This is a genomic window from Funiculus sociatus GB2-C1 (genome assembly GCF_039962115.1).
GTDB lineage: Bacteria > Cyanobacteriota > Cyanobacteriia > Cyanobacteriales > FACHB-T130 > Funiculus > Funiculus sociatus.
Map to the genome: position 1 here is coordinate 1 of NZ_JAMPKJ010000040.1, position 55016 is coordinate 55016.

41 protein-coding genes and 2 pseudogenes are annotated in these 55016 nt (G+C 46.9%); 20 read left to right on the forward strand and 23 right to left on the reverse strand.

What is annotated here, in order from left to right:
• Window positions 1–319 precede the first annotated feature (319 nt).
• The 3 genes from NDI42_RS18000 to NDI42_RS18010 all read right to left on the reverse strand — a co-directional run bounded on the left by NDI42_RS18000 (window position 320) and on the right by NDI42_RS18010 (window position 4187).
• Window positions 320–610 carry a hypothetical protein gene (locus tag NDI42_RS18000; protein WP_190457535.1) on the reverse strand — a complete coding sequence of 97 codons (291 nt, stop codon included), beginning with the start codon at window positions 608–610 and terminating at the stop codon, window positions 320–322.
• A 66-nt stretch (window positions 611–676) separates the two neighbouring features.
• Window positions 677–3751 carry a phosphoenolpyruvate carboxylase gene (ppc, locus tag NDI42_RS18005; RefSeq protein ID WP_190457536.1) on the reverse strand — a complete coding sequence of 1025 codons (3075 nt, stop codon included), beginning with the start codon at window positions 3749–3751 and terminating at the stop codon, window positions 677–679.
• Window positions 3752–3941: 190 nt separating this feature from the next.
• Window positions 3942–4187, reverse strand: coding sequence for a hypothetical protein (locus tag NDI42_RS18010; RefSeq protein ID WP_190457599.1), 246 nt, complete (start codon window positions 4185–4187; stop codon window positions 3942–3944).
• A gap of 506 nt (window positions 4188–4693) precedes the next feature.
• On the opposite strand from NDI42_RS18010, the gene NDI42_RS18015 reads away from it, so the two are divergent.
• The 3 genes from NDI42_RS18015 (at window position 4694) to psbA (ending at window position 10759) form a co-directional block, all read left to right on the forward strand.
• On the forward strand, window positions 4694–7801 hold the full coding sequence (locus NDI42_RS18015) for a DUF1574 family protein (RefSeq protein WP_190457538.1): 3108 nt from the start codon (window positions 4694–4696) through the stop codon (window positions 7799–7801).
• Between the two features lie 54 nt (window positions 7802–7855).
• Complete coding sequence (locus NDI42_RS18020; protein ID WP_190457540.1) at window positions 7856–9436, forward strand: MBOAT family O-acyltransferase; 1581 nt, start codon at window positions 7856–7858, stop codon at window positions 9434–9436.
• Window positions 9437–9676: 240 nt separating this feature from the next.
• Entirely contained in the window at window positions 9677–10759 is a 1083-nt protein-coding gene (gene psbA / locus NDI42_RS18025) for a photosystem II q(b) protein (protein WP_190457542.1), read from the forward strand.
• A 211-nt stretch (window positions 10760–10970) separates the two neighbouring features.
• On the opposite strand, the gene NDI42_RS18030 is transcribed toward psbA, so the two are convergent.
• On the reverse strand, window positions 10971–11258 hold the full coding sequence (locus NDI42_RS18030) for a hypothetical protein (RefSeq protein ID WP_348231447.1): 288 nt from the start codon (window positions 11256–11258) through the stop codon (window positions 10971–10973).
• Between the two features lie 58 nt (window positions 11259–11316).
• Between NDI42_RS18030 and NDI42_RS18035 the strand changes: the two genes are divergently transcribed.
• Entirely contained in the window at window positions 11317–14451 is a 3135-nt protein-coding gene (locus NDI42_RS18035; RefSeq protein WP_348231448.1) for an NACHT domain-containing protein, read from the forward strand.
• Here the strand turns inward: NDI42_RS18035 and NDI42_RS18040 are convergent.
• Window positions 14440–14607, reverse strand: coding sequence for a hypothetical protein (locus tag NDI42_RS18040; RefSeq protein ID WP_190457546.1), 168 nt, complete (start codon window positions 14605–14607; stop codon window positions 14440–14442). The genes NDI42_RS18035 and NDI42_RS18040 overlap by 12 nt on opposite strands.
• Window positions 14608–14612: 5 nt before the next feature.
• Here NDI42_RS18040 and aroC point away from each other — a divergent pair, with 5 nt between their 5' ends.
• The 3 genes from aroC (at window position 14613) to NDI42_RS18055 (ending at window position 17875) form a co-directional block, all read left to right on the forward strand.
• A complete protein-coding gene (aroC, locus tag NDI42_RS18045; protein WP_190457549.1) occupies window positions 14613–15707 on the forward strand; it encodes a chorismate synthase in 1095 nt (364 codons plus the stop codon).
• A gap of 7 nt (window positions 15708–15714) precedes the next feature.
• Window positions 15715–16566 (forward strand): MBL fold metallo-hydrolase, encoded by an 852-nt coding sequence (locus NDI42_RS18050; RefSeq protein WP_190419723.1) that lies wholly within the window; start codon window positions 15715–15717, stop codon window positions 16564–16566.
• Window positions 16567–16699: 133 nt separating this feature from the next.
• Window positions 16700–17875 (forward strand): hypothetical protein, encoded by a 1176-nt coding sequence (locus NDI42_RS18055; protein ID WP_199311288.1) that lies wholly within the window; start codon window positions 16700–16702, stop codon window positions 17873–17875.
• Window positions 17876–17976: 101 nt separating this feature from the next.
• Here the strand turns inward: NDI42_RS18055 and NDI42_RS18060 are convergent, their stop codons facing one another.
• Both NDI42_RS18060 and NDI42_RS18065 read right to left on the reverse strand, forming a co-directional pair.
• A complete protein-coding gene (locus NDI42_RS18060) occupies window positions 17977–18852 on the reverse strand; it encodes an SH3 domain-containing protein (RefSeq protein ID WP_190457551.1) in 876 nt (291 codons plus the stop codon).
• Window positions 18853–19351: 499 nt separating this feature from the next.
• Complete coding sequence (locus NDI42_RS18065) at window positions 19352–19753, reverse strand: fasciclin domain-containing protein (protein WP_190419719.1); 402 nt, start codon at window positions 19751–19753, stop codon at window positions 19352–19354.
• Between the two features lie 454 nt (window positions 19754–20207).
• Between NDI42_RS18065 and NDI42_RS18070 the strand changes: the two genes are divergently transcribed.
• On the forward strand, window positions 20208–20519 hold the full coding sequence (locus tag NDI42_RS18070) for a carbon dioxide-concentrating mechanism protein CcmK (protein ID WP_190457554.1): 312 nt from the start codon (window positions 20208–20210) through the stop codon (window positions 20517–20519).
• Between the two features lie 104 nt (window positions 20520–20623).
• On the opposite strand, the gene NDI42_RS18075 is transcribed toward NDI42_RS18070, so the two are convergent.
• The 4 genes from NDI42_RS18075 to NDI42_RS18090 all read right to left on the reverse strand — a co-directional run bounded on the left by NDI42_RS18075 (window position 20624) and on the right by NDI42_RS18090 (window position 26282).
• On the reverse strand, window positions 20624–21160 hold the full coding sequence (locus tag NDI42_RS18075; RefSeq protein ID WP_190457556.1) for a phycobiliprotein lyase: 537 nt from the start codon (window positions 21158–21160) through the stop codon (window positions 20624–20626).
• 349 nt (window positions 21161–21509) lie between these two features.
• Window positions 21510–22970 (reverse strand): glycosyltransferase family 2 protein, encoded by a 1461-nt coding sequence (locus NDI42_RS28935; protein ID WP_190457558.1) that lies wholly within the window; start codon window positions 22968–22970, stop codon window positions 21510–21512.
• A 257-nt stretch (window positions 22971–23227) separates the two neighbouring features.
• Window positions 23228–24718 (reverse strand): carotenoid oxygenase family protein, encoded by a 1491-nt coding sequence (locus NDI42_RS18085; RefSeq protein WP_190457560.1) that lies wholly within the window; start codon window positions 24716–24718, stop codon window positions 23228–23230.
• A gap of 106 nt (window positions 24719–24824) precedes the next feature.
• Window positions 24825–26282 carry a folate/biopterin family MFS transporter gene (locus NDI42_RS18090; RefSeq protein ID WP_190425682.1) on the reverse strand — a complete coding sequence of 486 codons (1458 nt, stop codon included), beginning with the start codon at window positions 26280–26282 and terminating at the stop codon, window positions 24825–24827.
• Between the two features lie 281 nt (window positions 26283–26563).
• Here NDI42_RS18090 and NDI42_RS18095 point away from each other — a divergent pair, with 281 nt between their 5' ends.
• Together NDI42_RS18095 and NDI42_RS18100 are read left to right on the forward strand one after the other, a co-directional pair.
• Window positions 26564–28531, forward strand: coding sequence for a CHASE2 domain-containing protein (locus NDI42_RS18095; RefSeq protein ID WP_190457592.1), 1968 nt, complete (start codon window positions 26564–26566; stop codon window positions 28529–28531).
• A 299-nt stretch (window positions 28532–28830) separates the two neighbouring features.
• Window positions 28831–29682: a universal stress protein gene (locus tag NDI42_RS18100; RefSeq protein WP_190457562.1), complete on the forward strand. Its 852-nt coding sequence runs from the start codon at window positions 28831–28833 to the stop codon at window positions 29680–29682.
• A 71-nt stretch (window positions 29683–29753) separates the two neighbouring features.
• Here NDI42_RS18100 and psbM read toward each other — a convergent pair whose 3' ends face one another.
• The 3 genes and pseudogenes from psbM to NDI42_RS18115 all read right to left on the reverse strand — a co-directional run bounded on the left by psbM (window position 29754) and on the right by NDI42_RS18115 (window position 30870).
• A complete protein-coding gene (gene psbM, locus NDI42_RS18105; RefSeq protein WP_190414683.1) occupies window positions 29754–29870 on the reverse strand; it encodes a photosystem II reaction center protein PsbM in 117 nt (38 codons plus the stop codon).
• Window positions 29871–29947: 77 nt separating this feature from the next.
• Window positions 29948–30064 (reverse strand): annotated as a pseudogene (locus NDI42_RS18110) (Uma2 family endonuclease); the annotation flags it as partial.
• 194 nt (window positions 30065–30258) lie between these two features.
• The gene (locus NDI42_RS18115; RefSeq protein ID WP_190457564.1) at window positions 30259–30870 is read right to left on the reverse strand and encodes a hypothetical protein; all 612 of its coding nucleotides are present in this window, start codon (window positions 30868–30870) and stop codon (window positions 30259–30261) included.
• Window positions 30871–30979: 109 nt separating this feature from the next.
• Between NDI42_RS18115 and NDI42_RS18120 the strand changes: the two genes are divergently transcribed.
• The 3 genes and pseudogenes from NDI42_RS18120 (at window position 30980) to NDI42_RS18130 (ending at window position 33222) form a co-directional block, all read left to right on the forward strand.
• The gene (locus NDI42_RS18120; RefSeq protein WP_190457566.1) at window positions 30980–31570 is read left to right on the forward strand and encodes a TetR/AcrR family transcriptional regulator; all 591 of its coding nucleotides are present in this window, start codon (window positions 30980–30982) and stop codon (window positions 31568–31570) included.
• Window positions 31571–31581: 11 nt separating this feature from the next.
• On the forward strand, window positions 31582–32205 hold the full coding sequence (locus NDI42_RS18125; protein ID WP_190457568.1) for a LysE family transporter: 624 nt from the start codon (window positions 31582–31584) through the stop codon (window positions 32203–32205).
• Window positions 32206–32270: 65 nt separating this feature from the next.
• A pseudogene (locus NDI42_RS18130) lies at window positions 32271–33222 on the forward strand (IS630 family transposase).
• A 460-nt stretch (window positions 33223–33682) separates the two neighbouring features.
• On the opposite strand, the gene NDI42_RS18135 reads toward NDI42_RS18130, so the two are convergent.
• From NDI42_RS18135 to NDI42_RS18145, 3 genes are all read right to left on the reverse strand, one after another.
• Entirely contained in the window at window positions 33683–33982 is a 300-nt protein-coding gene (locus tag NDI42_RS18135; RefSeq protein WP_190457570.1) for a 2Fe-2S iron-sulfur cluster-binding protein, read from the reverse strand.
• 315 nt (window positions 33983–34297) lie between these two features.
• Entirely contained in the window at window positions 34298–35986 is a 1689-nt protein-coding gene (locus NDI42_RS18140; protein WP_190457572.1) for a TolC family protein, read from the reverse strand.
• 198 nt (window positions 35987–36184) lie between these two features.
• Window positions 36185–36709, reverse strand: coding sequence for a helix-turn-helix transcriptional regulator (locus NDI42_RS18145; RefSeq protein ID WP_190425663.1), 525 nt, complete (start codon window positions 36707–36709; stop codon window positions 36185–36187).
• Window positions 36710–37052: 343 nt separating this feature from the next.
• On the opposite strand from NDI42_RS18145, the gene NDI42_RS18150 reads away from it, so the two are divergent.
• The 3 genes from NDI42_RS18150 (at window position 37053) to NDI42_RS18160 (ending at window position 42494) form a co-directional block, all read left to right on the forward strand.
• On the forward strand, window positions 37053–38411 hold the full coding sequence (locus NDI42_RS18150) for an efflux RND transporter periplasmic adaptor subunit (RefSeq protein WP_190457574.1): 1359 nt from the start codon (window positions 37053–37055) through the stop codon (window positions 38409–38411).
• A 135-nt stretch (window positions 38412–38546) separates the two neighbouring features.
• On the forward strand, window positions 38547–41726 hold the full coding sequence (locus NDI42_RS18155) for an efflux RND transporter permease subunit (RefSeq protein WP_190457576.1): 3180 nt from the start codon (window positions 38547–38549) through the stop codon (window positions 41724–41726).
• 99 nt (window positions 41727–41825) lie between these two features.
• Window positions 41826–42494 (forward strand): glutathione S-transferase family protein, encoded by a 669-nt coding sequence (locus NDI42_RS18160; RefSeq protein WP_190457578.1) that lies wholly within the window; start codon window positions 41826–41828, stop codon window positions 42492–42494.
• A gap of 155 nt (window positions 42495–42649) precedes the next feature.
• Here NDI42_RS18160 and NDI42_RS18165 read toward each other — a convergent pair whose 3' ends face one another.
• The 3 genes from NDI42_RS18165 to NDI42_RS18175 all read right to left on the reverse strand — a co-directional run bounded on the left by NDI42_RS18165 (window position 42650) and on the right by NDI42_RS18175 (window position 46664).
• Window positions 42650–44410, reverse strand: a complete 1761-nt coding sequence (locus NDI42_RS18165) for a ribonuclease J (protein WP_190457580.1) — start codon at window positions 44408–44410, stop codon at window positions 42650–42652.
• Window positions 44411–44624: 214 nt separating this feature from the next.
• Complete coding sequence (gene dapA, locus NDI42_RS18170) at window positions 44625–45509, reverse strand: 4-hydroxy-tetrahydrodipicolinate synthase (RefSeq protein ID WP_190457582.1); 885 nt, start codon at window positions 45507–45509, stop codon at window positions 44625–44627.
• Window positions 45510–45620: 111 nt separating this feature from the next.
• On the reverse strand, window positions 45621–46664 hold the full coding sequence (locus NDI42_RS18175; RefSeq protein ID WP_190457584.1) for an aspartate-semialdehyde dehydrogenase: 1044 nt from the start codon (window positions 46662–46664) through the stop codon (window positions 45621–45623).
• Between the two features lie 430 nt (window positions 46665–47094).
• Between NDI42_RS18175 and tig the strand changes: the two genes are divergently transcribed.
• From tig to NDI42_RS18195, 4 genes are all read left to right on the forward strand, one after another.
• Window positions 47095–48555 carry a trigger factor gene (tig, locus tag NDI42_RS18180; RefSeq protein WP_190457586.1) on the forward strand — a complete coding sequence of 487 codons (1461 nt, stop codon included), beginning with the start codon at window positions 47095–47097 and terminating at the stop codon, window positions 48553–48555.
• Between the two features lie 153 nt (window positions 48556–48708).
• Complete coding sequence (gene clpP, locus NDI42_RS18185) at window positions 48709–49404, forward strand: ATP-dependent Clp endopeptidase proteolytic subunit ClpP (RefSeq protein ID WP_190457588.1); 696 nt, start codon at window positions 48709–48711, stop codon at window positions 49402–49404.
• 9 nt (window positions 49405–49413) lie between these two features.
• Entirely contained in the window at window positions 49414–50754 is a 1341-nt protein-coding gene (gene clpX / locus NDI42_RS18190; RefSeq protein WP_190425637.1) for an ATP-dependent protease ATP-binding subunit ClpX, read from the forward strand.
• Window positions 50755–51159: 405 nt separating this feature from the next.
• Complete coding sequence (locus NDI42_RS18195; protein WP_190457590.1) at window positions 51160–52092, forward strand: alpha/beta fold hydrolase; 933 nt, start codon at window positions 51160–51162, stop codon at window positions 52090–52092.
• 18 nt (window positions 52093–52110) lie between these two features.
• Here the strand turns inward: NDI42_RS18195 and NDI42_RS18200 are convergent, their stop codons facing one another.
• The 3 genes from NDI42_RS18200 to NDI42_RS18210 form a co-directional block, all read right to left on the reverse strand.
• Window positions 52111–52632 carry a hypothetical protein gene (locus NDI42_RS18200; protein ID WP_199311289.1) on the reverse strand — a complete coding sequence of 174 codons (522 nt, stop codon included), beginning with the start codon at window positions 52630–52632 and terminating at the stop codon, window positions 52111–52113.
• A 137-nt stretch (window positions 52633–52769) separates the two neighbouring features.
• Window positions 52770–54107: a glycoside hydrolase family 10-like protein gene (locus NDI42_RS18205; protein ID WP_313931372.1), complete on the reverse strand. Its 1338-nt coding sequence runs from the start codon at window positions 54105–54107 to the stop codon at window positions 52770–52772.
• 96 nt (window positions 54108–54203) lie between these two features.
• Entirely contained in the window at window positions 54204–54941 is a 738-nt protein-coding gene (locus tag NDI42_RS18210; RefSeq protein ID WP_190457598.1) for an Rpn family recombination-promoting nuclease/putative transposase, read from the reverse strand.
• Window positions 54942–55016 lie beyond the last annotated feature (75 nt).

The following is a 55016-nucleotide window of genomic DNA, read 5'->3' on the forward strand; positions in this document are numbered from 1 at the left end:
CTTTTGTTACTTCAAGATATCAAACGATTCCAGCAGTTGGCTCGCACGCAAGGTTTAGACATTTCTGTCTCTGGCTGGCAGTATGGGTAATTGAGAATGGTGCAAGATGTCAGTTAAAACGGGTTGAAAATGTCTGCCAGTTAGCTTTAGCTAACTTTGGCTTTCAGCCCGAAATTTATTTCTGGGCTGACTAATGCCTTGACCTGAATGATGAACGGTATGATGAGGATGATTTCATTGGGACAGCTAGGCGGCTTTGGGTGCAAGGTGGTTGGCATCCGCCCAAGAGAAGATCCGTGTCAACAAGAGTAGCGATCGCTTACTCACTTTCCTCAACTTTCTTGTGAGTTGCTAACCCAGCGATAAAAGCGCCTAAAATTGCCCCAGTCCACAAGCCAGTCGTGCTGCCTTGCATAAACGATCCTGGCATCACCAAAGCTTTGCAAACTGGCTTGTAGCCCGGTATAGGCAAGGTATGACGCGCCCCATTTTCACACTGTTGGGAGTGGGCAGCCCAGCTAAGTTGTCCGCCCGCGTAGGCACCGAAAAAGCCCGATGCCAGTGCTATAAATGTGCAAATTAGGGTTCGGTTTTGAGGTAGCTTTCTCATAGCTAATTGCTAATAGCTAAAAGGTAAAATATTGAATTTTACCTTTTAGCTATTAGCCTTTTTAGATCAACCTGTATTCCGCATTCCGGCGGCGATGCCGTTAATAGTTAACAGCGCGCCGCGCAGCAATTCGCCTTTACTGTAACGAGAGTGAACAACGCCGGATGCGGCTTGTTTCCCATGATGGCGGAGGCGTTTGAGCAGAGAGACTTGCAAGAAGCCTAGGGGTACGATAGTGCCGTTGCGTAACTGCACGGAACGCTGGAGGACTGGATCGCCTTCCAAAAGCTTTTGATGACCTGTGATGCTGAGAACTAAATCGCAAGTAAGGTGAAATTCTTGGGCAATTTGTTCATACAAAGCTTCAAAGCGATCGCGATCTTCCGGTCGAGATAACTCGCGCACGTAGTGGTGAGCAATCTGCAAGTCTACCTTCGAGAGGGTCATTTCTGCCTTGGAAATGACCATTTTGAAGAAAGGCCATTTGAAGTAGAAATAGCGCAGCAGCTTCAGATTTTCCTCTGGCTCCTCGCTCAAGAACTCTTGCAACGCTGTACCGACACCGTACCAACTCGGTAGCAGGAAGCGGCTTTGCGTCCAGCTAAACACCCAAGGAATCGCACGCAGACTAGCTAAATCTTTCTTACCACCACGACGGGCTGGACGAGAGCTGATTTGCAATTGGCTGATTTCTTCGATAGGCGTTACCTGGTGGAAGAAATCCACTAAGTCTGGCTGCTCGTAAATCAGGGCGCGATAATGTGATCGCGATCGCGTCGCCAACTCTTCCATAATTTCATTCCAGGGCTGAATATCATCAAACCCCGTCTGCAACAAGCTTGCCTGAATTACAGCCGTCGTTACTGCTTCCAGATTGTAAAGGGCTAACTCTGGCAACGAGTATTTAGAAGCTAGAACTTCCCCCTGTTCGGTAATTTTGATCCGACCGTTAATCGTGTGACCTGGTTGCGCCAATATCGCCTCGTATGCTGGCCCACCGCCACGACCTACCGAGCCGCCGCGTCCGTGGAAGATGCGTAAAGCGACACCGTATTCCTCAGAGATTTTCTGGAGAATTTTCTGAGCCTTGTGAATTTCCCAATTACTGCTCAAGAACCCGGAATCTTTGTTGCTGTCGGAATAACCCAACATCACTTCTTGCAGAGACGTTACCATCCCATTCTCTAAACCGTTGTAGCCTCCGGCAAGGCAAGCGCGATACAAAGGCAGCTCAAACAGGCTTGCCATGACTGTGGGCGAACGCTTCAGGTCTTCCACCGTTTCAAACAGCGGCACTACCATGATGCTGCTGGTGCCTGTGGCGGGGTCATATAGACCTGCTTCCTTTGCCAGCAACAGCACTTCGAGAATGTCGCTAGCTTCGCGACTCATGCTGATGATGTAAGTTCGGCAAATTTGCGGGCCAAACTCCTGCTGTAGCTGCCGCAGCATTCGGAAAGTTTCAATCGTTTCGCAAACTTTCTCAGAAAACGGCAGTTCTGCTGGGATTAGGGGTCGCCTAGTTTGGAGTTCAGTTGCTAACCAGAGCGATCGCTCTGCTTCCGTCATCTGATTGTAGGACTTGGGCAGAATTTGCAGGTACTCGGCAATCTCGTTCATTGCGTCCGAGTGGCGAGTGCTTTCCTGGCGCATATCCAGTTCTGCCAACTTAAACCCATAAATTTCCACCTGGCAAATCAAATTTTCCAGGTCGCGGCACGATAAACCTGTTTCATTCAGGTTGCGCTCTATCAGCCGCAGTTCTTCCAAAAACTCTATTCCTGAGCGGTACATGGTGGGGTCTTGGTTTCCAATAACTTGCCCATGCAGGTTTGATCCATCAGAAATTTGCCGATTGCGATCGCGGGTATTTTCCAACCGTCGTTGGATGTATGCCAGCTTCAGCCGATAAGGTTCTTGCCGATAGCGAACTGCCAGTTGCTCGTACACTTCTGGCATTTGCGACCGATCTTGCTCCAAGGAATCGAGCAAATCTGGCAAAACATCGCTCCAGTGCAACGACAGGCTCAATAGATTCGTCAGCTGTCGCAACGACTGGACATATTTCTCTAACACCAAATCGCGCTGATAGCAAGCTGTTTGCCAAGTTACTAGGGGCGTTACAGAAGGGTTGCCATCCCGGTCTGACCCTACCCAAGAACCGAACTTGCAGAAGTTATTACTCGGAGGAGTTAATCCTTTAAAAGAATCTTTCAAAGCGTGTTTCAGGCGCTGATACAGTTGGGGAATTGCATCAAACAAAACTTCCTGGAAGTAATGCAGGGTGTAATCCACCTCATCCAGCACTGTCGGCTTAAATTGGTGCAGTTCGTCGGTGCGCCACCAGAGGCGAATTTCTTCCGTAAGCTGTTCGACGCAGGCTTCCGCCTCCCAGGAAGAACTCAAGCCCAAAGCTCGAAATTCTTCTTCTGCCTGATCTAGCTGTTGCAAAATTTTCGCAAGGCGCTGCTGTTTGCCTCGAATCGTGTGGCGGACGATTTCGGTGGGGTGAGCAGTGAATACTAACCGAATATCCAGATTGTCAATCAGTCGCTGGATTTGCTGCGGTGGCATATTCAACTGGCGCAAGTGGGGAAACAACCAGTGGAATGTCCCTTTGCTTTGTTTCGCCTCTGCCTCCTGAAACCAGTTTTTTTCCAGCATATCTGCGCCGAGTCCGCTGTTTTGCGCTTCCTTCTCCATTGCCGCACTGGACAAAATTGCTGAGTCCCCATCTCCTTGCGGACTAAGCGTTTTACGCGGCGCTGGCGCTAGTTCTCCAGGGGGGTAGCTATAAGTAGCACGGCGGGAGAGTTGTTGATCGCGCTGTTCGTAGTGCTGTTCAACGATGTTAATCAGCTGGAAGTATAGGGCAAAGGCGCGTGAAGCTCTGATGGCTTCGTTTAAGTCCAGCTTTTCAATCACCCGCGAAACTGACAACTCTGGAGATTCTGTGGCTTGCCCTTCTGGCGAACACATCGAACGTAGTTGATTTAGCAAATCGACCAGTTCTTGACCGCATTCTTGTTGGAGAACAGACTCCCACAAGTCCTCAACAACTTTGAGGCGATGGCGCAAAAATAGGTTAGACGTGGAAGCGATCGTCAATTGCTGGTCGGACAAATGGACTAGGGAACTCATAGAGTCTATTCTCGCTCAAGAAGAATAATCAACTAATTTTAGGGGTAATTGTCTCAGCTAGTGGTTTCACTGAACACTATCTAGAGAATAGGAAATAAGGTATAGGGGATTGGGGACTGGGGATTGGGGATTGGGGATTAGGGGCTAGGGAGGAGGAAAGGAGAAAAAGTGGTTTCCTCCTTCCAGTGGTCTACTCTAGAATTTCGACTTGTGAGTGCTTTTCTGAATCAGGGAAGTGGAGAACTGGCAAGCGATCGCCTCGGAATACTTCCTCGCTGCCTTGACCTATAGCTGATAGCAAATCGCTGGCAGCTTTGATGCCCACAATCCCCAGTAGCATTGGCACTGTGGCTAAACTTAACCAGATTCCCGGTGATGGTGCCGATGAATCTGCATCTCTTGTGCTTGACTGTACCTTTTTAGTGGGAGTTTGCATAGGGAGGGTTAAAGATGAGTTCCAGATGATTTTAGGGAAAATAAGACTAACAAGGTGAGATTTTCAACACCTTGGGGGCGCTGATATCTTTAGTTTATTCCCCAGAAAATCAGAGCGATCGCCTTCGCAATATTAGTATGGAGCAAGTGCGTTTACCATTTCTGTTTTCTGAGAAATAGCGCCTCATGCGCTGCCAATGCTTTCAGTGTGTAGCTTAAGGAGTGTCTGCCTTGTGCTTTGACTATTGGCGCTAGAAGCAATTGTACAGACCCTTTAGAATTTTGGGGCTGTTAATACTTGCTGAAGTAGAAAGTATGAAGTATTAAATATGAAGTGTGAAGTGTGAATTATACCTTAAAATTTTGGGTTAAATCTAGTTTTGCCGATTTGGTGATATACAACTGTAGTGCTACCGTAAGCTTCTCCAAACGACAAGGGCTAGGGCCATTGTTCATGCTTCATTATTTCTACCGTCTTCATTTGCAAGTCCAGGGTACAAGTTTGTGATGTTGGATACCGATCAGATCGCCCATACAGGGAGTCAATCCTCCCTCGCCCAGTGGGTTCACCGCGCTATCGGTCTTCCGGAAGTGCGCCTCCGATTTCGCCTGCGGGGAAATAACCTGCATATTCTTTGTGAAGGTTCTGAATGCCCGCCTTCGGGGACAGTTGTCAGTCGGTTTGTGCAAGCACTCAAGGTTAAAGATCAGGCATCTGGGTTTCCCGCACAAGCAGATCCCATCGACCAGGTAATTTTCTACGGTCGTGCTTTAGGTTGCCATCGTCCAGACTGGGTAAAGCAAATTCCTCTACAAGAGCTTAACCCGCATCAGTCAACTGCTGCCAGTAAGGTCGAGACGAGCGACGAGCCACAAGCGACGACTGAAGATGAGCTGACAGTTTCTAATCGCAGTCTAGCCCGGTCTGGTCAACCAGAAGCGATCGCGCGATATTTGGGCGAAACTCTCACTCCTCTGGGAGTTGGTGTCAAAGTAGCAATTAAGAATCTTCCGGCGCGGGAGAAGGGAACAGAGGTAGACAAGGTGGGTTCCTTGTCCCCAATCCCCAATCCCCAATCCCCAATCCCCAATCCCCAATCCCCAATCCGCCGTCTTTGGATTCTTTGTGAGTCCGACTACAGCCCTGATGAGTCCTTGCTGGCGCAACCTGTGGCTCAACAGTTGCGGAATCTGAAGCTGGAAGGGTTTCTGGATGCAGTAATTTGCTCTCAGGTGAGGGGAGAAAAAACCCGCGATTGGCTGCTGCGAGTGGATCTAACTCCCCCAGAAGAAATGCTCAAAGATTGGGCGCGTTGGGGAGACATTCAAGCGATCGCCCGCTTGCTTAATCAAGCGTTACAGCCTGATGGGATGCAAATTTCCGCTGTTCTCAAAGACGTAACGCTGCATTTATTCTGTAGCAAAACGGGAGCAGGAGAAGAAACCGCACCAGACAAACAAACTGCTATGGGAGCGATCGCGCCTGTATTAGAAATTTTGGCACCGCAAGGCATCCAAGCTGCAACAGTTTATGGTGTCGAAACCCACGGCTTGTCGTCAGTACCAGAACAGGAAACGCCGATTTGGATCGACTGGCTGAATTTACCAGCGACAGTGCAACCAGCCTTAACAGAATCTACCTTGAAGCTGGCTCAACATGGCGACTTGAAGGCAATTCAGTTTTTATTGGAACGCTTACTGAATCCGGATCTGGAAGAACGATTAGAAACAGGTGGCATTAGTTTATCCCTGCGTCGCAAACAAGATTTGTTGCACTTTATGAGTGAGGCGCTCATCTGTCCGCAACAGTCGGTTGTGGGGCCACCGATTGCTAAGTTCGTTCGGCAACTAGCGATTCCGGGAGTTGCTGGAGTGAGAATATATGGCCGTCGCGCTGGTAAATCATCCCCCTTATGGCAGATGGGCGCTGATTTTGTGGCTCGGAAGCGATTGGTGCCGGAAGCTACCCCAGAATTTGCCGCTAGCGATGCTTATCTGGGAGAACTTCTCTCTCCCACAGACGAACCAGTTCTGCGTCCCGATGTCACCAAAGAAGATGTAAAAGCTGCTGCTTCTGCCGCATCTGGGAATTTAATCAGGCTGGTTCAACAAATGTTATCCGCCTCCCAGCTGTTTATTCCCACCTTGGAAATAAAAGACTTGGCACCAGCCGGAGCGAGTAAAACCAGTACCTCAATTTACAATTATTACCAAGGTTTCAAAGTTGCCTTGGTTTGGGGCGTGCTGGGATTATTGTTGACGGTGCAAACAGATTGGCTTTTGACTCAAATGCTGAAGTCAAAGCCGCAGCTGGCTCAGTCGTCCGCTTTTAGTGGTAGAAAAATAGGTCAAGGTCAACAGACAACAGACGCAACTTTGCCGAAGCTGTCTTTGCAAAAATCCCCCGGTGCGAATGCCCGTGCATTCAACTCCCAAGGCTTTACTCGCGACGGTGATAGTAGTGTCACGGTGAGTAAGTTAAATAGAGGTAATGCGTCATCCGTGGCAATTCTGGCAGCAGCGCGATCGCCCAATCCTTCTTTTAACAACCGTCTGTTAGACGAAAAGCTGGCTCTTTACCAACAGTTGTTGACCCAACGCCGGGGCGTTCCCCCAGATGTTTTAATTGTCGGGAGTTCTAGGGCAATGCGGGGTATCGACCCGACAGCACTCGAAGATGCTCTTGCTGCACAAGGATATCCAGGTGTTAAGGTGTTTAACTTTGGCATCAACGGTGCCACTGCACAAGTTGTAGACTTTCAACTGCGCCAAGTTTTGACATCAGAGCAATTGCCAAAATTAATTATTTGGGCGGATGGGGCGCGGGCATTTAATAGCGGTCGCGTGGATACCACCTTCAGCGCGATCGCTGCTTCCAGAGGATTCAAGCAATTGCTCGCCGGAACCTTCCCCAAACAAAGTTCAACTGCTGCTCCTCCGGGTCAAACTGCGATCGCGCCCGCAACCGAAGAAGGCGCAAGTGCTTCCTTATCACAAAGTTACCAAGCAGTCAATAGCTGGCTGAATGAAAAGCTGGGAACAGTTTCCCAAGGTTATACCCAGCGCGACCAGATGAAAGCGTGGCTTCGGGATCACTATGCTGCCTGGGTGAAACCAGCACCGCTGAAAACAACTGTTGAGGAAGATACCGAAACCCCCCAAGAAGCCGAAGCCCGTGAAGCCGCCATTGATTTTGATGGTTTCCTACCCCTCTCAGTTCGGTTTAATCCCGCTACTTACTATCAGCGGTATGCCAGAGTCAGCGGCAGCTATGACAGCGACTATGAAAGCTTTAAAATGGATGGCACCCAAGCCGAAGCTATGGATAAGCTGCTGAAATTTAGCCAAGATAAGCAAATTCCGATTGTTTTCGTCAACCTGCCCCTCACCCAAGATTACTTAGACCCAGTACGCACAGAACATGAGCAAGCATTTCAGCAATATATGCGATCGCTTTCCCTACAAAAAGGACTGATTTTCAGAGACTTAAGTCAGCTTTATCCCACCAAACATGACTACTTTTCTGACCCCAGCCACCTCAACCGCTACGGTGCCTATGAAGTCTCCAATCAGCTTGCTAAAGACCCAATGATTCCTTGGATAAAAAAAGATTAAGAAGGCAAAGTTAAAAATTAAAAAGCAGTTTTAATTTTTAATTTCTAATAAACTATGACATTCATTTCGCTTACTTACGCACTTTTCCTGGTCAGCGTCCTGGGTATTTATTGGTCATTACAGCAGCAAAAATCGCAGATGTGGGCGCTGCTAATTGTCAGTTTGGTTTTCTATACCTCACTGCAAGCCCCAACGTTAGTAAAAGAGCAAACCTGGCTGCAACTTTTAGCATCGCCACAAGTCGCTTACGTTCCCCTGCTTTTGGTTATTACTCTAATTAACTTCCGTCTGGGAAAGGCAATTGGAGAAAATACAGCATTAGGACTTTACGCCACAGACCCTAATGAAGATTGGCAGTTCGATCAAGCTTTTTGGAATCGGCAGCGACTGAAGCTTTTATGGTTAGGAATTGTACTAAATGTTTTGTTGCTCTTGAGCTTCAAATACATACCTTTTTTATTGAACTCGGTAGCAGGTTTTTACGGACAATTGACTGGAACCCCGCTACCAGTTGCGGCAAATACCGCCAGTTGGGTCAGCACTAACTTAATAGCACCCTTAGGCTTGAGTTTCTTTTCTTTTGAGTGCATTGCTTACTTAATTGATGTGTATCGCGGTGCGCCAGCACAAGAGCGGTTTCTAAATTTTGCCGCCTACAAATTATTTTTCCCCAAGTTGATTGCTGGGCCGATTACTCGTTATCATCAATTCTCAGCTCAGCTGAAAACCCTACAATTTCCGACACTAAACCAGATTACAGAAGGACTCTGGCTGATTGCCTGCGGTGCAGTAAAAAAAGCACTCATTGCAGACAGATTGGGAATTTTTGTTGATTTGTGTTTTGGCAACTTAGAACGGGCTGGCAGCGGGGATTTGTGGTTAGCGATCGCTGCCTACGGACTGCAACTTTATTTAGATTTTAGCGGGTATGTAGACATTGCTCGTGGCAGTGCAATTCTGTTGGGATTTCATCTGCCAGAGAATTTTGACTTTCCCTACTTCAGTACCAGCATTGCCGAATTTTGGCGACGCTGGCATATTACTCTCGGCGATTGGTTGCGGAATTACCTTTATTTTCCCTTGGGCGGTTCGCGGCAGGGGCTGAGACGCACCTGCGTCAACTTACTAATTGTGATGCTGATTGCCGGGATTTGGCATGGTGCCGCCTGGGGATATGTCGTTTGGGGCGCAATTCATGGTATCGGCCTGGTTGTTCACAGACTCACAGAAGACCACTCCCATCGGTCGGAGAAAGCTAGGAAGTGGTGGCAAAGCTTTCCTGGTCTAGTTGTTGCATGGCTGTTAACTCAGACAATGGTGTTCGTGTCTTGGGTGTTTTTCCGACTGCCGAATCTGAAACAATCGGGTTTGGTAATTCAACGTCTCTGGGGTCATCCAGCTGATGCCCAGTTTGCCGCTAAGGTCTACGGCGAGGCAATTGGTTTGGATCAATCCCAATTGACTTTTTTGCTTTGGATTCTGGTGGCATTAATGTTCTTCGTATATACAGTACACCGGGGTCTAAAGTTACAGCTGAATTGGCCTGTGAAGCTGCTGCTGGTGCCACTGTGTCTCTACGTGGTCTGGGTATTTGCGCCCCAAGGCGGTCTACCTTACATTTATTTCGATTTCTAGAAGATAGAGGGCGCGATCGCGCCCTCTATCTCTTAATGTGCCGTTGATGAGCTTCACGTCCTACCATAACCAGCGATCGCTCTGCTACACATAAGTAAACCTGACGTTACCTATTTATAATACTTAACCAAAAAAACTGGACAAATACTAAGGAATGTAAATATTATTAGTTACATAGGCAAGGTTAAACCTGCCTCATTCATACGAACCTTCAAAACTAAATCACGCAATCATAAACCAATGACCACAACCATTCAACGTCGCGAAAGCGCCAACGTATGGCAGCGGTTCTGCGAGTGGGTTACATCGACCGACAACCGCCTGTATGTAGGCTGGTTCGGCGTTCTGATGATCCCCACCCTGCTATCCGCAACCATCTGCTTCATCATCGCCTTCATCGCCGCTCCCCCAGTGGACATCGACGGTATCCGCGAACCAGTTGCAGGGAGCTTGATGTACGGAAACAACATCATCTCTGGTGCAGTTGTTCCTAGCTCCAACGCCATCGGCTTGCACTTCTACCCAATTTGGGAAGCAGCATCCCTCGACGAGTGGCTGTACAACGGCGGCCCTTACCAACTGGTAATCTTCCACTTCCTGATTGGCGTATTCTGCTACATGGGTCGTGAGTGGGAACTCTCCTACCGTCTAGGTATGCGTCCTTGGATCTGCGTCGCTTACTCGGCACCAGTTGCAGCAGCAACCGCAGTATTCTTGATCTACCCAATCGGACAAGGTTCATTCTCTGATGGTATGCCTTTAGGCATCTCTGGAACCTTCAACTTCATGTTGGTGTTCCAAGCAGAACACAACATCCTGATGCACCCCTTCCACCAACTCGGTGTAGCCGGTGTATTCGGTGGTGCTTTGTTCAGTGCCATGCACGGTTCACTCGTAACCTCTTCTCTGGTACGTGAAACAACCGAAACCGAATCTCAGAACTACGGTTACAAATTCGGTCAAGAAGAAGAAACCTACAACATCGTTGCAGCCCACGGCTACTTCGGTCGGTTAATCTTCCAATACGCTTCATTCAACAACAGCCGCAGCTTGCACTTCTTGTTGGGTGCATGGCCAGTAATCGGCATCTGGTTCACGGCGCTGGGTATCAGCACGATGGCATTCAACCTGAACGGATTCAACTTCAACCAGAGTGTAATCGACTCACAAGGTCGGGTAATCAACACCTGGGCTGATGTAATCAACCGCGCCAACCTAGGTATGGAAGTAATGCACGAGCGTAACGCTCACAACTTCCCTCTGGACTTGGCTGCTGGTGAGTCCACTCCAGTTGCTTTGGTTGCTCCTAGCATCAATGGTTAATCGCTAGTTTTTCTAGCTAAATAAAAAACGCTCTTCCGTTAGGGAGGGCGTTTTTTGTTTTAGGAGACAGAGGAAGCAAAGGAAGCGATCGCTCCAAAACCTGATTTCGACTATCATTCACTATCGGCTGTCCCGTCCATATCATCAGAAGAGCTAGATTGGTCGAGAAAAGCGATCGCCAGCAACCTCCAAAGACTATGAAGCCGGGAAATCAAAAGCGCGTTTTTGCCTCTAGTACAGTCTTATTTAGCTTTTTACTGGCAAGTACGAGTGTTGCCCAAAATCCAAAACCACCCGCAGCCAGTCCAGTCGCCTCACCTACTGCGAAATCTTCTCCCCCACCAAAGCCTGCTGGTATAACGAAGGCAGGTGCCTCACCCACGCAAACGCCCCTGCCTTCACAGTCATCTAGCACAGTTGCTTCACCAACCTCCACTTCAGTGCCAAGCATTGCTGGCAGTTGGATTGCGTTTTGGGCGAGTATCACAGTCGCTTTCATAGCTGGTGGATTTGCATTGTGGCAGTTGAGAAAAAATCATCAGCTAGAACGACAGAAAATGCAATTGCAAAAGGACTTGGAGCAAGAGAAGCTAAAGGCTCAACAAGAACTGGAGCAAGAAAAGCTAAAGGCTCAACGGGAGTTAGAGGCGTTTAAGCATAAAAATACCCTGGAACTGAAAACTTGGGAAATAGAGCAACAAAGGCAGCGACAGGCGGAAGAGGCTGAGGAAGCAGCGAAACGGGAAGAGGAAGCCAATGTAAAACAAGCACAGACTTTTGAGAAACAAGCTAAAGACTACCGCGAAAAACTGGAGGACGAACTCTGTCATCTGAGTATTTCCGATTTGCCCAACGTGCCGTCTTCTCTAAACTTGGAGAGCATCTATGTGCAATTGCAAGTGCGGGAAGAAGAAACCCTGCGCTATGCCAAAGACGAAGAAATGGCAGCACTGGCTGCGGAAGAACCCAGAGAACATCTGCGACGCTCCCAGGTACACATAGTAAAACTGGCAGAAGTTGCCCTCTCACCAGAAGATGCCTTGGTGAAATTCCGACGTATGGTAGTGCTGGGCGATCCGGGGGCTGGCAAAACTACGATGGAGCGGTATTTAGCACTCAAAATCGCTAAACAGGCTGAACCAAAATTGCCCTATTTACCCGTTTATGTGGAACTTGGGAAATTTGTAGAAAGCAAGAAAAATGATTTACTGGATTTCATCGCCGCTAACTTGGAGGAGCGCTACGGCTTTACCAAAGCTCGCCCTTACCTAGAGCAACAGCTGAACGATTGCAAAGCCGCGTTGTTGTTAGATGGACTCGACGAGGTGCTGGGTGGTGGGACTCAGGAAGAGGCTCAAGCCGCTTACAAGCGGGTGGCTGATGAAATTAATCGACTAGCGACGCTGTTTTCTGCTGCTCCCATTGCGGTAACTTGTCGAAAAGCTGGCTGGCACGGAGGATTGAAAGGATTTCAGACGCTGGAAGTTCTGGATTTCAGTTGGGAGCAGATTCAGGAGTTTGTCAATCTTTGGTTTAAATCAAACTCCGATAAGGCTGAAGGACTACGGCAAGCACTGGAAAAGAATTTGCGAATGCAGATGCTGGCAGCGAACCCCCTGCTCCTGTCTCTGATTGCCATTGTTTACCAGCAAGATTTGGAATTGCCGGAGCGTCGCGCTCAGCTATACAATCGGTGCCTGGAAGTATTGCTGCAAGAGTGGGATTCCCATCGAGGCATCAAGCGATTCAGCCAGTTTACTACAGACCGCAAGCGCGACCTCTTGCAGGAGATCGCTTGGCATTTCCACAAGTTAGGGAAACGCTACTTCCCCGAAGATGAGTTGCTGAAATTGATTGCCGATTTCTTACCTACGATAAATATCCCGCGAGAAGACAACAAAGCCATCTTGGAGGAAATTGCTGCTCAGTATGGGCTGCTGAAGGTGCAAGCGTATGGGTGGTATGGGTTTGTGCATTTGACATTTCAAGAATATTTTGCAGCCCAAGCAGTTAAGGACAAAGGCGCACATGCGTTGTCAGAGCTTGTGGGTCATCGCCACGATCCTTGGTGGGAAGAAGTCATCCTGCTGCTGTCTGGGATGATGAACGATGCCACACCATTACTGCTGGGCATCTTGGGACATTCGACAAGTCTAGACTCGTTGCCAGAGAGGAACTTGGCGGCAAACAATGACCTTTTCCACAACGATCTGCTTTTGGCAGCAAGGTGTCTGGCATACACCCGCCGAATTACGATGGTGGGTTTGAAACAGTGCATCATTGCCGAGGTCAAAAATCTGCTGCTGACCTCGCCCTACCCGCTCGACTGGAAGCGGTCAGCTAGAGTCTTAGTGGAAATTAGTGACAAAGCCCTGATTTATAACTTGCTGGCAATGCTGGCAGATAACACCGTTGAGTCAGAAAAACGAGAAAACATTGCTTCAGCCTTTGGGGAACTTGGCGATCAAAGCGTGGCTCAACGCTTGCTGGAACTTTTGGAGAAGGATGCAGAACTAGATGAGCTTGTGCGCCAGAGCATCGTCAATGCGTTAGGTGAGATGAAAGCAACCTTTGCCGTTCCCAGTCTGCTATACCTACTAAAAACCACTGAAGACGAGGACGGTAACACTCAAGAACGGATTTTTCAAGCTTTAGGCGAGATAGGCGATAAATCTGTGTTTCCCGATCTAATGGAGATGCTTAATGACGAGAATTACATACACGGAGGTTGTATCTTTCAGGCATTAGTGGAATTGTGTGACAAGTCTGTTGTCGCTCCTTTGCTGCTACAGATGCTCTTGGATAAAACCATACACCGACATTCAAAGCCATCCATTGCTTTAGCCTTGAGGCAGCTAAAAGATGTATCGTTAGCTAGTTCCATGTTGGAACGGCTTCAGGATGAAACGATTGAGTGGCAAATCAGGTGGCTGTTGACAGAATCTCTTGAAGGTCTGCAAGAAAGTGCAAGCGTCTCGTTAATGGAAATGCTGGAAAACCCAGACCTTGACAAACAAGTCAGGGTGGGAATAGCCGCCACACTTGGAAGTTGGGGAGTAAGAACAGGTATACCGTATCTATGTGAAGCAATCGCAGACCACACTGTACCACTCCACTGGGAACTTTCCTGGGATCAAGGAAGTATCATCTGGTTCGACTATTTGTGGAGCCGGGTGACTCGCGTTCTTAAGAGCTTGGATAATGACTTACTAATTTCGACGGTGGTAGAAACATTTAAGCAGAAGATTACAGATGGGAAAGACGAGGAAGGCAAGGAAGGGAAGGACGCATGGGACATCATCGTTGCTGCCTCGGCGTGTAAGCCAGCGACGATCTCTCGGCAACTGTTAGAGATGTTACATCAACAGGAGTGGCAGTCATCTCAAAGTAATATTCTAAGCAGTCTTTCAGCACTTACTACCAAAGCGTTGGTGCCTGAGTTACTAGGTTTACTGGCAGCGCGCGAAATGTACAATGTCTCTAAGCCAATAAGGGCTTTGATGATTAAAGCAATTGGCAAAGTTGCGGATGACTGTGAAACAGTCAGAGCATTGCTGAAAATTGGATCGTCACTAAACAGCGAAGAGGAAGAATATTTAGCAGAGCCAATCTACTCAGCACTCTATTCAGTCAGCGGACGAGCTGGAGTGCGTGTGACTGCTGATGGGCAGATAGAGGAATTAAAAAATTAAGCGTGGTAAAAGCGATCGCATACTTCCCCTCTTACCTCTGCGTTCTTTGCGTCTTCGCGGTTCGTTTAAATAACAACAGTTGCAGCGAGAAGGGCGATCGCTCCCCACCTGAATAGCGATCGCTGTTAAAATCAAAATTTCTAGCCGACTCTGCAAGTATTATGGGCAACACTTTTGGTCATCTATTTCGGATTACCACCTTTGGCGAATCCCACGGCGGCGGTGTCGGGGTTGTTGTTGATGGGTGTCCACCGCAACTGGAAATTTCCGCTGAAGAAATCCAAGTAGAATTAGATCGGCGGCGACCGGGGCAAAGTAAGATCGTCACACCCCGCAAAGAAGCCGACACCTGCGAAATTCTCTCTGGCGTGTTTGAAGGGAAAACGCTGGGAACGCCGATTGCCATGTTGGTGAGAAACAAGGACACTCGCTCCCAGGATTATGATGAGATGGCGCAAACCTATCGCCCCTCTCATGCCGATGCTACCTACGATGCTAAATATGGGATTCGCAACTGGCAGGGTGGCGGCAGATCCTCGGCGCGTGAGACAATTGGAAGAGTAGCAGCAGGCGCGATCGCTAAAAAAATCCTTAAAACAGTCGCCGGAGTCGAAATTATCGGTTACGTTAAGCGCATCCAAGACTTGGAGGGTGTCATCGATCCCAACAACGTTACCCTAGAACAAGTAGAAAGTAACATTGTCCGCTGTCCTGATGCAGAATGTGCCGAACGAATGATCGAAAAAATTGAGCAGGTGGGGCGTGTTGGCGACTCCATTGGCGGCGTTGTTGAATGTGTTGCCCGTCATCTACCCAAAGGGCTAGGTTCTCCAGTATTTGATAAACTAGAAGCAGACCTGGCTAAGGGTGTCATGTCCTTACCCGCAAGTAAAGGATTTGAAATAGGATCGGGTTTTGCCGGGACATTGCTGACTGGCAGCGAACATAATGATGAGTTCTCTATCGCGGAAAACGGGGAAATTCGTACTACTACGAATCGCTCCGGCGGAATCCAGGGGGGCATCTCTAACGGAGAGGATATCATTCTCCGAGTGGCGTTCAAACCAACAGCGACGATTCGCAAAGAACAGCGCACCGTGACCCGCGATCGCGTTGAGACTAGGCTAGCAGCTAAGGGGCGGCACGATCCTTGCGTTTTGCCCAGAGCGGTGCCTATGGTTGAAGCAATGGTCGCTTTAGTGCTGTGCGATCATCTGCTGCGCCATCAGGGTCAGTGCGGTACTTTAAAGCCTTGAGAGTGAAATGGAAATCAGCCCTTCTTCAGAGTTTGTGGTTCAGTTTTGGGGTGTGCGAGGCAGTATCCCCTCCCCTGGAAAAGATACAGTTCGCTACGGTGGTAATACCTCCTGCGTGGAAATGCGCGTTGGCGGGAAACGCTTGATTTTTGATGGCGGCACCGGATTAAGAATGCTCTCCAAAGATTTGCTCAAAGCTAAGTCGGTGGAAGCTTATATGTTTTTTACACATTACCACTGGGATCATATTCAAGGAGTGCCGTTTTTTGCTCCCGCCTATCTAGAAGGCAATTGCTTCCACATTCACGGAGCAGTCCCACCGGATGCAGACTCAATGAAACAGCATTTCTGCGATCGCGTACTACACTCAAATTCTCCAGTCCCGCTCCAAGAGTTAGCGGCTGACCTGAAGTTCTACGAATTGGTCTGTGGCGATACCTTCAAGGTGGATGATATCACGATTGAGACTGCCCCACTCAATCATCCCAACGGGGCGATGGGATATCGAGTGACGTGGCAGGGACACACAGTTTTCTACTGCACGGATACGGAACATTTGCCGGATCGCCCAGATGAAAATGTGCTGCACCTAGCCCGTGAAGCCGATGTCTTGATTTACGATGCGATGTACACCGACGAGGAATATCACAACCCCAAATCTCCGAAAGTCGGCTGGGGACACTCCACCTGGCAAGAAGGAGTGAAAGTAGCCGAGGCTGCTGGTGTCAAGCGTCTCGCTATCTTTCACCACGAACCCAACCACAGCGATGACTTTCTAGATCAGATTGAAACGCAAGTCCAAGAAGTCTCTCCAGGTGGGTTTCTGGCGCGTGAAGGGATGATTGTGCAAGTAAATTAAAGAGTTATGAATTAGGAGGCGAGGAGTTATGAGTTAATAATTCCTCGCCTTCTAACTTTTTAGCGCGATCGCTCCCAACTTGAAATTTCGACTTAGGATGAAAATTGACTTCTAAGTTCGTAGGAGGTAATCTATGCGATTACAGTATAAAGTCTTGGGAGCGATTCTCACCATCGGGACATTGGCAATGCCCGCCTTGTCGCAAACTGATGCCCAAGTAGGCGCGTTAGTAGAAGCGCTACGCAAGGCAGCACCCCAAACCGGAAAAGTAGACGATGGACTCTTCAGCGATTGGCAAATTAAACCAGCCAACATCCCCCGTTGGTCGAAACAATGTATTGGGCGATCGCTCTCCACCGCAGAATTTGAAGCCAGCCCCTCGACAGCACGGACAATCCTCGTGTGCGTCATGGGCGATATCTTCCGAGAACAGTATCGCGCCAGCGGCAACAATGAATCTCTAGCAGTGCGACGCGCCGCCGCCTGGTGGATGACTGGCGACCCCAACCGTCACAATAGCAAAGACATCGCCCCTTATATCCAGAAAGTTTCGGGTTTCTACCAGCAGCAGCGCTCTAATCCATCCTCTGTGCCGCCTGCTTCTACCCCCTCTAAACCCCAAGCCCAACAATCTCCCTCACCAAGCCCCACAGCTTCACCAAGTCCCACACCCTCACCATCACCAAGCCCCACAGCTTCACCAAGTCCCACACCTTCACCATCACCAAGCCCCACAGCTTCACCAAGTCCCACACCTTCACCATCGCCAACCCCAAGTCCCACACCTTCACCTACCTCTAGCCAGCCACCAGCAAAACCCCCAGTCCCGGCTGCTACTGCCCAACCTGCCCAGGTAACGGACATTCAGATAGCGGCGCTGGTGGAAGCGCTACGACGGGCAGCGCCGCAAACTGCAACCCCTGACGATGGACTCTTCAGCGAGTGGCAAGTTAAGCCAGACAACATCACCAGCTGGTCGAAACAATGTATCAATCGGGAACTAACACCAACGCAATTTGAAGCCAGCCCAGTCACAGCACGGGGCATCCTAGTGTGCGTCATGCGCGATGTGTTGCAAGACGAATATAAGGTTAGTGGCAACAATGAAGCTGTTGCTGTGCAACGCGCTGCTGCTTGGTGGATGACTGGCGATCCGACCCGCTACAGTAGCACCCCCACCGCCCCTTATACGGAACAAGTTCTGGGCTTCTATCAGCAGTTGCGCTCAAATCCATCTGCTACAGCGCCTGCTTCTACTCCGTCAGCCGCAAAACCAACCGTTGATCTGAAATTACTTCCACATCGCTAAAGGGATGAAAAAGTAAAAAGTAAAAATTGCAGAATTACTCATTTTTACTTTTTACTTTTTAAAACTACAGCGTTTAAAAGATTATTAAAGTTTGATATCACTTAATTGCCATTTCCAGGCAGGAAGTAACGCAACCGCCATTGTCCTTTTGTACGCACAAAACTAACGCGGTAATCTGTTTCTTGATCGTAGACATAGCGATTGAGAATCCAGCCTTGCTGACCATTTTGCAGCTTTACTGGTGTCCAACCATCGACAACCTTTTCTTTAACTGCCTTCTGCATACCCTCAGGCAAACTGTTAAAGGTGTTGCCGTCAAATGCTACAAATTCGTGAGACACTACCCCAACAATTTTACCACCCGCTCCCGGCTCAGAACGAACATTAACGTCTTGTCCTAGTATTGCTAGTTGCCCGACATTGGGTTTATCTGGTTTAATAGACTTCAGCGCTTTTTTGACATCTGGACAAATCCAAACGTCAGAACCTAGTTCTTTGTTGGCAACTTTAGCCTGATTGTCGATGGCACAATCTAAACCGACTGCCTTATCCATGTACGCCCAAAACTCAGAGTTTTTGTCGTCAATATTGTAAGAATCTAAGTTTAGCGTACCGCCATAGTCCCATTCAGTTTCTGGTGTTACAAGGGAGCGAATAAAGTTAGCATCCCGCCGATTAACGGTATCTACAAGACGCAGGCGAAATTGGAAAAATGTACTTTTGTCAGGTTGATTATTTTTAATTACACTTGGTTCTGTGGTTGGTACATTTGGTTCTGTGGTTGACGGTGCAGACGGTGAAGGAGAGACGACTGTATCTGGCGGCGTGGGATTCTCGGTTGTCGGTGTTGGGGAAGGTAGAATGTCAGCTGTTGGTAGAGGTGAGTGGCTGTTGCGATAGCCAATTGTTGCTAAAGTAGAACCAGCGATCGCGCCCATTGCGATCGCACATATTATTATAATGTTATAAAACTTCATTGTTCCCCTCCTGTTACTTATCCCAATTTCCTAAAATTTAACTTCTCTGATACTGCGGAATGTGAATTAGTCTTTTTTCGCGTAACAAAACCTCACCATTGATTTTTAGGCTGGCAAATTATTTCTAATGTTTATTCAAGCTTTCAGGAGAACCTATCTTACAAAATTAAGCGCCATTTTTTATTTCACGCGACTCATATCTCTTTTACGGCAATAAAAGTATTTTATTGCTGGACAATCCAATCAATAAGCTAAGCTTTTAGCTTTGACCATGAATTACTACATTCAAACCAAATTAAACTAGGATTGTTTTAATTTTTATAATAATTTAGACGTTGTTCTCAGATGCAGGTTCCCCAATGATGGCGTTGACAACATTAGAGTATCAGCCGAGAAAAATTACTTAAGATGATGTAGCAAAATAAAGAATAAGGTTTAAGCATATAAACTGGTTACTGGTAGGGTGGGCATTGCCCACTCTACTTGCTAGATGGTTAAATTAACCCATGAGAATCACGGTATCAATAACGTGAATGACACCGTTATCAGCTTCAATATCTGCTGCTAGAACTGTGGCATTTTTTACCTCAAAACCATCAGAGCAATCAATCCTGATGGGTGAACCTTCAACTGAGGTGACAGAATTAAGTTTCGCTAAATCCGCCTTCATTAACTTGCCGGGGACGACATGATAGGTGAGAATCCTGGTTAACTGGGGAATATTTTGTACTAGGGTTTGTATAGTTCCCGGTGGCAGCTTAGCAAAAGCATCGTCATTGGGTGCAAAGACAGTGAAAGGGCCAGGGCTTTTCAGCGTGTCTACCAACCCGGCAGCTTGGACAGCCGTTACTAGGGTTTTGAAAGAATCGGCGCTAACTGCAATATCAACAATGTCAGCCATGTGTTTTAACTCATCAGTCGTAAAAACTCTAGTAACAGTTTAGGGTGGAGAATGCCCACCCTGACTTGAAAAAGTGTTGAGTGCTGATTTGGAGATTTATTGAGATGTGAGAATAGGAATAGCGATCGCGTCTTTCTGGTAAATCTTAAAGCAGCTTAACGTGGGCGCAAAGACTATCCTGAATCTGGGAAGGCAGTTAAATCAAAGCTACCAGGCATCTCCTGGGAAGATTTTAGCTGCTGTATCGGTTTCCCCGCTTGCAACAACCCAGATTACTTCCAGCCAAGCGACTCCAGAGGATTAGTATAGAAGCGATCGCTTGACCGTCCGCAGCCCTTACCTAAAATCATCGGAGTCTCAGAAATTCCGACCTCCGAAAATCTAAAATTCAAAATCCTATCCTCAAGCCTCGTACAATTAACATATTGTTTGCTTTGATTCAGGAACTGATTCTATGCCCCAGGCCGTGGGAACGATTGAAACATTGGGTTTTCCCGCTGTACTAGCAGCCGCAGACGCAATGGTTAAAGCTGGCTCAGTCACGCTAGTTTATTATGGACTCGCGGAAAAAGGTAACTTTATAGTTTCCATCCGGGGAAGAGTATCCGAGGTAAATATCGCCGTCGCAGCTGGAATTCAAGCAGCGAAAAAAGTCTACGGCGGCGAAGTTATCACCCACTACATCATTCCCAATCCGACTGAAAACATCGAAACTGTTATGCCCATCAACTTTTCGTCGAAAGTTGAACAGTTCCGTATGTTGTAGTTATATAGCAGTCCTAAATGATTCGTGAAGGCAAGATACCCGACTTCTTACAGAAGTCGGGTATCTGAAGGGCTGGTATATCACCCCACGAAAGCCAGCGATAATTAAATCCGTTTTTCCAGATACTGACCAATCATCTGCTGTTCGCCAGCACGAGAAATGATGGTTTGGCGGGTGCGGTAATTGTCACCAATCAGTTTTAACTCTTCTTCAAACACAGAGCCGTTGTACTCAGTCCGCAAGCATAAAGTTTTAGGATTAGTAAAGGAATACTGGGCTGTCACTGGCTTGGGGGTGGCAAAGCCGCGATCGCGATACAATATTTTTCCCAAAGCACCAAATATTGTTGAACCCTTAGATTCTTTGCGGCCTGTCACTGAGTTTGTACTGTTCCATTCAACGTAAGAACCGCAAATCATTGCCCTTGGATCTTCCATTTCGTGCATTTTTCCTAAACGCACGAGTTCGGGACAACCTTGTTCCAAAAACCGGATGGCGATCATACTTACCATCTCTTTAGTTTCTCCATCCGGTAGCGTGTAGTAGCGTCGTTCAGAACGCCAGTTCCCTTCGGATTCCCGAAAAAAGGCTGCGATTAGGGATTCCTCGGCTGTTTGGGTAAATTGTATCAGTGATGTCACCAGTACCAGTCCTCACCAAAATGAAATGAACGGTTGTGCATAGTGTCTAGTTGAAGATAAGTAGTTTTTTGTAGCATTTGCTACCTCTATAACGTACTTACCCTAACCTTTTTCACCCTAGCTAGAGGCATTTGACCTATAGCTCTAGCTACTTTTACTCGCTTTTAGTTGGCAGTCGCTTTTTCTAGTTACACGTAATCTAGGTAACTCACTTTAGTGTCACCCGATCGCATTCCTTTCTGGCACCGCCCTATGAAGGGAGCGACCTTTAACCTAAAAGGCAAGTTTCTGTTAACATTCTTAATATAGCTAAAAATACCTAATATAAGCTCTACCATCCGGAATAATGTTAAGATTCGATCAGCACTAGCTTGCGAATAGGTACTTGTGTGCTGTGGAGTTGACTTAATAGGACAACTTTAACTAGAAGCTTCCAGGCCACTAGCGAAAACACAGATGGAAACGCCATCTGTATTGCCATTAATATTTTTCCTTGTTGGAGAGAAAAAATGGCACCACGCAGTTTTAAATAAGCTTGTAAATCCTGAAGGTTAGGAATAGAAGACTTGCGCTTTTCACTGACTAACAGATAAAGGAATAAAGTATTGATATCCGTCTGTTTTTGGTAAGAGCGTTTTTTGCGGGGAATTTTGAGTAAAGCAACTGTACCGAAAAGCTTCTGTGTAACCTGCGAAAACACAGTGTCGAAGACAAGTTTAATAGCGCTGAAAATTGTTTTTTGATTGAAAGCTGCTATTCCACCAAATTTAAAATTAATCGGCAATTCTTGGCTGTAGGCTGGGTTGGGTTGATAATTTTCATGGATGACGTTATCAAGCCTTTCAGAGAATAAAACTTGCTTTTTCAGATTTTTTTGTTGAGAATAAGATTGATTTTTTGATAGTAAGTGATTTCGGGTTAAAAGCTTCCATGCAAAAGGATTTAAGACCGCCATCCCAGCAATTTCGCAAGCAGTTAAAATCTTTTTTTGCTTGAGAGCTACCAGACTCCAATGGAGTTTTAGATAAGTTTTAATATTTTGAAATGCTGGAAGATTAGCCTGATGTTCTTGACTGACAAGAGCATAGATTTTTTCTTTCATTAAGATATTGATATCTAGCCGCCTTTGCAGGGCAGATTTTTGATTATTTCCTCCAGTCCAAATCGTGCGATAGGCAAGACATTGATTAAGAAAAACGGCATCACCAAATTGGGCGATTCTAATCCAAGAATCAATATCATCGCAGACATCTAACGTAGTATCCCAACCCCCGGATTTGAGGAAAGCATCGCGACGAAAGGCGACTTGAATAGGGGTGCCAAAAGGGACAAGTTCCAGCAGCATCCCATAATGAATGTCTTCTTGAGGAATATAAAAAGCTTTTCCTGGGCCAGCTGGTTTGGTTCTGCTGATTTCAACTTCATTGACATCAACCTGAGCAGCCTGACAAGAACAGATTACTGCGTTTGGACACAACGCGATCGCATTGTACATCTCCTCTAAACAATTTGGTGCCAGATAGTCATCATCATCAACAGGCTTAACCCACTCCCCGTTGGACAGCTGCACCCCAGCATTCATCGTTGCGGAGTGACCGAGATTCACCGAGTTGCGGTGATAAACCAGACGTTCGTCACCTGACTCACGCAGCTTTTTCGCCAAACTGCTGACATAAGCTTCTGTTTCATCCGAGGAGCAGTCATCAGCAACAATTACTTCACAGGGTAATGTTTGGGCAAGAGCAGTGTCAATTGCCCGCCGCAGCAAGGAGAGACGGTTATAAGTTGTAATAACGATGCTGAATTTCATCCCAGTTCCACTTGGGATACTTCAGCTAACTTAGCCTGTCTTGATGAAAAAAGAAAACGTGGAAAGTACCAGTTTCTCAAATTTTTCAAGCCCATTTCTTTGTCTCGTTCCCAGACTCGCGCCTGGGAATGCTGTCTCTAGAGGCTTCCGCCTCCAGTTCAGTTAGAAATTATAACCCTTCGATTGATTCTGAAAATGACCAAAGCAGAGCCTCTGTTTAGGCGTTCCCAGCCAGAGACTCTTAACGAGGAAAGGTACTATTTACGCGGTGCAAAACATTGGGACGTAAAATTGCCATGCAACCCGTAAGGAACATGATGCTTCAAGTGCAGCCGCGCCACTGGCCCTTTATTCAAGTCGCCAGCATCCAAAATTACTACATCAGAACGGTGATGAGTGGAGTCGTAAACAAAAGCCAGCAGCCAGCCTTCATCTTCACCTGATGTACCCGGACGGGGAACAAATACAGGTTCGCTGACAAAGCCTTGCGGTGCAACACTCCAGAGTTGACGTTGTCCCGTCTCTAAATCCGCCTTGAGAATAGCTTGTAGAGGCGCATTGCCAGTAGCATTATGGGCAGCACCCATATATAGGTAGCGATACGGTCGTCCGACTCGTTCCGGATGAACGCTGGGAAACTCACAGCAACGACCTTCCAAAAGTTTACGCTGTACTGTTTTATCATTCAAATTGAGCGTAAATCGCCACATCTGCCCTGGTGCAAGTTCCTCAAACTTCACCTCACGATAATCGGAATCCGCTTCCACAGATGGAAAAGACTCATAGCAAATCGAGTCAATGCAAATCTTATCGTCTTGCTCAAAAGCATTGGCATGGTGAAAGACAAAACCAGACTGGGTTTCTAAGATTTGCACCTTCCTCTGTTGGGGGTTGCGGGGAATTACTAAAATCTTGGTGGGTTGGTCAGGCTGAAACTGCACACACTCGCCAGCACCGCGAACTCCAAACACAAAAGGTAGGGGATTGAAGCTTACCGGGTTTTGAAAGAACAGGCAGTAGTTAGGCGTAATGGCGAAATCGTGGATAAAGGCGAAGCCAGGAACGCTGTGAGCGTGACGCTGTATAACTTTGCCAGTCGAATCTAACTCATAGATAGTAATAGTAGTGGAAAGACCCGGTTTAATCGCAAAGTTTACCAGTGTTTCGCCGTCAATTCTGGGGTGGGCAGCGAAAGCATCACCGTTGTGTAAAACGCCGTCCAGGTAATCTTTCCCCAGCGTTTCTAGAGTTTGGGGATCTAATTGGTGGGGTTCAGCGGCTTCCCACAAAGCTAAGAGTTTGTCACCCCAGTAGATTACGTTAGTGTTGGCAATGTTTTTGAGTTTGAGGTCAAAAGCATTTGCCAGCCAACCACCCGGCTTTTGGGTGCCGAAGACACCGCGATAGAGGATTTTACCAGATGCTTGTTCTTCCACATAGCCCTGTGTGCGGACAAAGCGGTTACAAAAATGGGCGCGACCGTTGGAGAAGGCAACTCTACATATCATCCCATCCCCATCAAAGGGGTGATGGATACGTTGCCCGTTTACATCCAGCAATCCAGGGCCATTCCGGAAAAGTGTCCCTTCTAATTCTGCGGGAATCTGTCCTTCAATATCATCAATCCAGTAGTCAAACTCTTGTGGCAAGGATTCATAACCTTTTTGCCACTGTTTAATGTGGTAGGGAAGTTCATCAAGCGCCTCTGTTGGCACTGGAAAACGTTCTTGAGTGGGCAAGTTCTGCATAAAAAAGGCAAAAGGCAAAAGTTAGCTTCTAGGTTGGTTTGAGCGATCGCGACCAACAAATGTAGGATTAATTTTGGGTAAGGTTCCTCAAACCAACCTACTTAGTTTATTCGGCTGGTTCTTCTACTGTGGGGATGAGTTCGGGCATAAAGTCGGGAATAAAAGGTATGTCCCGATGATGATTGGGAATTGATTGGCTACGCATAACCGATGTTGTTGCAGGTTGCAAGGCTGGCACCTCTCCAGATGCTGGTGCCTCGTGGACTTTTGCTGCTGGTAGCCAACCGATTAGTGGCAGGGGCAGCAGCGTTGATAAATTTGTAATTACTACCAGCTGCCAGAGATTTTCAAAGTTCGTTTCGGTGACACCTAGCCAATAGGTAAGGACTGCTCCTAGTTCGTGGGACAATAGCCCTGCTAAATTTGTCACCGACATGAGAAGGGCAAATAAGGTGGCTTCTACACCAGGGGGACACAGCCGTGCTGCGAGTACCAACACCGGCATATAGGCAATTTGTCCCATAACTGTCAAAATCAGGCTGTCTCCCAAGCTGAACCAGCGATCATCGATGCCGAGACTGCGGTTAGCATGAGTTACCAAAATCAGCATAGTCATGCCAAGGACGGCTGATATGACAGTTGTCCAGGCGAAAATGGTACGAAAGCGAACGGCTTTGAGAAAGCGTTGGAAAATGAAAACCCCTATTAGGGAGGCGATACTGGTAACTAGGCGCACCCGTCCTAGAAACTCTGGCTCAAATCCTAGTTCGTTAGTGGTGAAGAAGAAGAAGGCGCTATCTGCTGAGGGTGTGGCTTGCCAGAGGAAGAGAAAGGCGGTTGGTAGCCAGATGGCTTTTTGGCTAACGGCTTGCCGTAGTTGCTTTATCTGGTGCAAAACGGTGGAAGCGTCTCTTGCCTCGCTTACGGGTTCTTCTGCAATTAACCACGCCACTGCTGACACAATTAGGGGGAAACAGCCAGTAATCGCAAATATGGTATGGTTGCCGAAGTGTTGCAGCAGCGAACCGCTGAAGTAAGCTGTTAGCAAGCCTCCGAATGATGATGCTCCCCAGCACAAAGATTGCAGGGAACCAGCTTCGCTCTGAGACTCGGCTCTGGCTCGTTCTACTACTAGGGAGTCTACAATTACGTCACTGACAGCAACCGACAGGGAGGAAAGCGCGATCGCAGCTGTTGCTGCCCAAGCTGTGTGAACTATTGTTGCTAAACTTACCCAGGACATCGTTCCCAATATCCCCGATAAAATTAGGTAAGGTCGCCGCCTATAGCCAAAAATCGGCAAGCCATCCGAAAGAAAACCAAATAACGGCTTTACCACCCACGGGATGGCGGCAATACCCATTAAAGCTGAAACCTGAGCCGGAGAAAGCGCTAGTTCATCTTTGAGAAAAAAGCTGACTGCCAAACGCGCCAGCCCCAAGATTCCCTGCACCAAATACACTACTAAAATCGCAGTTAACTCAGGAGTAGGCTCGTGACCAAAAAACACCTTCTTCAAGAAGGAGTCTTTTTTGTGAGACATACCAGAGGTGGAAAGCTGCATTGATTAAGTTATCTTAAGATATTTCAACATTTATATAATGATAGCTTCCCATCCTGGGGGCTGTAGCGAAGAGGGGAAAGTTAGAAGTTGTAGGAGTGGGTGAGAAACCCGCCCGTATTGAGTTAAAAGTTATTTTTGGGAGTCCGGGAGTGAAACGAGAAATTCTCCCGATCACCCAATCTCTTGAAGTTTAGGGGCGTCGCCCATCATTCCCCAAATGCCATAATGTGGTGAGCAAAAATAATTCAGATGTAAACGGCTTTTTAGAATCCAAGATATCTGTGCTATCCAAGCTGGCTGATGACGTTAAGAGTATATTTCCAGACATTGGTGGCGTGCGAGTAGTAGCGATCGCGTGCCTTACCGTCAGCAGCGTCATACTAGGAGTGCGTGAAGCCGGCTGGTTACAACCCATAGAAATTGCGGCATTTGACAAGCAGATGCGCCTGCGTCCAGATGTAAGCCCCGACCCCCGGCTGCTAATTGTTGGCATCACAGAATCCGACATCCGCGCTCAAAATCAATGGCCTTTACCTGACCGAGTTTTGGCGCAGCTCTTGACAAAAGTGCAATCATTAGAACCAAAACTCATTGGTCTAGATATACATCGCAGTACCCCACAAGAGCCAGGAAATGCTGAACTCAGGGCTAGACTCCAAGACGAAAACATTATCGTTATTAAAAAATTTGGTGACACAAATCTCGATTTTGTGCCGCCACCGCCGGGAATCCCCGATAAGCGCGTTGGTTTTAACGACTTTGTACTCGACCCTGATGGTGTCATCCGCCGTAACCTGTTGTTTGTCTCCGACGGTAAAAAAACTTCTTTCTCGTTTTCCCTACGTTTGGCTCTTGCCTATTTAAAGAGTCAAGGCATCTCATCGCAGCAAAGCCAGCAGAATCCTGAATATATGCAGCTAGGGTCATCGGTATTTGTCCCTATAAAGGCAGATTCTGGTGGGTATAAGAAGATTGATGATCGAGGCTACCAAGTTCTGCTCAACTACAGATCGCGGATTATTGCACGGCAAGTTACTCTGACCCAAGTATTGCAAGGGGAAATTGACCCCAGTTGGGTAAAAGATAAGATTGTCCTAATTGGTACAACTGCACCCAGCGCTAAAGACGTTTTCGGCACCCCCTACAGCCCAGCCGAACAGGAGAACGCAAAGATGGCGGGAGTTGTGGTTCATGCGGCGCTGGTAAGCCAGTTTCTCGACGCTGCAACTGGCGCAAGACCCCTATTTGGGTTTTGGTCTGAGAGAAGGGAAGTGCTGTGGATCGTTGGCTGGACGTTGTTCGGTGCTGGACTGGCTTGGTGGTGCCGTCATCCCCTAGTGTTGATTCTGGGCTGCGGTGTTGGTGTAGGAATTTTGTTAGGTAGCTGCTTTTATTGGTTTAGTCAGATGTCTCTCTGGGTACCTTTTTCGTCTCCAGTGCTAGGATTTATCCTGGCTAGTGGCATAGTTATTACCTACCGCTCTTATGATGCACAGCAACAGCAAAAAATCGTCATGAAGTTGTTGGGGCAGAATACTTCACCGGAGGTTGCTAAGGCTCTGTGGAGAGGACGCGATCGCCTGCTCAAATCCGGTAAACTACCTGGTATCAAGCTAACTGCGACAATGATGTTTGCTGACATCAAAAATTTCAGCACCATCTCTGAACAAATGCCGCCGGAAGCTTTGCTGGAATGGCTAAATGAAATGCTGGATGTGTTCGCCCACCAAGTGCTTAGCCACCAGGGGATTATCAACAAATTTACGGGCGATGGCTTTATGGCTGTGTTTGGAGTGCCAATGAATCGCGTTCACAAAGAGGAGATTGCAGAGGATGCGATTCGGTCGGTAAAATGTGCCTTAGCAATAAGCGATCGCCTAGAAGAACTGAACCAAAATTGGAAATCTCGCGGTTTGCCAGTCATTCAAATGCGACTCGGAATTTATACGGGCCCCGTCGTCGTAGGAAGTCTAGGCGGCAAAGACCGCTTGGAGTACGGTGTCATTGGCGACAGCGTTAATATTGCCTCCCGCCTCGAAAGTTGTGAAAAAGACCGACAAGAAAGTAACTGCCGCATTCTCATCGGTCACGAAACCTTCGTTCACCTTCACGAACAGTTTCTCGTTGAATCCTGGGGGCCATTGCCACTTAAGGGTAAGCAACAAATGGTTGATGTCTATCGAGTGGTAGGACTCGACAGAGTGGGAGAGCCGGAGAGTGGGAGAGTGGAAGAAGGAAAGAAATATTAACAAAAATATTAATCCCTTCATTAATAAATTTTGTCAGATTGGTTGAGGAACCAAACTCAGCATACAGACCCTCGGAAAATTTAACGTTAATTCATTAATAATTTTTGCATTAATCTAAGCTGTGTCATAAATCGTTAAGTTTTTACTGCGATATCAGCAGTATGCTTAATTATGAAAAGCCAGTACGTAAATAAAACGACTGCTATAAATTGCAGTTATCATACCCTCATTAATTACGTGATTAATTGGGCATGAAATCTATAAAAGCAAAGAGATTTTTCTGAAAAAGAGGCACTTCAATGATTGAAAAAATTTTATTAGCCGATTCTGGAACTGGACAATCTAAAGAAATGCTCAAGGCTTTGATGGAACTGCCTTCAATCCAACGAGCCTCAGTCAGCATATTACACGTTGTTCCTTCCCAAGTTACCAGTGAAGCCTTGACCGCAAAATGGGAAGAAGGGGGCAGAATTCTCGCTACTTCCATGCAGACATTGAACCTCGACCCAAGTCGCGTTTCTACCATGCTACAACAGGGCGACCCAAAGACTACAGTTTGCCAGGTAGCTGAAGACATTAATGCTGATTTAATTATTATGGGTTCGCGAGGGCTGAAGCGCCTAGAGTCCATTTTAGAAAATTCCGTCAGCCAATATGTTTTCCAGTTGTCCTCTCGTCCGATGTTGTTGGTTAAAGACGATATTTACGTTAAAAAAATTAACCGCCTCATGGTAGCAATGGATGGCTCTGACTCGGCAAAACAATGCTTAAGTCTGGCTATGTTCCTGTTGCGAGATATTAAGGGAGGAATGCTGATTTTGGCCCACGTCAATAAGGCGCGGACAGCCTTTGCTGAAGAATCACAAGCTAACCCAGAAAAAGATCCCGTCCTTGCACCAGCGATCGCAGAAGCGAAAAAACAAGGCATCGCTTACAAGTGTGTCACGGGTACTGGTAAGCCGGGACCAGAAATCTGTCGTTTGGCAGAGGACTTGAATGTCGATCTACTAATGCTAGGTTCCCCAGACCGTCGTCCCTCCATCGCCAAGGGTTTACCGGATTTGGATCGGCTGCTGGGAACTTCCCTATCCGACTATGTACGGGTTTATGCGAATTGTCCCGTACTGCTAGGACGCACAGCTACTGCTTAAAGCGATCGCCTAAAAAATAGCAAAACCCCCTCTAGCTAAGGCTATGGGGGGATTTTGTTTTAGGCAGACTATTAAGGATTCTTGTTGCTTTCGCGGCTAGCAGTTTGGATGTACAGAATCAACAAGAAAACTGTGGGAACCAGCACAAACAGGATGCTGGCGACAAAACCAAGATCGTTAACTTGCATTGAACCCAGCCTTTAATTAACTTCTAAAGCACCACCTTTAAGAATATCTCATTTCAATCCCTAATAGGGATCTTAAGTAAGACAAAACCACCACTAGATTTAAATACACGCCCCAGCCGACGCGGGTAAACCCAGTTCGCCAGCAACCGACTAAACAAAACTCCAATCTCGCTACAATCAATATCTGACAGCCCCATAACCTTATTCCTATTTTTGGGACTCGTTTTTGTCTAGGTATAGTTCGCTGGTCTTAATAACTTTGGTTTTCAACCATTGAGCTGTGGTTCGTCAATCCATGTAGAGAAAGTTTTTGTCATGTTGAGCCTAGTAGGTTTAAAAAGAAAAGAGCCTCTAACTTAAGGTTGCCTTTTTGCGATCGGCCCGTAAGTTAACTGACTGGTTTCTCTGGGAATTTTCCAGTGTGATAGGTGGTTTCCTGAAGCAAATGGCTAACCAGGAGTTTGAGAAAGAAGAACGGCACGAACCATTCCAGACCAAGCGTGGGGGTCACGACGTAGCGATCGCCCAGCAGCGATAATCCGTAAAGCCCCAGAGCAACCGGGCGCTGGAGATACAGAGGCGATCGCAAAATCAAAATTGATGCCCCCAACAGGTAGCCAGATGTGCCAAGCCAGAAGGCCCAATCTCCTCCCCGAAACAGCACCGCTACGAGTAAAACATGGATGAGATGGAAGGACACAAATGCTAGATGCTGCCGCCAACCCTGTCCAGGGCGATGATACCAGCGTTTAGCAGTAGATGTGGCATTGGTCAGGACACCCCCGACTAAATCGAGCGCCAAAAGCGCGATCAGTCCTAATTGCAGGGGTGTCCACTGGGCGGGGAGGGTTAGCGCATAGGCTGGAGCCGCAACCATCGCTACCAAGGGCGGCACAAATTGCAATAGCAACTCAGCTTTTGTCGCCCCTGGCCCGGTCAAGCGATCCACCAGACCGCCCGACCCGTTGCGGGGCGAGGCATCTCTCCAATCGGAGTCCATACGACAACCTCATAACACTTGTTATGCTCAAAAAATAACAACTGTTATGATAATGTGTCAAGAGGATTGCCCCCTGTTTCAGTTCCCTTGATATTCAGCCTTGATTGTCATGTCCCAACGCGATCGCCGTCTTGAAGTCTCTGAAGCTGCCTGGCGGGTCATTGTCCGAGAGGGGTTAGATCGCACCAGTATGCGGGCGATCGCCCAGGAGCTTGGTTGCACCACAGGAGTCGTCACCCACTATTTCCGAGATAAGCAAGAGTTAATTCTCTTTGCTCTCAATCAAGTCACTCAGTCCCTACTCAAGGCAATACAGGCCCCAACAGGGCAGGAGCTTGGAGTTGATCGCCTCCTAAACATGGTGTCAGCATTTTTGCCCCTTGATGTTGAACGGCAAGCTATTCTCAAGGTCTGGTTAGCCTTTTTGGGATACGCCGTTGGACGAGATTCCCTGATGGCTGAACACCAAAGGAGTGCTGCCCAACTCCGTGAGGTAATTCTGCAAGAGTTACAAACTCTTCAGTCAGCCAATCTGATTCGAGATGATGCAGACCTTGAGTTAGAAGCCAACGCCCTCTTAGCCCTTGCCAATGGAGTTAGCCTAGACTTCCTCATTCAAGCCAAACGTCTCAGCCCGGAGCAACAGCAACAGGTTATCCGACGCTACGTTGATGAGTTGCTGTCTACTCATATCAAGTAATGGTTATACCGATGCAAAGCAGTATGACATTCAGCAGCATTGTTGCATTATTCAGTGCCATGATTATTCTGGCTTCTATTCCCAGCGTTAGTGTATTAGCTGTCACCACAAGAGCAGCTACATCTGGATTTATTCATGGTATTTTCACAACCTTAGGGATAGTGCTTGGTGACATCATTTTCATAATAATAGCTATTTGGGGGTTGTCGTTTCTTGCTGAAGCGATGGGAAGCTTATTTGTCCTTATAAAATACCTGGGTGCGGCTTATCTTATATTGTTGGGAATAGGGCTATGGAAGTCAAAATTAAATAATATTGAGACAGAGGAGGTTGTAAAATCCTCTTTGCTGTCCAGTTTTCTGACTGGATTGTTTATTACATTGGGCGATCAAAAAGCGACGTTATTTTATCTTGGATTTTTTCCTGCTTTCGTTGATATTTCTAAAATATCTTATTGGGATACGCTCATCATTATCACAATTACTATAGTAGCCGTAGGCGGTGTAAAACTTGGTTATGCGTTTCTGGCGGATAAAGCTAGATTTTTTATTAGTTCCAAAGTAAGGAAAAGAATAAACATTGCTGCTGGCTGTGTAATGATTGGTGTTGGAGTGTTTTTACTAACAAAAGTTTAATTATAGCAATTCTCAGAGTTATGGGGTACGATGTAGTGCAAGTATATAAATTATAAAAATCAGCAATGAGACCTTATCCGATTGAGTTTCGGCAAAAAATAATTGAAGTCTATGAACAGGAAGGTATCTCCATAAGGAGTCTAGCTCAACGATTTTATGTTGCTAAAAGCAATGTTGCAAAAATTAATCAAGCAATATAAAGAAACAGGAGATATTCATCCTTATCCTCAAGGGGGAAGCCCGGAACCGAAGCTCAAGGAAGAGCAATTAGTTGATTTAGTAGAAATCATTGAAGCCAATAATGACGCGACGCTCGAAGAACTTTGTGACTTACTTGAAGAAAAGGTACAAGTGAGAGTCAGTCGAGCCACGATGGGAAGAATTACGCAAAAATTAAACTATAGTGTAAAAAAAAAACTCTGTACGCCGCAGAAAAAACAAGTGAGAGAGTACAGGAGCAGCGAGTTGAGTTTTGGTCAAAAATCCAAGATATTCCAGTAGAAAACCTGGTTTTCATTGATGAATCAGGAGTTAACTTGGCAATGCTGAGGCTTTACGCCAGAGCTTTAAAAGGGAAGAGAGCAAGAGGGGAAAAGCCTCAAAAGCGAGGAAAAAAATATCTCTTTGATTGCTGCTTTATCCGTTCAAGAGTTGATAGCATCAGTCAGTATATATGGGGCAGTAGATGGCGTGACATTTGAAGCTTTTATCCTTCAGGAATTAATCCCTAAACTCTGGAAGGATGCTTGTGTTGTTATGGATAATGCCAAAATCCATCAAGGAGAGATGGTAAGAGAATTTATAGAAAAAGCCGGAGCCAAACTTCTGTATTTATCTCCTTACTCTCCTGAGTTTTCCCCAATTGAGAATTTTTGGTCAAAAGTTAAATCTATCTTAAGAAAGACAGCAGCAAGAACATATAAAGATTTAATTGATGCCATTGCCAACGCCATGCTTGAGGTGACTCAGTCAAATATCCGTAACTGGTTTGCTCATTGTTGTTACTGTGCCTCATGAGTGCGAGAATCGCTATAAGTAGATGGATTTAATTATTTGTAGGATGGATAAAGCAACTAAGCGAAACCCATCCAACCAATGTCAACGTTGGGTGAGTTTCCTCAACCCAACCTACATTACTCATCAAAACAATAAGTCTTACAAATCCCAAATATAATTGGGAAATTAGAAATATTTTTAGCCAAGGGAGAATGAGATTAAAACAAATAAATGGCAAACTAATTAAAGAGAATTTATTTACAATGTTTAATCGCCGCCAGTATCTCCAATTTATGGAAAAATTGGCTCAAAGTTCCCCATAAATTGGGAGATTAAGTCTTATTTCCACTGTCTAAGCGTCTCGATTATAACTTTTGGGATATCTTAGAAGCGCTCCTAGTGGTCTTTTCATCATATTTTGAACAGGTGTAGAGACGTTTTATACAACGTCTCTATATTGCTGTGGAAATTAATAACAAGCCTATCGTGGCTTTGTTTTCACACTTACTGGGCCATTTACCACCACTTGACAAGCTAAACGGTAGGTTTCTGGTTTTTTCTTCAGTTTCCGGGTTTCAAAATCAGTCCGAGGCGAAAGATTTTCTATACCTTCCTGAATTTCTACAATACAGGTAGCGCATTGACCGTAGCCCCCGCAGTTCATCATCTTTCCCCTAAGGGTATAGATATCAATGCCATTCTCTAGGGCTTTTTCTCTTAAGTTAGCCCCATCAGCTGCGATCGCTTCCCGATTTTCGTTGACAAACGTAATATTAGCCATCAGCCCTTTTCACTCACATCGTTCCTATTAAGAAATCTTAAAAAATTTTATGAAGTTAGCAAAGGTGATATGTACTGAAACCGAGAACAACGTTTTGAGACACAGTAGGGGCAATTCATAAATCATCCGATTTATTTTAGGCTTGCACGGTCGGCAAATCCGGAAATTTTCTTGTAAGCATTGCCCCTACCCTTCTTGTCCCACCCTCTTGAAAACTGAAACAAAACCTAAGCAATGCTAACCACAGACACGATAAATCGCCTCTAGAAAAAGTCAGCTCAGAATGAAATAATTACCTGGTTTGACAGAATCGGTCTACAAGGGGTTATCAGAAAGTTCACTGCCTGGGAGGTTGCTAATGTTGCGTTGGAGGGCTGCCAACGAACGATTGTAATCCAGAACAGCTCTGAGTCGGTTGACTCTAGCGCGGGTCAGCTCAGTTTGAGCGCTAATTACATCAGTCTGCGTACCGACACCCGATCTAAATCGTAACTCAGCCAAACGCAAGCTTTCTTCTGCCTGAGTAACGGCGAAGAAAGCAGTTTGAATGTTCTCCGCATTCGATCTTAAATTGAAATAAGCTCGTTCCACCTCCAAGCGGATTTGGTTGCGTTGGTCAGCAAACTGAGTTTCTGCGATCGCAATATTAGCTCTTTCCTGCTCCGCTCTGGCTCTGGCGGCTCCCCCATCGAAAAAGTCCCAGCGAAATCTTGCCCCCAAGGTTAAGCCGTCGGCAGGCCCCAATTCATCATTGAACACCCCTAAAACATCGTAGGTCGCAAACAAACTTACTTGCGGGCTTGTGCCAGCCAGCGCAATACGCCGTTGCTGTTCGCTGATGTTCCGCCGAGCCAAGAGCTGTTCCAACTCTGCCCGGTTCTTTAGCGCCAGGATAATACTCTGTTCTAGTGTAAGATTCCACTCCCCAGCAAACTCAACTTGGTCTGCCGCAGCCACCTCAGCCCTCTGAGCTAAACTTAACAATTGGGTTAACTGCCTGCGGGCAATACTTTGTTGACTTCTGGTGCGAGTTAGGTCTTGGACGGCATTCGCCAGCTGCACTTGAAACCGCAGTACATCAAAGCGCGTTCCCAGTCCAGCTTGTTCTAGCAACTGAGCATCCTCAAGACTTCTAGCAGCATCTCTCACCGCCGCAGTAGAAATCTCAACTTGGGAATCTGCCTCTTGCAAATCGTAGTAAGAATTCGTAACATCCAAACGGACTTGTTCGAGTTGGCGTTCCAAATCTAACTGATCGAAACGCGCCTGTTGTTCTGCTGCTTGGATACGCGCTCCTCGTCTACCAGAGGTAAAGAGGTCATAGCTGACTTCAAACCTGCTGTCAAAGCTTGTCGAGACAGTATTGTCATCCCCCAGTGCTGGCCTTAATGGGGATGACTGTTGTCTGGCATTGGATAGCTCAGCACTGGCAGAATCCGATCTGGTGAAATTGGCTTGCACACCAATGTTGGGATACTCAGCCGCAAGAGCTTCTCGCAGCGCCGCCCGACTGCGCTCTGCGGTCAGAAGTGCAACTTGTAAATCCCGATTGTTACGCCGCGCCAGTACAAGAGCCTGTTCCAGCGTTATCCGTTGGAAGTTTTGAATTTGTACTTCCTCTGGTTTGGTGGGAAATAGCAGGGGATTGGCGCTGGGGTTGAGGTATTCGGGGGGTAAAGGTGGGTTCTGAGTTTTGGTTTCTGAGCTTTGTTGAGTTACGACGTTACTCCCGTTCCCTGTTTCCTGGGCCTGTTGGTTCTTCTGGGGAGCAGATGGAGCCATACCCCCGTTGCCAGAATTAAGCATAGGGGAGGTAGGACGAGTTTCTGCTTCGTCCTTATTTTCCTGTGTGCTGATTTCTGACTTGGGAGTTTCAACTTTTTGACTTGGGGGGCTTTCTTGTGCAGCACTCAGCTTTGCATACGCCAAGGTGAGAGCAAGACCTGCACCCACAGCCATAAAACCAGTTCCTACCCAATGAAACGGATGTCTAGAAGTTGGCATAAGTTTTTGAATTTGGTCTTTTGCTCTTAGAAAAACTTTTCTTCAGCTTCAAGCAACCTTATGCAGAATACCGGGTTGCGATCGCGCTTGGCAAACGAATTTTTATTAATTGCTCCCCATTGGTTGAAAGCGCCGTCGATTCTGCCCGATTCTGATGAATCCTTAATCTAGTGGCGGCTGGGGACTGTGGACTGGGTATCACGAGGAATTGTTTCTCTTGGTCTCCTCTGCCAGCTGTTCGCTTAACCATTGAATTTCGTCTTGAATCACCATTAAACACCTTTGTAAGACTGCTATTTGGTAGGGATCTGCTGGCAGAGGTTCTGTTTGTTGACTTTCCAGGCGCAATCGACAAACCATTAAGCGATGCTCCACCAACTTGATTCGGATTGTGGGTTCTATGTGACTAAAAAAGAAAAACTTGATTGTAAAGCGAGAGCGAGCGTTCACCCAGCTTTCATGCGGGTGTTCTAGCATTTGTTGCATCCATAGCTCGCGCCCTTTATCGCTGATGCTATATATTTTGCGAATTGAACCTGCCTCTCCTTCCTCCTCTGTGAGTACGCTGATAGCACCCCGCTCCTCCAATCGTCTCAAGAGAGGATATATAGCGCCGTAGTTGGCACTGATGCAACCACTCATAAACAGTTCTAGTTGCTGCTTCAGGCGATATCCATGTAGCGGTTCGCGTTGCAGTAAACCTAAAGTAGCCAATTCAAGCATTTTGTATCAAACTGATATAAATATCTGTTGCATCTGTTGCATTCGATTTTAATATGTATGGTATTGCCTTGCATCTGCATTGAGAATAGAGCGTTTGACCTCTTCCCTACAAGGGGAGGGGAGTTTAAGCATAATAATCCCTCATTTGAGATGCACACTCTTGCCCCAACCCCTCCCCTTTTAGGGAAAAGGTTGGGGGAAAGGTTTTTTATGGGTGATGGTGTAGGAAGCTTTTCGTGATTGCTGCGATCGCGCAATAAACTATGCACTCGTCAATAAGCAGCCACGCAAGAGCGAAAGTTGTTAAAGTACCGCCAGCCTTGTCAAAGGAAAGGAAACGAAGATGTCCGATCATTCGTCCCCTGAATCTCCAGTTCCACTTAAGACACAAGAAGATACGCTTTTTGAGGAGCAAGCTTTAGAAAACGAGTCCGTTGCAGTTGAGCTTCACCCAGGTCGAACAAAGTATTGGGCCGCGTTGTCAATCGTCTTGTTGATTGTCGGTGGTGGTTTGGGTTGGCATTGGTGGCAAAGCCGTGCCAGTAATGCTCAACCTGCACCGGGAGCAGCAGGTCAACCGCAAGGAATACCTGTCAAATTAGCAACTGTAGAAACAGCCACCGTCGAAGAAGCTTCCGAGTTTGTGGGTTCCCTGCAAGCTGCACGGAGAGTGGTAATCAAGCCGGAAATTGAGGGGCGAGTTAGTCAGATTTTGGTTTCCGAAGGCGATCGCGTTCCCGCCGGAAAGACTTTAGTACAACTTAGCCCGGACAAGAGACAAGCAGAAGCCGCCAGCGTGTTACAGAGTGTCAATGCTGCCCGTGCCACCAGCGCCAATGCTGCCTCCCAAATCAAAGCCTTAGAAGCCGAAAGGGCTTCCACTGTCGCTGAAGTGGAACTGCAACAGGAAAACTATCGACGCACTTCTACCTTAGTAGGACAAGGTGCATTGGCGAGAGCCGAACTAGATCGAGTTACACGCGATCGCCGTGCTGCCCAAGCCGCCTTGAATGCCATCACCGAACGCATTCAAGCCGCCCAGTCAACCCTTGCCCAAGCCCAAGCAGGTTTACAGCAAGCCCAAGCTAACGTCGATCTTGCTAACGCAGAACTTAAAGATGCCACAATTGTCGCCCCCATCGCTGGCGTTGTCGGAGCTATCCCAGTCAAGTTAGGAGATGTCGTTAGCAGTAGCGACACCCTCACCACTATCATCCAAAATCAATCTTTAGAAATAGAATTGTCTATTCCTTTAGAAAGAGCGCCAGATTTACGCTTAGGGCAGACAGTAGAGGGAACCAATTCCCAAGGAAAATTACTAGGCACAGGTACAATTAGTTTTATTTCTCCCCAAGTAAATTCGAGTTCTCAAAGCATCCTTATCAAAGCTAGGTTTGACAACTCACAAGGACAACTGAGGGATGGGCAATTTATCCAAGCCAGAGTAGTTTGGGACGAGAAACCGGGAGTTTTAATCCCAACTACCGCCATATCTCGCCTGGGTGGAGAAAATTTTGTCTTTGTAGCTCAAAAGAAAGGAGAATCAACCTTAATAGCCCAACAAAAGCCCGTGAAATTGGGCGACATCCAGGGAAATAACTATCAAGTTATCGAAGGACTACAGCCAGGAGAAAGAATAGTTGTCTCAGGCATTCTCAATTTATCTAATGGCGCTCCGATCATACCTGAATCGAAAAACTAAGGACTGGGGACTAGGGACTAGGGAATAGGGACTGGACGGGACTGGGTAATATTCTTCCCAATCCCCAATCCCCAATTCCCAATTCCCAATCCCCAATTCCCAATCCCCAACCCCCAATCCCCAATCCCCAATCCTATGTTTGTTGATTTCTTTATCAAGCGACCAGTCTTTGCTACAGTCTGCGCCTTGATTATCCTCTTGGTAGGAGCAATCAGCATTCCTACCCTACCAGTCGCCCAGTTTCCGGATATTAGCCCGACTCAAATTAGCGTAACTTCCAACTACAACGGTGCTAGTGCGGAAGTTGTAGAAAGCGCTGTTACAACAATCTTAGAACGTCAAATTAATGGCGTTGAGGGACTAAGATATCTGACTTCCAGTAGTAGTAATGATGGCACCAGTACAATTACTGCTACCTTTGAGGCATCGCGAAATAAAGATATCGCCGCTGTTGATATCCAAAATCGGATATCTGTAGCTCAGCCGCAACTACCCCAATCTGTTCAGCAAACAGGAGTTGTAGTCAGCAAAGAATCTAGCAGTATCCTCCTCGCGATTGGGTTGTACGCTGAAAATAAGCAGTACGACAACATCTTTTTAAGCAACTATGCCGATTTGTACTTGACAGATGCCATAAAAAGAGTAAAAGGTGTTGGCAACGTGCAAATTTTCGGGGAACGCCGCTACTCAATGCGCCTCTGGTTAGACCCGAATCGCCTTGCTAGTCGAGGATTGACCGCTCAAGACGTAGTGAATGCACTCCGCGAGCAAAACTTACAAATTGGCGTGGGACGCATTGGGCAGCAACCAGCTCCAGAAGGGCAGATGTATCAAATCGATCTGCGTGCCATCAGTAGGTTAAAAGATGTTTCTGAATTTGAGGAAATTGTCCTAAAAACCGATGCTAGTGGGGCGTTGGTGAAGTTGAAGGATGTGGGAAGAGCGGAACTGGGGGCAGAAAACTATAGCTCATTTTTACGGTTTCGCGGCAATGATGCGGTAGGTTTGGGGATTTATCAGCTTCCGGGTAGTAATGCTTTGGATGTCGCCCATGCGGTCAAAAAAGAGATGGAGCGATTGAGTCAGAGTTTTCCGCCAGCGTTGAAGTATCGAGTAGCGTTTGATACGACAGAGTATGTAGAAGCATCCATGACAGAGGTGGTGATTACTCTGTTGGTATCGATTGCCCTCGTTGTCGCCGTGATTTTCATTTTCCTACAAGACTGGCGGACGACGCTGATTCCATCCCTCACCATTCCTCTAGCCTTAATTGGGACTTTTGCCTTTATCAAAGTTTTCGGATTTTCGATTAACAGTTTGACGTTATTTGGTCTAACTTTAGCAACCGGGATGGTGGTGGATGATGCGATCGTTGTGGTTGAAAATATCAGTCGCTTTATCCAAGAAAAAGGCATGAATCCCGGTCAGGCCGCCTCTGAATCCATGACAGAACTGTTCGGAGCGGTGATTGCAACTTCGTTAGTTTTAATGGCTGTATTCGTCCCTGTAGCCTTCTTTCCGGGGACGACAGGAGCGCTTTATAAACAATTTGCACTGACGATCGCATTCTCAATTGCTATTTCTACTTTTCTAGCTTTAACCCTGACTCCTTCCTTGTGTGCGCTGCTGTTGCGTCCGGGACAACAGCCGAAAGGTTGGGTTGGATGGATTTTCGGTCGGTTTAACGGGTTTTTGGATAGAACGCGAAAAGGATATGCGCGATCGCTTAACTTTCTGACTCGTTTTAAAAGCATTATCATCGGCTTATTTATCGTCTCTTTGGGAATGACAGCTTGGCTTTATACCCAAGTACCTACCGCATTTCTCCCTGAAGAAGATCAAGGCTATTTCATCACCATCGTTCAAGGGCCCGAAGGAGTATCGCTGAACTACACCAGCGAGGTGATGAACAAAATTGAACAAGAAATTCTCAAAAATCCAGAAGTTGTAGGAACTTTCGTTGTCGGTGGTTTTGGTTTTAGCGGTAGCACTGCTAATAGCGGTGTCATTTTTACTACCCTCAAACCTTGGGAAGAACGTACAGGAAAAGACCAAACTGTACAAGGAATTATTGGCAGATTGGCAGGAACCTTATCGGCAATCCCAGAAGCAAGAATTATTCCTGTTAATCCTCCAGCAATTCAAGGTTTAGGGCAATTTGGCGGTTTCCAATTTCAGCTGCAAGACCGCAGAGGTAATAGTAGTTTAGAACCTCTATTACAATCTTTGGGACAACTACTAGGTAGTGCGAATAAAACACCCGGATTGCAAGCTGTATTTAGCACCTTCGCCGCTAATACGCCGCAACTACTCGTAGATGTCGATCGCAATAAAGCCAAAGCATTGCAAGTTTCTATCGACGATATTTTTAACACCCTGCAAACTTTCTTAGGCGCACAATATGTAAACGATTTTGATTTACAGCAGCGAAATTATCGCGTCTACGTCCAAGCAGATCAACAGTTTCGTTCTAACCCAGCCGATGTTGGGAAACTCTACGTTCGTTCTGGCGAAAATCAGATGATTCCCCTGAGCAGTTTAGTAAAACTTACTCCCACGACTGGCGCTCAAACTATTAACCATTACAACTTATTCCGTTCTATAGAAGTTAATGGTTCGGCGGCTCCTGGCTCTAGTTCTGGAGATGCAATTAAAGCAATGGAAAGAGTAGCAGCACAAGTTTTACCATCTGGTTTTGGCTACGAATGGTCGGGTACTTCTCTGGAGGAAATTCAGTCGGGCGGTTTAGCACCGATAATTTTTGGGTTGGGACTAACCTTTGTGTTTCTAGTATTAGCGGCACAGTACGAGAGCTATATTGACCCGATAATTATTATGCTTTCAGTTCCCTTAGCTATTTTCGGGGCGCTTTTAGCTCAGTCAATGCGCGGTTTAGCTAATGATGTTTATTGTCAGATTGGATTAGTAATGTTGATTGGTTTAGCAAGTAAAAACGCTATTCTAATTGTAGAATTTGCTAACCAATTGCGCGAGAAAGGAATGTCAATTACCAGAGCAGCGGTGGAAGCTTCGCAAGAGCGTTTGCGACCGATTTTGATGACAGCTATTTCAACGCTTTTGGGGATTTTTCCCCTAACAATTGCTACAGGGGCAGGCGCAGGTAGCCGCCAATCTCTAGGGACGGCGGTGTTTGGCGGAATGTTGATCGCGACTTTCTTGAGTTTGTTTGTGGTGCCAATTCTGTATATCGTAATTAAGACGCTCAGCGATCGCTTGAAGCCTGGTGGTAAAAATAAGAAAACTCCGAAATCGGCTCCTAGTCGAGAGCTGAAAAGTCCTGCTATCACCCGTTAAATTGAACCTCTCTCCTAAAAAGCTTTCAGTGGAAGTTTCCTCCGCTGAAAGCTTTTCACTCCCCAACCTCTGCCCACCTTCCCCTGCTTAAGGTTCTCCATGCTAAAGCTTTATCACTATCATATTTCTCCCAACTCCCGGAGGGTCTGGGTGTCGCTACTCGAAAAACAGCTGGAGTTTGAGTTGGTGCCACTCAACTTGGATGGCGAACAGTTGCAACCAGAATTCCTGGCACTTAACCCTTTCCATCACATTCCCGTCTTAGTAGATAACGGTTTTAGGGTAGTGGAATCCTTAGCGATCCTAGATTACTTAGAGGCAAAATACCCTATACCTGCGATGCTGCCTAGCGATGCTAAAGATTTAGCAATTGTGCGGATGGTGGAACTGGCGACAGTTAACGAACTATTGCCCGCTACAGTCCCATTGTCCCCCGTGATGTTAGGGTTGTCAGCAGGAGATCCAGAAAAAATCGAGAAGGCATTGCAGAAAATCTCAACAGTGCTAAATTTTTTTGAGAGTTTGCTAGACGAGCGCCCATTCTTTGGCAGTGAAAATATAACTCTCGCTGAACCTGTAGCTGGTACTGTTTTACCCTGGTTGCCAAGGGGCGGCGTGTCCTTGAGTGAATATCCTAAATTGAATGCTTGGTGCGATCGCATTCAAGCACGTCCTTCTTGGCAAGCTACGGAAGCTACCCCAGAAATAATGGAAGCGTTTAAGTCGTCTCCTATGATAGCTCGCATGGCAGCTGCACAGAACTCCTAAAGACTCATGCAGACAACAATCTCCGCAGCAAAAAGTGCGGGGATTGTTGGCTGCAATAGTGAAGAATTGCTTGAACCCAATACGGCATTGTTTGTGTAGCCACACCCGAATAGGTGTGCCTACACAGAGACTTTTGCAAAAAGTCTCTTCTTTGTCTAAGAAGCTACTTTCGCCGTAGAACGGCGGCGACGTCTTCCAGCAAGCTTAGTAGGCGGTTCCTCCGGAGCTTGCAGCAAGAACACTAGCAGAGGGCGGCTCTGGAATTCACGCCGCAGCAGGCGTTGTAGCGCTGATTCCAGTTGAGTTTGCACTCCTGCCCAATCAACTTCTAGCGGTTCATCTTCCAAGACACGGGCGAATTCTGACCAGCGATCGCTCAAAATTCCTTCTAGAGTTTCGCGTACCAAAGTTTGTAGGCGATCGCGTTCCATCGTTGTCACCACACCGCGCAGGTGAACTTCCGGCTTAGCAGTCAGCTTACCTTCCCAGTCCATCGCTGCAGCGATCGTCACAACACCATCTTCTGCCAATTGCTGCCTTTCTTTCAGCACATTAGCTTTCAGCACGCCAGAATTATCTACTAATTCGATGCCAGACGGAACCTTACCCGCCACTTTGATGCTATCTTCCGACACCTCTACGACATCCCCATTGTCAATAATCACCATATTTTCCGCAGGGATACCCATGCTCTGGGCAGTCTTGGAGTGCTGGATAAGCATCCGATGCTCGCCGTGAACTGGTAAGAAGAACTTCGGACGAGTTAAGGCAATCATCAGCTTTTGGTCTTCCTGACAGCCGTGACCGGAAACGTGAATCCCCTTGTCACGACCATAAACCACATTTGCACCCTGCATCATCAGCTTGTCGATGGTATTTACCACGGCAATTGTATTTCCCGGAATTGGGTTTGCCGAGAATATCACCGTATCGCCTGCACGGATTCTCACTTGTCGGTGTTCGCCGTTAGAAATACGAGTCATTGCTGAAAGAGGTTCACCCTGAGAGCCGGTAGTTAAAATCAATACCTTCTCATCTGGCAGTTGGTGAATCGACTGCAAAGGCTGGAACAAATTGTCGGAACATTTGATATATCCTAGATTGCGTGCCTGAGCAATCACATTCAGCATCGAGCGACCTACCACGGACACCATCCGTCCGTGCTTTTGCGCCAGTTCCAGAACCATATTGATTCGGTGGACGGACGAAGCAAAAGTAGTCAATAGCACCCTTCCCTTTGCCTGAGAAATAAAGCGGTCGAGATTCGGAAAAACTGATCGCTCAGAAGGCGTGAATCCCGGTACTTCCGAGTTAGTCGAGTCGCTAATCAGGCATAAAACGCCTTTCTCGCCGTATTCAGCCAGTCTTTGCAAATCAAAAAACTCTCCATCAACTGGCGTGTGGTCAATCTTGAAGTCACCTGTATGGATAACGACACCAGCGGGCGTGTGGATAGCGACTGTGAAGCTATCAGCAATAGAGTGGGTGTTGCGAATAAATTCGACGAAGAATGAAGCGCCAATTCGCACCATTTCCCGGGGTACTACTCGTTTTAGGGTCGTCCGATTGGAAACCCCAGCTTCTTCCAATTTACCTTCTAGCAATGCCATTGCTAGACGCGGGCCATAGATGACTGGGATATCAAATTGCTTGAGGTGATATGCTATCCCGCCGATATGGTCTTCGTGACCGTGGGTGACGATCATGCCTTTGATTTTGTGGCGATTTTCCCGCAGATAGGTCATGTCGGGGAGGACGATGTTCACGCCGTGCATGGATTCGCTGGGAAAAGCTAATCCCGCATCCAACAGGATGATTTCATCGTCATATTCAAACACACAGGTATTTTTCCCAATTTCATGCAGTCCGCCGAGGGGAATAACTTTCAGGGCGGGTGCGGATTCGTTCTTAGTCATGTGGTTCCTTGTAATAAATCAAGAGCGGTCAATACAAAACAGTTGAAAATTTGCATAAATTACAGCGACTTTGGCAAATAAAAAGCCTAAAACAGGAATTTTTTGCCTTATTCTTTTTGCCTAGTATTAGCGACTTTAGCCAGTAAAAATTTAAAAAAGAAGTTTCTTTTTTTGCTTTTTTCCTTTTTACTTTTTTTTCCTTTCTACCGTCGCCTCAAATCAAAGTCAGCTGCTTCATTACTGCCTCTAACATTTGCCTATCTGAGTCTGGTAGATGCGAGAGTGGTGGACGAGTCGAGCCAATATCCCAACCTTGCAGTTTTAGCGCCGCTTTGATGGGAATAGGATTAGTCGTACAAAACAAAGCTTTGAATAATGGAAAAAGTTGTAGGTGAATATCGATTGCTACTTTAGTTTGACCGTTTTCAAAGGCTTGAATCATCTGTTGCAGCTGTTTGCCTACTAGATGGCTAGCAACGCTTATTACCCCAGCACCGCCAACTGATAATAAAGGCAAAGTTAGGGAATCATCCCCAGCGTATATCTGAAATTCTGCTGGTATCAGCCGTCGAATCTGACTTGCTGCGTCTAGGTTGCCACTTGCCTCCTTAATTGCCACAATGTTCGGGATTTCTGCCAGACGAGCTACTGTCTCTGGCTGGAGATTCTGACCTGTACGACCAGGTATGTTGTAGAGTATCAGGGGCAGGTCTGGGCAAGATTGGGCGACGCTTGCAAAGTGCTGATACAGTCCCTCTTGGGGGGGCTTGTTGTAGTAGGGTACGACTTGTAAAGATCCATCTACTCTTATTTTAGCGGCTTTTTGAGTAGCTGCCATCGCTTCTTTCGTCGAATTTGACCCTGTACCTGCGATTACCTTAGCTTTTCCGGCTACTGCCTTTTGTACAACCTGAAATAACTCATACTCTTCTTCCCAAGTCAGAGTAGGAGATTCCCCAGTTGTGCCACATATTACCAAGGCATCACTACCATTTTCTGCCAAATGCGCCGCCAGCGCTTCTGCAACGGCGTAATTTACAGCGCCATCTTCCTTAAATGGCGTCACCATCGCGGTGATCACGCGCCCAAAATTTACCACACTCTTTTAACTCCTCTTTCGATTTTGAATTTTGGACTTTGGATTTTGGATTAAGAAGCTACAATCTAAAATCTAAAATCTAAAATCCAAAATTTTGCTGGTATAAGTCGATTACTTATAACTTAATTTCGTCGCAGGCTGGAGCCAGTTCCGTTCTACCAACAATTCCGCAATTTGGATGGCATTAAGCGCCGCACCCTTGCGTATCTGATCTCCACTCAACCACAGTTCCAATCCGCACGCATGAGAGATATCTTGACGAATTCGACCTACTAAAACTTCGTCGCGACCGCTTGCCTCAATTGGCATCGGAAAATAATTTGCCTGCCAGTCTTCCACCAGCTTGACACCCGGAGCAGTCGCTAATATTTCCTTTGCCTTGGCTGGGGGAAATGGTTGCTCAAATTCTAGGTTAATCGCTTCTGAGTGCGCTCTGAGTACGGGAACCCGCACACAAGTGGCACTTACTCGCAGTTCGGATGCGCCGAAAATCTTGCGCGTCTCATTGAGCATTTTCAGTTCTTCTTCACAATACCCTACTTCAGTCATTGGGGAATTGTGCGGAAATAAATTAAATGCCAGGGTGTAGGGGAAAATTCCTGGTTTTGGTGACTCTCCCTCTAAAATTTCGCGGCTGTGTGTTTTGACTTCTTCCATCGCCCTTGCACCCGCACCGCTTGCCGATTGGTAGGTGGCGACAACAATGCGCTGCACTGGCTGCACTTGATGCAGAGGCCAAACAGCCACTGCCATCAAAATTGTTGTGCAGTTAGGATTAGCAATTATACCCCGATGAGTGCCTGCTGCTTCTGGGTTCACTTCTGGAACCACTAGCGGAACTTCGGGGTTCATGCGAAAGGCACTGGAATTGTCAATTACAACTGCCCCAGCGTCTACCGCTTTATGCGCCCAGGCTTTAGAGGTAGAGCCGCCAGCAGAAGCGAGAACTAAATCTACATTATCAAACGAGCGATCGCCTACTGCCTCCACAGGCAAATCTTCGCCCTTAAATGACATGGTTCGACCAGCAGAACGTTCTGAAGCCAACAGCTTCAAGTCGGCTACGGGAAAGTTACGGGCTTCCAGAAGTTCTAATAACTCCGTACCTACTGCACCCGTGGCTCCGAGAATGGCAACGCGATAGGAATCAGACAAAGATGGTTCCTCCTCTTGAATACATATATTTCAAAAACTTTCGGTATCGAGCCTAAGCAATCTGTTAGGTTTTTTTTGTAATATTTGTAATATTTGTGCTTGTGCAAGGACACAGACTATTACTGCTTCTATTAGAATATCTCAAAGGAATTTTACATATCTAGAACTTCCCTTAACCTAACTTCCCTGCCAAAGAAGGAAAAGCTAGATTCTGGTTGAGTGAAAGCGCGTGCTGTCGATGTACTATCATCAAATATGTCAACAATAGGGATAGTAAGGTTTTATCTACACTGGCTGCAACTGTTGCAAAACTAGGATATCACGGGGTTGAGACGCTAGAGTTCTTCTTTGGCTTTAACCGACCGTCTTCCAAGCCTACCGTAGAATCGCTATCAACCCTGTGCGCTTTAGTTTCTAGAGAAGTTATCTGATGAAAGTTACCCAGGAAAAGCTCCCACAGAGCAGGATTGGCTTGGAAATTGAAATTCCACCGGATCAGTCAAAAAATGCCTACGAGCAGGTAGTCCAAAAGCTCGCCCGTACAGTCAACATTCCTGGGTTTCGCAAAGGAAAGGTGCCTCGCCAAATCCTGCTACAGCAATTGGGGCAGACACGGATTAAAGCAACTGCCCTGGAAGAATTGATTCAAAGTAGTCTCCAGCAGGCTCTTAAGCAAGAAGCAATTGAGCCGCTAGGTAACTATCAGCTGCGTTCCGATTTCGATGAGTTAGTGGGTCAGTTCAAACCAGGAGAACCCCTGACGTTTATAGCTGCGGTGGATGTGCAGCCGGAAGTATCGTTAGGCGACTACACTGGTCTTACCGTCAAGGCGGAGGAAGTACCGTATGACCCTAGCACTGTGGAAAAGTTCTTGGAGGAGCGTCGTGCGGAATTAGCCAACTTAATCCCTGTGGAAGGTCGCCCAGCGCAAATGGGAGATGTCGCAGTAGTGGATTATAGTAGCCGTTTGGCGGACGAACCAGAAGGTGAAGAAACTGAAAGTATTGCTGGGGGTCAAGCCGAAGACGCTCAAATTGAGCTAGTTGAAGGCAAGTTTCTCAAAGAATTTGTCGATGGCATTGTAGGCATGAGTTCCGGCGAGACGAAACAGATATCGGTGAATTTTCCGGAAGATTATCGCCAAGATTTAGCAGGGAAGACAGCTATCTTCAGCATCACGCTCAAAGACCTCAAGGAAAAAGAGTTACCAGCGTTAGATGATGATTTCGCCCAAGAAGTCAGCGAGTTTGAGACTTTAGCCGAGTTACAAGAGTCTTTAGAGAAAAAATTTCGCGACAAGGCTGAGCAAGAAACGAAGGCTAATAAGGAGCAAGCGATCGTCAGCGAACTGCTCTCAAAAGTTGAAGCTGACCTGCCGGAAACCATGATTCAGCAGGAAGTTGAGACGATACTGCGTCAAACCATCATGCAAATGGGGCAGATGGGGATTGATGTCAAGTCCATGTTTACACCGGAGATGGTGAAGCAAATGGGAGCGCGATCGCGTCCGGAAGCCATCGACCGACTCAAACAATCCCTAGCCCTGGAAGAAATTGCCAAGCGCGAATCTCTCCAAGCAGAACCAGAAGCCATTACAGCCAGAGTCAATGAGCTGCTAGAGCAGTTTCCAGACGACCAAAACATCGACAGGGAACGGCTGCATACCATTGTCTCAGCCGATTTGCTCAAAGAAAAAGCAATTAGCTGGCTAGAAGAACACGGCACAATTGAACTGGTTCCCCAAGGCACTCTCACGCCAGAGGAAGACGAGGAAACTGAAGCTGAAGTAACCGCTACCGAAGCAACAGAAACCGAAACGGCAGAGGAAACTGAAGCTACAGAAGCAACCACCCAGACGGCACAACCAGATGCCGAATCCTCTCTAGAGTGAATAAACCATAGGGGCAACCAAAAAACTGCCCCTACACCCTTATCAACAGTCCGTGATGGTCAAAAACAGCGGATTCGGATATAACGGAAGTATAGTGGATCAAGAACCACTCGCCAGTTCACCTGACAGTGCAGGGTTAGACTTCGCTCGTTTATGGTTATATCTCTATCCCGGAATTACGAAATCACAAGCCAAAGAAAACCGGATATTTACTCCGCCTTCGGTTCAAGCAACGTTGTTCCTATGGTGGTGGAACAATCCGGTATGGGGGAACGGGCGTTCGATATTTACTCGCGGCTACTGCGGGAGCGCATCGTTTTCTTAGGGACTCCGGTTGACGATGTGGTGGCTGACTCAATTGTGGCTCAGCTGTTGTTTCTAGACGCAGAAGACCCGGAAAAAGACATTCAGATGTACATCAACTCCCCCGGCGGTTCGGTGACATCTGGTATGGCAATATATGACACAATGCAGCAAATACGGCCTGATGTTGTTACCATATGCTATGGATTAGCAGCCAGCATGGGGGCGTTTTTGTTAGCAGGTGGAGCGCAGGGTAAGCGCATGGCTCTACCCAGTGCCAGGATTATGATTCACCAGCCCCTCGGCGGAGCTCAGGGACAAGCAGTTGATATCGAAATTCAAGCCAAAGAAATTCTTTATCATAAGCAAAAACTGAACGAGTTACTGGCTCACAGCACGGGTCAACCGTTTGAGAAAATATCGGAAGATACCGAGCGCGATTTCTTTATGTCATCGGCTGAGGCCAAAGATTACGGTCTCATCGATCAGGTCATCTCCAGGCAGAACCTTCCCCAGGCGGAAGCAGCTGTCACTTCACTGAGATAAGAGGCAAGTATGTCTAAGTACGACTCCCATCTGAAATGTTCCTTTTGTGGCAAGTCCCAAGAACAGGTACGCAAATTAATTGCCGGGCCGGGAGTCTACATTTGCGATGAATGCGTTGACCTGTGTAATGAAATTTTAGATGAGGAGCTACTGGACTCTGGGACTCCAGCACCTCAGCCGGTTCCCCGTGCCGAACCTCCCCAGAAGCGCCGCGTCCGTTCCTCTAGTCTCTCTCTGAGCCAAATTCCCAAGCCGAGAGAACTGAAAAAGTATCTCGATGAACACGTAATTGGTCAAGACGAAGCCAAGAAAGTGCTTTCGGTAGCGGTATACAACCACTACAAGCGCCTAAGTTTTATCCAATCTAAGAATAATGGCAAAGCGGGGCATGACGATCAGGTAGAACTCCAAAAATCGAACATTCTCCTGATTGGCCCCACAGGTTGCGGGAAAACACTTCTGGCACAAACGCTGGCAAGTATTCTGGATGTACCCTTTGCTGTAGCAGATGCTACCACTCTGACGGAAGCAGGGTATGTCGGAGAAGATGTGGAAAATATCCTGCTGCGACTGTTGCAGGTGGCAGACTTGGATGTGGAAGAGGCGCAGCGGGGAATCATCTACATAGATGAAATTGACAAAATCGCCCGCAAGAGCGAAAATCCCTCAATTACGCGGGATGTCTCTGGTGAAGGCGTACAGCAAGCTTTGCTGAAGATGCTGGAGGGGACAATCGCCAACGTGCCGCCTCAAGGCGGACGGAAGCATCCCTATCAGGACTGCATCCAAATTGACACGAGCAACATCATGTTTATCTGTGGTGGTGCCTTTGTTGGTCTGGAGAAAGTTGTAGAGCAGAGAATTGGCAAAAAGTCAATAGGCTTTGTTCAAGGTGGTGAAGGGCAGCCGAGAGAAAAGCGCACAGCGGATATTGTGCGGCACTTGGAGCCGGACGACCTGGTGAAATTTGGGATGATTCCAGAGTTTATCGGTCGAGTGCCAGTGGTGGCGGTCGTCGATCCGCTGGATGAAGAGGCGCTGATGGCGATTTTGACGGAGCCTCGGAATGCGTTGGCGAAGCAGTACCAGAAGTTGCTGAAGATGGACAACGTGCAGCTAGACTTTAAGCCGGATGCGCTGCGGGCGATCGCGCAAGAAGCGTATCGGCGGAAAACTGGCGCACGGGCGCTGCGAGGAATTGTTGAAGAATTAATGCTGGATGTGATGTATGAGTTGCCGTCCCGCAAGGATGTGACTCGATGTACCATTACGCGAGAGATGGTAGAGAAGCGTTCTACTGCGGAATTGATCGTGCATCCCTCTTCCATGCCCAAGCCTGAATCTGCATAATTTGTAGCAGTGGTACAAAAAAGCTGAAAATATAGAAACCCGTTTTCTCTGGAAAGCGGGTTTTTTACATAATAGTAGGGTAGACACCAATACTTCCCCTTATAAGGCAGACCTAACGATTTAGCCCCCTTCCCTAGTAGGGAAGCAGGGTGGTTTCATACAGTGAGAGAAAATATCGAAAACTGCAACATTTTGTAGGGGCATGGCATTACCATGCCCCTACCGGCAACCAAAATCAATGTTACAGAATTTTCTTTTAATAAATGAAACCACCCTGCCCTTCCCTACTAAGGAAGGGAGAAACATCAAAGCCCCTCTCCTAGAAGGAGAGGAGTTGGGGAGAGGTTAAGAGAGATGTATTGGGATGGGTACTACCCTAGATACTCAAAACTCAAAAGTCATAAAATGCCTCAAATTCAAGTTCGCGGCACTTCGCATTACTACGAATGGATCAAGACACCGAAAGATGGTGAAAAAAAGCCAGTAATTGTCTTCATGCACGGTTGGGGTGGATCTTCTCGTTACTGGGAAACCCCTGCTAAAGCCCTTTCGGAGACTTTTGACTGCTTGCTTTATGATATGCGAGGATTTGGGCGATCGCGTAAAATTTCGCCTATGGGGAACGGTAGCGTCCTAGCGGAAGAATCCTCGCCACTGGCAGAAGAACCAGCTACAGCGGAAGAGTTGACATATGAAATGGAGGAATACGCCGACGACTTAGCAGGGTTGTTAGAGGCCTTACAGTGCGATCGCGTCTATGTTAATGCCCACTCAATGGGAGCATCTGTCGCCGTCTTTTTTCTCAACCGCTACCCAGAGCTAGTAGAAAAAGCAATTTTAACCTGTAGCGGCGTTTTTGAATACGACGAAAAAGCATTTAAAGCCTTTCACAAATTTGGCGGCTACGTCGTCAAATTCCGCCCCCGTTGGCTGTATCAACTTCCCCTCGTTGACCGGATGTTTATGAAACGATTCGTGCATCGTCCCCTACCCAGTGCTATCAGTCGTGCTTTCTTAGACGATTTTCTGATGGCAGATTACCAAGCTGCTGTAGGCACCATGATTACCTCGGTTAGCGAAAAAGCAGCCCAAGTGATGCCGAATGAGTTCGCCAAGCTTAGCGTTCCAACACTTATAGTAGCTGGCGAATACGATATCATTATCCCCGCCGCGATGGGGCGTGTTGCCGCAGGATTGAGTGACAAGGTGGAGTATGTCGAGATTCCCGATACTGCTCACTTTCCCATGCTGGAAGCACCAGAAGCTTATCTGAAGGTAGTGCGAAAGTTTTTGGGAATAGGCACTGAGCAAAGTTTCGACCAAACTATAGTGTCTTAGTTGCGATCGCTATTGTACTCAGGCAGGTTTTCCCCTCAGCAACACAACCAAGGCAACACCTGTAATTCCAGCGACTACAACCCATGCTAAGGTCAAACCGATTAATTCGCTGAAGAATAGGCGCGTAGTCTGGCGCAAAATTCCACCTACAGTCCAGCCGATAGACAGCCCTATCGCCCAGCCTGCAACATTTGCTAAGATCCACATCCAAGCTTTTTTGACTTGCTGCCTGAGTACCAACCATTGCCCCAGCCCAAGCATTGTGCCTACAATTGTCCCATTCAAGACACCAAAGATTATTCTAGGTTCAGAAAGTAAGGTTCCGGGGGCAACCCAGCCTATGGCACCCATACCACTGCCCCCGATTAAAGCCCAACTGAGTATACTCGCTAATATCCACCACCAAGCGATCGCAAGATGCTGTCTAAGAACCAATGCTTGAGAAAATGCGATCGCGCTTGCACCTATTGTGCCCTCTACAAGTCTAATATCGGTTCTATCGCCAATTTCCACCCACAGCAAACTAACTAAAAAACCCACACAAGTGACTAACACCCATTGCAACCAGAAAAAGCATCCAATTTTTGATTTTTGATTTTTGATTTTTGATTGAGAAGTATTTTCAGCAGTAGGAAACAATCAAGCTAAGAGCCAAACGGTATTAAGACCCACTTATACTATCCGGTTGGAGGTGACTTCGGCAAAACTTTTGGTTGTGTAGCGCTTGCGGGAAAAAGCGAACGGAAAGCTTCTCGGCGTTTTTTGGGTGACTCTGGAGACATATAACTCCATAAACTTTCCCAGTAGAAAAAGGATACCCCATTAAAACCGCGATCACGCACCATCTGAACCTGCTGCTGAATTTGCTTCATGTCCACAGGACGACCCCATAACCCTGATAATATCCCCACACCGACGGGAATCTGACCGCGAGCCATCTGCACTGCTGGTTGCGACAACTCCGCAGCAAAAGTTTTCAAGTCATCGCGATACACCTGCAAAACTAACTCATTCACCAAACCACGCTTTATCCAAGTCTGCCAATCTTGGAGATAGGATCTATAGGCAAAATTGTAAGGGTTAGGAGATAAGGACACCAGACAGTAAGGATTAACGGATTTTACAGCTTGGAAAACTCGTTCCATAAAATCAGTAATTTTGTCTGCTCTCCAGCGTATCCACTCGGAATCTTTCGGATTAATCGGGGGGCTTTTTCCCTGATGTTCTTGTTGGTATAGTCTGATTGTGTAGGGGTCGTAGCCAAGCTCAACAGGTAAGCCAAAATGATCGTCTAATTGAATCCCAGCCACATCATATTTTTCGACAACTTCAACAATTAAATCGAGAATAAACTGCTGTACTTCCGGGTGCAGAGGATTGAGCCAAACTACTTTTCGAGTCAACTGTTTGCGGATGAATTCTTGAATTTTTCGAGAGGAAGGTTCAACATTTGGCTTTGCAGGCTTAAGCAAGTTTGGTTCTAATATATCTGGCGTCAGCATCTTTGTACCGTCCCCACGAAGTGAGATCCAGCCGGGGTGACGCTTCGCCAGATTTGAGCCAGCCGGAGCCATGAAGCCATACTCAAACCAAGGAATCACCCTAAGCCGCTGTCGATTTCCTTGCTTGACTATCTGCGCCAAAACATCGTTTCCTAGCCGTAGAATCTTCAGTCCTCTGTCTTGAGAACGACCAGTTACCCGTTTGGCTACAGAACTGGGATAGAAGGTATTTCCTCGGTTCCAGACTACCGGATAGACGGTGTTGAAGTTTAGTTGAGATAGCTGGTCTAATGCTCTGTTGATTCCCCAAGGGGTATATAGCACGCCACTGGCAACATTGGTCAGCCAAACGCCTCTTAACTCCGTAGAAGCTGAAATCGTTGGGGGATTTGCTTTAAACTGGGGAGGATAAATTGACAATGCGATCGCTAGTCCCAAGCATAGCCAAGAAATGAACCAGGTTGGATTCCGGTTCTGTTTTCCTTTTCTGCCTCTGTGACGCTTTCTAGTCACTCAGCGAAAGCTTCCATAAACTCGTAGCTGGAAAATAAGAGTAAGTCTTCCCACTGGTCTGAAAAATTTAGCAGCAACTTTGCGATCGCTATCTTATCAGCTATCGGATTGTTGAGCTACCTTCCTCACGGCTTCGATGTCCAACTCTAAAACCTCAGCTATTTGTTCTACACTCAACCCCTGCTGTAACAAGCGAGGCACTGTTTCTAGTTTGCCTTCTAGTTTGCCTTCTAGTTTGCCTTCTAGTTTACCCTCTTCCTTAGCTTCTTGATAGACTCTCGTTTGTTTTAGATCACTTAATCCAAACATTGCTTCTAACTCCTGACGGCTTAATTGAGTAAATTTGTAGACCAATATCGTCTCAATCAATTCTAAAACCTTTCGCCTGAGTGCTTCATCCTCAAGCTCTTGTTGTGCCTTCTGAATTAACTGTCTAGCCAGCGTCTGGGCTGTATCTTCATTCTCAACTACTAGCCGCACCATCCCCAAACCTACTGATGAATTTGCGGTTTCCTCCAATTCATCCAAATACACCCACTGTACTTGCTGACTTAGCAGCAGTCGCTGATATTCTATTGGCACTGCTTGGTCGATACTTCTTCGGCAAAACACTGCCACGGCACGCCAATCTCTTTTAGGTTTATTTTGACCGAGATAGAGGAAAATTTCGGTAAATAATCGATAGTAAAAGATATCATCTGGTTGAAACTGGACTTCAACAAAGTAGATGGGTTTACGGCTTTCGTTAGACGGAACAAATACTCCATCAATACGTTTAGCTGTTTCTTTGACTTCCCTGAGGGGGTGACACGCGCCCCGGAATCCAAGCTGTATACAGGTTTAACCCAATTATGGTAAGAAAAATAGGCCCGTTATTGTCAACAAGACCTATCTAACAAAAATGCTACC

Coding starts and splice junctions, on each gene's coding strand:
- NDI42_RS18070 (WP_190457554.1), top strand. CDS start 20,208: ATGCCCCAGGCCGTGGGAACGATTGAAACATTGGGTTTTCCCGCTGTA.
- psbA (WP_190457542.1), top strand. CDS start 9,677: ATGACCACAACCATTCAACGTCGCGAAAGCGCCAACGTATGGCAGCGG.
- NDI42_RS18140 (WP_190457572.1), bottom strand. CDS start 35,986: ATGCCAACTTCTAGACATCCGTTTCATTGGGTAGGAACTGGTTTTATG.
- NDI42_RS18160 (WP_190457578.1), top strand. CDS start 41,826: ATGCTAAAGCTTTATCACTATCATATTTCTCCCAACTCCCGGAGGGTC.
- NDI42_RS18150 (WP_190457574.1), top strand. CDS start 37,053: ATGTCCGATCATTCGTCCCCTGAATCTCCAGTTCCACTTAAGACACAA.
- NDI42_RS18120 (WP_190457566.1), top strand. CDS start 30,980: ATGTCCCAACGCGATCGCCGTCTTGAAGTCTCTGAAGCTGCCTGGCGG.
- NDI42_RS18165 (WP_190457580.1), bottom strand. CDS start 44,410: ATGACTAAGAACGAATCCGCACCCGCCCTGAAAGTTATTCCCCTCGGC.
- ppc (WP_190457536.1), bottom strand. CDS start 3,751: ATGAGTTCCCTAGTCCATTTGTCCGACCAGCAATTGACGATCGCTTCC.
- NDI42_RS18000 (WP_190457535.1), bottom strand. CDS start 610: ATGAGAAAGCTACCTCAAAACCGAACCCTAATTTGCACATTTATAGCA.
- NDI42_RS18050 (WP_190419723.1), top strand. CDS start 15,715: ATGGAAATCAGCCCTTCTTCAGAGTTTGTGGTTCAGTTTTGGGGTGTG.
- NDI42_RS18100 (WP_190457562.1), top strand. CDS start 28,831: ATGATTGAAAAAATTTTATTAGCCGATTCTGGAACTGGACAATCTAAA.
- NDI42_RS18015 (WP_190457538.1), top strand. CDS start 4,694: ATGTTGGATACCGATCAGATCGCCCATACAGGGAGTCAATCCTCCCTC.
- NDI42_RS18135 (WP_190457570.1), bottom strand. CDS start 33,982: ATGGCTAATATTACGTTTGTCAACGAAAATCGGGAAGCGATCGCAGCT.
- NDI42_RS18155 (WP_190457576.1), top strand. CDS start 38,547: ATGTTTGTTGATTTCTTTATCAAGCGACCAGTCTTTGCTACAGTCTGC.
- NDI42_RS18055 (WP_199311288.1), top strand. CDS start 16,700: ATGCGATTACAGTATAAAGTCTTGGGAGCGATTCTCACCATCGGGACA.
- clpP (WP_190457588.1), top strand. CDS start 48,709: ATGGTTATATCTCTATCCCGGAATTACGAAATCACAAGCCAAAGAAAA.
- NDI42_RS28935 (WP_190457558.1), bottom strand. CDS start 22,970: ATGAAATTCAGCATCGTTATTACAACTTATAACCGTCTCTCCTTGCTG.
- NDI42_RS18030 (WP_348231447.1), bottom strand. CDS start 11,258: ATGAAAGCGACTGTGATACTCGCCCAAAACGCAATCCAACTGCCAGCA.
- NDI42_RS18125 (WP_190457568.1), top strand. CDS start 31,582: ATGCAAAGCAGTATGACATTCAGCAGCATTGTTGCATTATTCAGTGCC.
- NDI42_RS18090 (WP_190425682.1), bottom strand. CDS start 26,282: ATGCAGCTTTCCACCTCTGGTATGTCTCACAAAAAAGACTCCTTCTTG.
- NDI42_RS18060 (WP_190457551.1), bottom strand. CDS start 18,852: ATGAAGTTTTATAACATTATAATAATATGTGCGATCGCAATGGGCGCG.
- NDI42_RS18020 (WP_190457540.1), top strand. CDS start 7,856: ATGACATTCATTTCGCTTACTTACGCACTTTTCCTGGTCAGCGTCCTG.
- NDI42_RS18085 (WP_190457560.1), bottom strand. CDS start 24,718: ATGCAGAACTTGCCCACTCAAGAACGTTTTCCAGTGCCAACAGAGGCG.
- NDI42_RS18065 (WP_190419719.1), bottom strand. CDS start 19,753: ATGGCTGACATTGTTGATATTGCAGTTAGCGCCGATTCTTTCAAAACC.
- NDI42_RS18010 (WP_190457599.1), bottom strand. CDS start 4,187: ATGCAAACTCCCACTAAAAAGGTACAGTCAAGCACAAGAGATGCAGAT.
- NDI42_RS18035 (WP_348231448.1), top strand. CDS start 11,317: ATGCAATTGCAAAAGGACTTGGAGCAAGAGAAGCTAAAGGCTCAACAA.
- tig (WP_190457586.1), top strand. CDS start 47,095: ATGAAAGTTACCCAGGAAAAGCTCCCACAGAGCAGGATTGGCTTGGAA.
- aroC (WP_190457549.1), top strand. CDS start 14,613: ATGGGCAACACTTTTGGTCATCTATTTCGGATTACCACCTTTGGCGAA.
- NDI42_RS18145 (WP_190425663.1), bottom strand. CDS start 36,709: ATGCTTGAATTGGCTACTTTAGGTTTACTGCAACGCGAACCGCTACAT.
- psbM (WP_190414683.1), bottom strand. CDS start 29,870: ATGCAAGTTAACGATCTTGGTTTTGTCGCCAGCATCCTGTTTGTGCTG.
- NDI42_RS18195 (WP_190457590.1), top strand. CDS start 51,160: ATGCCTCAAATTCAAGTTCGCGGCACTTCGCATTACTACGAATGGATC.
- NDI42_RS18115 (WP_190457564.1), bottom strand. CDS start 30,870: ATGGACTCCGATTGGAGAGATGCCTCGCCCCGCAACGGGTCGGGCGGT.
- clpX (WP_190425637.1), top strand. CDS start 49,414: ATGTCTAAGTACGACTCCCATCTGAAATGTTCCTTTTGTGGCAAGTCC.